This window comes from Vibrio sp. 970 (assembly GCF_033339075.1).
In genome coordinates this window covers 1-57,671 of sequence record NZ_JAWOTW010000015.1, presented here as the reverse complement: position 1 = coordinate 57,671, position 57,671 = coordinate 1, and the positions used below count along the sequence as shown (strand labels likewise).

49 protein-coding genes and 1 riboswitch (1 of these 50 running past the window's edge) are annotated in these 57,671 nt (G+C 43.3%); of the genes, 30 read left to right on the top strand and 19 right to left on the bottom strand.

What is annotated here, in order from left to right:
• The 6 genes from R7Q11_RS19445 to R7Q11_RS19420 form a co-directional block, all read left to right on the top strand.
• Window positions 1-496, top strand: the final stretch of a protein-coding gene (locus tag R7Q11_RS19445; RefSeq protein ID WP_054574096.1) for an NAD(P)/FAD-dependent oxidoreductase. Its footprint begins 782 nt before the window's first position; only the last 496 of its 1,278 coding nucleotides appear in the window; its start codon lies off the left edge, out of view; its stop codon occupies window positions 494-496.
• 17 nt (window positions 497-513) lie between these two features.
• Window positions 514-1,380 carry an N-carbamoylputrescine amidase gene (gene aguB, locus R7Q11_RS19440; protein ID WP_225466648.1) on the top strand — a complete coding sequence of 289 codons (867 nt, stop codon included), beginning with the start codon at window positions 514-516 and terminating at the stop codon, window positions 1,378-1,380.
• A gap of 12 nt (window positions 1,381-1,392) precedes the next feature.
• Complete coding sequence (gene aguA, locus R7Q11_RS19435; RefSeq protein ID WP_225466647.1) at window positions 1,393-2,475, top strand: agmatine deiminase; 1,083 nt, start codon at window positions 1,393-1,395, stop codon at window positions 2,473-2,475.
• 54 nt (window positions 2,476-2,529) lie between these two features.
• A complete protein-coding gene (locus tag R7Q11_RS19430; RefSeq protein WP_225466646.1) occupies window positions 2,530-3,957 on the top strand; it encodes an NAD-dependent succinate-semialdehyde dehydrogenase in 1,428 nt (475 codons plus the stop codon).
• A gap of 14 nt (window positions 3,958-3,971) precedes the next feature.
• On the top strand, window positions 3,972-5,243 hold the full coding sequence (gene gabT, locus R7Q11_RS19425) for a 4-aminobutyrate--2-oxoglutarate transaminase (RefSeq protein ID WP_225466645.1): 1,272 nt from the start codon (window positions 3,972-3,974) through the stop codon (window positions 5,241-5,243).
• A 519-nt stretch (window positions 5,244-5,762) separates the two neighbouring features.
• Window positions 5,763-7,085, top strand: coding sequence for an EAL domain-containing protein (locus tag R7Q11_RS19420; RefSeq protein WP_213903618.1), 1,323 nt, complete (start codon window positions 5,763-5,765; stop codon window positions 7,083-7,085).
• Between the two features lie 132 nt (window positions 7,086-7,217).
• On the opposite strand, the gene R7Q11_RS19415 is transcribed toward R7Q11_RS19420, so the two are convergent.
• Window positions 7,218-8,105: a DMT family transporter gene (locus R7Q11_RS19415; RefSeq protein ID WP_042522534.1), complete on the bottom strand. Its 888-nt coding sequence runs from the start codon at window positions 8,103-8,105 to the stop codon at window positions 7,218-7,220.
• Window positions 8,106-8,215: 110 nt separating this feature from the next.
• On the opposite strand from R7Q11_RS19415, the gene R7Q11_RS19410 reads away from it, so the two are divergent.
• The 4 genes from R7Q11_RS19410 to R7Q11_RS19395 all read left to right on the top strand — a co-directional run bounded on the left by R7Q11_RS19410 (window position 8,216) and on the right by R7Q11_RS19395 (window position 10,143).
• Window positions 8,216-8,698 (top strand): MarR family winged helix-turn-helix transcriptional regulator, encoded by a 483-nt coding sequence (locus R7Q11_RS19410; RefSeq protein ID WP_017633984.1) that lies wholly within the window; start codon window positions 8,216-8,218, stop codon window positions 8,696-8,698.
• Window positions 8,699-8,721: 23 nt separating this feature from the next.
• Window positions 8,722-9,075 (top strand): MmcQ/YjbR family DNA-binding protein, encoded by a 354-nt coding sequence (locus tag R7Q11_RS19405; RefSeq protein WP_017633985.1) that lies wholly within the window; start codon window positions 8,722-8,724, stop codon window positions 9,073-9,075.
• Between the two features lie 119 nt (window positions 9,076-9,194).
• A complete protein-coding gene (locus R7Q11_RS19400) occupies window positions 9,195-9,629 on the top strand; it encodes a DUF962 domain-containing protein (RefSeq protein WP_005377800.1) in 435 nt (144 codons plus the stop codon).
• Window positions 9,630-9,831: 202 nt separating this feature from the next.
• The gene (locus R7Q11_RS19395) at window positions 9,832-10,143 is read left to right on the top strand and encodes a hypothetical protein (RefSeq protein WP_225466644.1); all 312 of its coding nucleotides are present in this window, start codon (window positions 9,832-9,834) and stop codon (window positions 10,141-10,143) included.
• 146 nt (window positions 10,144-10,289) lie between these two features.
• Here R7Q11_RS19395 and R7Q11_RS19390 read toward each other — a convergent pair whose 3' ends face one another.
• The 7 genes from R7Q11_RS19390 to metA form a co-directional block, all read right to left on the bottom strand.
• Entirely contained in the window at window positions 10,290-11,381 is a 1,092-nt protein-coding gene (locus R7Q11_RS19390) for a hypothetical protein (protein WP_025766727.1), read from the bottom strand.
• Window position 11,382: 1 nt separating this feature from the next.
• On the bottom strand, window positions 11,383-11,859 hold the full coding sequence (locus R7Q11_RS19385) for a hypothetical protein (protein ID WP_017633987.1): 477 nt from the start codon (window positions 11,857-11,859) through the stop codon (window positions 11,383-11,385).
• A 9-nt stretch (window positions 11,860-11,868) separates the two neighbouring features.
• On the bottom strand, window positions 11,869-15,045 hold the full coding sequence (locus tag R7Q11_RS19380; protein ID WP_225466643.1) for a response regulator: 3,177 nt from the start codon (window positions 15,043-15,045) through the stop codon (window positions 11,869-11,871).
• Window positions 15,046-15,201: 156 nt separating this feature from the next.
• Complete coding sequence (locus R7Q11_RS19375; protein WP_225466642.1) at window positions 15,202-17,358, bottom strand: GGDEF domain-containing phosphodiesterase; 2,157 nt, start codon at window positions 17,356-17,358, stop codon at window positions 15,202-15,204.
• Complete coding sequence (locus R7Q11_RS19370; RefSeq protein WP_053303129.1) at window positions 17,358-18,287, bottom strand: phosphate/phosphite/phosphonate ABC transporter substrate-binding protein; 930 nt, start codon at window positions 18,285-18,287, stop codon at window positions 17,358-17,360. The genes R7Q11_RS19375 and R7Q11_RS19370 overlap by 1 nt, the downstream gene beginning before the upstream one ends.
• Before the next feature lie 267 nt (window positions 18,288-18,554).
• Window positions 18,555-19,280 (bottom strand): type IV pilus biogenesis/stability protein PilW, encoded by a 726-nt coding sequence (gene pilW, locus R7Q11_RS19365; protein WP_017820928.1) that lies wholly within the window; start codon window positions 19,278-19,280, stop codon window positions 18,555-18,557.
• 179 nt (window positions 19,281-19,459) lie between these two features.
• Window positions 19,460-20,401, bottom strand: a complete 942-nt coding sequence (gene metA, locus R7Q11_RS19360) for a homoserine O-acetyltransferase MetA (protein ID WP_005377792.1) — start codon at window positions 20,399-20,401, stop codon at window positions 19,460-19,462.
• 340 nt (window positions 20,402-20,741) lie between these two features.
• Here metA and R7Q11_RS19355 point away from each other — a divergent pair, with 340 nt between their 5' ends.
• The 3 genes from R7Q11_RS19355 (at window position 20,742) to R7Q11_RS19345 (ending at window position 22,958) form a co-directional block, all read left to right on the top strand.
• Window positions 20,742-21,128 carry a DUF6559 family protein gene (locus R7Q11_RS19355; protein WP_005377791.1) on the top strand — a complete coding sequence of 129 codons (387 nt, stop codon included), beginning with the start codon at window positions 20,742-20,744 and terminating at the stop codon, window positions 21,126-21,128.
• A 123-nt stretch (window positions 21,129-21,251) separates the two neighbouring features.
• Window positions 21,252-21,587, top strand: a complete 336-nt coding sequence (locus tag R7Q11_RS19350; RefSeq protein ID WP_069593657.1) for a DMT family transporter — start codon at window positions 21,252-21,254, stop codon at window positions 21,585-21,587.
• A gap of 420 nt (window positions 21,588-22,007) precedes the next feature.
• Window positions 22,008-22,958 (top strand): LpxL/LpxP family Kdo(2)-lipid IV(A) lauroyl/palmitoleoyl acyltransferase, encoded by a 951-nt coding sequence (locus tag R7Q11_RS19345; RefSeq protein WP_225466641.1) that lies wholly within the window; start codon window positions 22,008-22,010, stop codon window positions 22,956-22,958.
• Between the two features lie 67 nt (window positions 22,959-23,025).
• Here R7Q11_RS19345 and R7Q11_RS19340 read toward each other — a convergent pair whose 3' ends face one another.
• The gene (locus tag R7Q11_RS19340; protein ID WP_225466640.1) at window positions 23,026-24,498 is read right to left on the bottom strand and encodes a carboxypeptidase M32; all 1,473 of its coding nucleotides are present in this window, start codon (window positions 24,496-24,498) and stop codon (window positions 23,026-23,028) included.
• A gap of 223 nt (window positions 24,499-24,721) precedes the next feature.
• On the opposite strand from R7Q11_RS19340, the gene R7Q11_RS19335 reads away from it, so the two are divergent.
• Together R7Q11_RS19335 and R7Q11_RS19330 are read left to right on the top strand one after the other, a co-directional pair.
• Window positions 24,722-25,357, top strand: coding sequence for a LysE family translocator (locus tag R7Q11_RS19335; RefSeq protein ID WP_017820932.1), 636 nt, complete (start codon window positions 24,722-24,724; stop codon window positions 25,355-25,357).
• Window positions 25,357-25,923, top strand: coding sequence for a hypothetical protein (locus R7Q11_RS19330; RefSeq protein ID WP_005385713.1), 567 nt, complete (start codon window positions 25,357-25,359; stop codon window positions 25,921-25,923). The genes R7Q11_RS19335 and R7Q11_RS19330 overlap by 1 nt, the downstream gene beginning before the upstream one ends.
• Window positions 25,924-26,041: 118 nt before the next feature.
• Here R7Q11_RS19330 and R7Q11_RS19325 read toward each other — a convergent pair whose 3' ends face one another.
• Window positions 26,042-27,418 (bottom strand): alanine/glycine:cation symporter family protein, encoded by a 1,377-nt coding sequence (locus R7Q11_RS19325; protein WP_005377785.1) that lies wholly within the window; start codon window positions 27,416-27,418, stop codon window positions 26,042-26,044.
• Between the two features lie 122 nt (window positions 27,419-27,540).
• A riboswitch (glycine riboswitch) is annotated at window positions 27,541-27,640 on the bottom strand.
• Between the two features lie 527 nt (window positions 27,641-28,167).
• Between R7Q11_RS19325 and R7Q11_RS19320 the strand changes: the two genes are divergently transcribed.
• Entirely contained in the window at window positions 28,168-28,326 is a 159-nt protein-coding gene (locus R7Q11_RS19320) for a hypothetical protein (protein ID WP_005377784.1), read from the top strand.
• Between the two features lie 31 nt (window positions 28,327-28,357).
• Window positions 28,358-29,092 carry a chromosome segregation ATPase gene (locus R7Q11_RS19315; protein ID WP_017820934.1) on the top strand — a complete coding sequence of 245 codons (735 nt, stop codon included), beginning with the start codon at window positions 28,358-28,360 and terminating at the stop codon, window positions 29,090-29,092.
• 89 nt (window positions 29,093-29,181) lie between these two features.
• Here R7Q11_RS19315 and R7Q11_RS19310 read toward each other — a convergent pair whose 3' ends face one another.
• From R7Q11_RS19310 to proV, 6 genes are all read right to left on the bottom strand, one after another.
• Window positions 29,182-29,565 (bottom strand): hypothetical protein, encoded by a 384-nt coding sequence (locus R7Q11_RS19310; protein WP_054576467.1) that lies wholly within the window; start codon window positions 29,563-29,565, stop codon window positions 29,182-29,184.
• Window positions 29,566-29,664: 99 nt separating this feature from the next.
• Window positions 29,665-30,030 (bottom strand): VOC family protein, encoded by a 366-nt coding sequence (locus R7Q11_RS19305; protein ID WP_005377781.1) that lies wholly within the window; start codon window positions 30,028-30,030, stop codon window positions 29,665-29,667.
• 146 nt (window positions 30,031-30,176) lie between these two features.
• Complete coding sequence (locus tag R7Q11_RS19300; RefSeq protein WP_225466639.1) at window positions 30,177-32,126, bottom strand: LTA synthase family protein; 1,950 nt, start codon at window positions 32,124-32,126, stop codon at window positions 30,177-30,179.
• Window positions 32,127-32,320: 194 nt separating this feature from the next.
• Window positions 32,321-33,328 (bottom strand): glycine betaine/L-proline ABC transporter substrate-binding protein ProX, encoded by a 1,008-nt coding sequence (gene proX / locus R7Q11_RS19295; RefSeq protein WP_054865582.1) that lies wholly within the window; start codon window positions 33,326-33,328, stop codon window positions 32,321-32,323.
• Window positions 33,321-34,406, bottom strand: coding sequence for a glycine betaine/L-proline ABC transporter permease ProW (proW, locus tag R7Q11_RS19290; RefSeq protein WP_005377778.1), 1,086 nt, complete (start codon window positions 34,404-34,406; stop codon window positions 33,321-33,323). The genes proX and proW overlap by 8 nt, the downstream gene beginning before the upstream one ends.
• 4 nt (window positions 34,407-34,410) lie before the next feature.
• Window positions 34,411-35,598 carry a glycine betaine/L-proline ABC transporter ATP-binding protein ProV gene (gene proV / locus R7Q11_RS19285; protein WP_005377777.1) on the bottom strand — a complete coding sequence of 396 codons (1,188 nt, stop codon included), beginning with the start codon at window positions 35,596-35,598 and terminating at the stop codon, window positions 34,411-34,413.
• Window positions 35,599-36,036: 438 nt separating this feature from the next.
• On the opposite strand from proV, the gene R7Q11_RS19280 reads away from it, so the two are divergent.
• The 7 genes from R7Q11_RS19280 to R7Q11_RS19250 all read left to right on the top strand — a co-directional run bounded on the left by R7Q11_RS19280 (window position 36,037) and on the right by R7Q11_RS19250 (window position 44,573).
• Entirely contained in the window at window positions 36,037-37,917 is a 1,881-nt protein-coding gene (locus R7Q11_RS19280) for a DUF294 nucleotidyltransferase-like domain-containing protein (protein ID WP_005377775.1), read from the top strand.
• Window positions 37,914-38,663, top strand: a complete 750-nt coding sequence (locus tag R7Q11_RS19275) for a 3'-5' exonuclease (protein WP_025766719.1) — start codon at window positions 37,914-37,916, stop codon at window positions 38,661-38,663. Before R7Q11_RS19280 ends, R7Q11_RS19275 begins: the two co-directional genes overlap by 4 nt.
• 192 nt (window positions 38,664-38,855) lie before the next feature.
• The gene (locus R7Q11_RS19270) at window positions 38,856-40,514 is read left to right on the top strand and encodes a BCCT family transporter (RefSeq protein ID WP_005377772.1); all 1,659 of its coding nucleotides are present in this window, start codon (window positions 38,856-38,858) and stop codon (window positions 40,512-40,514) included.
• Between the two features lie 314 nt (window positions 40,515-40,828).
• A complete protein-coding gene (gene ectA / locus R7Q11_RS19265; RefSeq protein WP_005393379.1) occupies window positions 40,829-41,362 on the top strand; it encodes a diaminobutyrate acetyltransferase in 534 nt (177 codons plus the stop codon).
• Between the two features lie 34 nt (window positions 41,363-41,396).
• Window positions 41,397-42,662, top strand: a complete 1,266-nt coding sequence (ectB, locus tag R7Q11_RS19260; RefSeq protein ID WP_017820939.1) for a diaminobutyrate--2-oxoglutarate transaminase — start codon at window positions 41,397-41,399, stop codon at window positions 42,660-42,662.
• 14 nt (window positions 42,663-42,676) lie between these two features.
• The gene (locus R7Q11_RS19255; protein ID WP_005377769.1) at window positions 42,677-43,063 is read left to right on the top strand and encodes an ectoine synthase; all 387 of its coding nucleotides are present in this window, start codon (window positions 42,677-42,679) and stop codon (window positions 43,061-43,063) included.
• 88 nt (window positions 43,064-43,151) lie between these two features.
• Window positions 43,152-44,573, top strand: a complete 1,422-nt coding sequence (locus R7Q11_RS19250; RefSeq protein WP_031780981.1) for an aspartate kinase — start codon at window positions 43,152-43,154, stop codon at window positions 44,571-44,573.
• Window positions 44,574-44,762: 189 nt separating this feature from the next.
• On the opposite strand, the gene R7Q11_RS19245 is transcribed toward R7Q11_RS19250, so the two are convergent.
• The gene (locus tag R7Q11_RS19245) at window positions 44,763-46,328 is read right to left on the bottom strand and encodes an arylsulfatase (protein WP_225466638.1); all 1,566 of its coding nucleotides are present in this window, start codon (window positions 46,326-46,328) and stop codon (window positions 44,763-44,765) included.
• Between the two features lie 388 nt (window positions 46,329-46,716).
• Here R7Q11_RS19245 and R7Q11_RS19240 point away from each other — a divergent pair, with 388 nt between their 5' ends.
• Window positions 46,717-49,047 carry a tetratricopeptide repeat protein gene (locus tag R7Q11_RS19240; RefSeq protein WP_225466637.1) on the top strand — a complete coding sequence of 777 codons (2,331 nt, stop codon included), beginning with the start codon at window positions 46,717-46,719 and terminating at the stop codon, window positions 49,045-49,047.
• Window positions 49,048-49,093: 46 nt separating this feature from the next.
• Here the strand turns inward: R7Q11_RS19240 and R7Q11_RS19235 are convergent, their stop codons facing one another.
• The gene (locus R7Q11_RS19235; protein ID WP_373920819.1) at window positions 49,094-49,822 is read right to left on the bottom strand and encodes a formylglycine-generating enzyme family protein; all 729 of its coding nucleotides are present in this window, start codon (window positions 49,820-49,822) and stop codon (window positions 49,094-49,096) included.
• Between the two features lie 238 nt (window positions 49,823-50,060).
• On the opposite strand from R7Q11_RS19235, the gene R7Q11_RS19230 reads away from it, so the two are divergent.
• The 3 genes from R7Q11_RS19230 to R7Q11_RS19220 all read left to right on the top strand — a co-directional run bounded on the left by R7Q11_RS19230 (window position 50,061) and on the right by R7Q11_RS19220 (window position 53,698).
• On the top strand, window positions 50,061-51,386 hold the full coding sequence (locus R7Q11_RS19230) for an anaerobic sulfatase maturase (RefSeq protein ID WP_225466636.1): 1,326 nt from the start codon (window positions 50,061-50,063) through the stop codon (window positions 51,384-51,386).
• Window positions 51,387-51,439: 53 nt separating this feature from the next.
• Window positions 51,440-52,537 carry a hypothetical protein gene (locus R7Q11_RS19225; RefSeq protein WP_225466635.1) on the top strand — a complete coding sequence of 366 codons (1,098 nt, stop codon included), beginning with the start codon at window positions 51,440-51,442 and terminating at the stop codon, window positions 52,535-52,537.
• A gap of 162 nt (window positions 52,538-52,699) precedes the next feature.
• The gene (locus R7Q11_RS19220; protein ID WP_005385672.1) at window positions 52,700-53,698 is read left to right on the top strand and encodes an HAD family hydrolase; all 999 of its coding nucleotides are present in this window, start codon (window positions 52,700-52,702) and stop codon (window positions 53,696-53,698) included.
• A gap of 107 nt (window positions 53,699-53,805) precedes the next feature.
• Here R7Q11_RS19220 and R7Q11_RS19215 read toward each other — a convergent pair whose 3' ends face one another.
• Entirely contained in the window at window positions 53,806-55,323 is a 1,518-nt protein-coding gene (locus tag R7Q11_RS19215) for an arylsulfatase (RefSeq protein WP_005377761.1), read from the bottom strand.
• A 247-nt stretch (window positions 55,324-55,570) separates the two neighbouring features.
• Here R7Q11_RS19215 and R7Q11_RS19210 point away from each other — a divergent pair, with 247 nt between their 5' ends.
• Window positions 55,571-57,007 (top strand): arylsulfatase, encoded by a 1,437-nt coding sequence (locus R7Q11_RS19210; RefSeq protein WP_225466634.1) that lies wholly within the window; start codon window positions 55,571-55,573, stop codon window positions 57,005-57,007.
• A gap of 152 nt (window positions 57,008-57,159) precedes the next feature.
• Window positions 57,160-57,671: hypothetical protein (locus tag R7Q11_RS19205; RefSeq protein ID WP_225466633.1), on the top strand; the 512-nt coding region annotated here is incomplete at its 3' end.

Sequence of the window (57,671 nt, the reverse complement as noted above, 5' to 3'; positions counted from 1 at the left end):
TTTGAGTGATGAGCAGCTAAAACAAGTGCTGACCAGTGACTACTGCGTTGAAGATTGTAACTACTTGCTTGACTACTTCCGCTTAACCGCCGACAAGCGTTTGTTGTTCGGAGGTGGTGTGGTTTACGGAGCACGTGACCCAGAAAACATCGAAGCACTGATCCGTCCGAAGATGGAAAAAGTCTTCCCACAATTGAAAGGCATCAAGATTGATTACACCTGGACAGGTAACTTCTTGCTGACTTACTCACGCATGCCGCAATTTGGCTCGTTTGCAGACAACATTTACTACCTACAAGGCTACAGCGGTCACGGTGTAACGTGTACTCACCTAGCAGGTAAGTTGCTGGCAGAAGCATTGACCGGACACGCTGAACGTTTCGATGCGTTTGCTGCACTGAAACATTACTCCTTCCCAGGTGGCCGCCACTTCCAAATTCCGTTTACGGCAATGGGCGCGGCTTACTACAACCTACGTGACAAACTGGCGATTTAAGAGATAAGGAATATCCAATGAGCAAAGTGGTGAAATTTGCAGCCCTTCAACTGACGAAAAGCTGGGATCTGGAAGATAACTTAGCCAAAGCAAAAAAGGCGATTCGTGAAGCAGCACAAAACGGTGCGAACGTGATTCTTCCGCAAGAGCTGTTCGCTGCGCCTTACTTCTGCAAAAAACAAGAAGCAAAGTATTTCGAGCTTGCAGAAGAAACGGAGAATTGTCGTCTTATTAAAGAGATGAGTGCACTGGCTAAAGAGCTCGGCGTGGTTATTCCAGTCAGCTACTTTGAAAAAGCGGGCAACACGTTTTTTAACTCGCTAGTGATGATAGATGCCGATGGCACGGTATTAGATAACTACCGCAAGTCACACATTCCTGACGGCCCGGGCTACAGCGAGAAATACTACTTTAGCCCTGGCGATACCGGTTTCAAAGTGTGGCAAACCAAGTTCGGTAAGTTCGGTGCTGGCATTTGCTGGGACCAATGGTTTCCAGAGCTTGCACGCAGCTTGGCTCTGCACGGCGCGGAAGCGATTTTTTACCCAACTGCAATCGGTTCTGAGCCTCAAGATCCGACACTGGATTCACGTGACCACTGGCAACGTACAATGCAAGGTCACTCGGCAGCAAACCTCGTTCCAGTGATTGCGTCAAACCGAGTGGGCACTGAAGTCGATGATGGTATCGAGACGACGTTCTACGGCTCTTCTTTTATCACTGACCACACTGGTGCAAAAATTGCCGAAGCACCACGTGAAGGTGAAGCCATCATTTACGCAGAAATCGACCTTGCTGCGACAGCGAAAGCGCGTCACGCATGGGGCTTGTTCCGCGACCGTCGTCCAGACCTTTACACCAGCGTTGGCAAACTAGCCGTTTAAAGAGGCATTAAAATGAAGTTATCGACAACACCAGCGCAAGATGGCTTCTATTTTCCGGCTGAGTTTCAGCCGGTTAGTGAAGTTTGGCTAGCGTGGCCAGAAAGGAAAGACAACTGGCGTGATGACGCATTACCCGCGCAAGAAACCTTTGCCAGAATCGCGAACTTAATCGCGGATGTGACCAATGTGTGCGTGGCGGTATGCTCGCACAACTTTGACCGAGCGCGTCAAATGCTCCACTCAGACGTACGTTTGGTGGAAATCCCATTTAACGATGCGTGGATGCGAGACATCGGGCCGACCGTGCTTGTTAACCAAGCGGGCGAGCGCCGTGGGATTAGTTGGCAATTCAACGCGTGGGGCGGCGAATACAACGGCCTTTACGACAACTGGCAGCAGGACGACCTTGTCGCTGGCTCGGTGTGCGACATCATCGGTATTGATCATTACCGTGCTCCGTTTGTACTTGAAGGAGGGGCGATTCACACCGATGGTGAAGGCACCCTTTACACCACAGAGGAGTGCTTACTCAGCCCAGGACGTAATCCGCAGTTGAGCAAAGCGCAAATCGAAGAGCAGTTAAAGGCGTACCTCGGTATCGAAAAAGTCATTTGGTTGCCAAATGGTTTATTCAATGACGAAACAGACGGCCATATCGACAACCTGATGCACGTTATCGCACCGGGTAAAGTGGTACTAAGTTGGACCGATGACCCAAGCGATCCGCAATACGCGTTATCTCGTCAAGCGGAACAAGTACTGAAATCTCAGCACGATGCGAGAGGGCGCGAGATTGAAATTGTCCGTTTGCCATTACCGGGTCCGTTGCATTACAGCGAGCGCGAAGCCAATGGCATTGACGCCAGTTCAGGAATGAGTCGACAAGCTGGCGAACGCCTAAGTGCCTCTTATGCCAACTTTCTTATCGTCAACGAGCATGTGTTCTTGCCGATGCTGGACGAAGAGACCGACGCTATGGCGATCGATATTTTGCAAAACGCGATGCCGGAATACCAAATCATCGCGATACCGTCGAGAGAGGTTCTACTCGGCGGAGGGAACATCCACTGCATTACGCAGCAGATCCCTGCTTAAACATAAACTCGCCGCTGGCTTAGCGGCGATGATGAGTTGTCAAAAGGAATGACCATGCAACAGATACAAAACCAAAGCCTTGTTTCGTTTATGGTAGCGAATCCACAACAGGGCATTGCAGTGACTAATCCGGCGACCGGAGAACTCCTCGGGTACGCACCAGTCTCAACCGAAAACGACATTTTAAATGGCATTGAACGTGCCAGTGTGGCGCAGAAAGAGTGGGCGGCACTGCCAGCAAAAACGCGCGCTGGCATGCTTAATCGTTGGTTCCAACTCCTGCTAGAAAACAAAGCCGACCTTGGCCGTTTGATGACGTTAGAGCAAGGTAAGCCGCTAGCGGAAGCTCAAGGTGAAGTGCTTTACGGCGCGAGCTTTATCGAATGGTTTGCTGAAGAAGCGAAACGCACTTACGGCGAGACGATTCCTGCCCCAAGTGCAGACAAGCGTTTGGTGACCATCAAACAGCCAATTGGTGTTGCCTGTGCGATTACGCCTTGGAACTTCCCAATCGCGATGATCACGCGCAAAGCAGCGCCAGCTTTAGCGGCAGGCTGTAGCTTTGTCGTAAAACCATCTGAATCCACGCCGCTGTCAGCGTTTGCGGTTGCAGAGCTTGCCTATCAAGCGGGTATCCCACGCGATGTGCTGCAAGTGGTATTGGGGGAAAACTCCCGTCAGGTCGGTGCTATCTTCACTTCGCATCCGTTGATTCGCAAGTTGTCTTTCACTGGCTCTACCCAAGTTGGTAGTGTGCTGATGCAGCAAAGCGCGGCGGACATTAAACGTACCTCAATGGAGCTCGGTGGCAACGCGCCGTTTATCGTATTCGATGATGCCGACATTGATGCAGCCGTGGCGGGTGCGATGGCGTCGAAGTTCCGTAACGCAGGCCAAACGTGTGTTTGTGCGAACCGTTTCTATGTACACAGCAAAGTGTATGACGAATTCGTTGCTAAGTTTGACGCTGCGGTTCAGCAGCTCAAAGTTGGTAACGGATTGGAAGAGGGGGTCAACATTGGTCCAGTGATCAGCGAGTCAGCGAAGCAAGGCATTCAAGCGTTGATCGATGGTGCTATCGAGCAAGGCGCGAAGCCGGTTTCAGAACTTAAAAAGCTCGATGGTCTATTTATGCAGCCAGTGGTTCTCAAAGACGTTACTCACGACATGAAGATTGTTTCCGAGGAAATCTTTGGCCCTGTCGCGCCAGTGATTCGTTTTGACAGCGACGAACAGCTGATCGAAATGGCGAACGACACCATCTACGGTCTCGCGTCGTACTTCTACAGCCAAAACATTCACCGTGTTTGGAAAATCGCAGAAGCGCTCGAATACGGCATGGTCGGCATTAACGAAGGTATGATCTCTACTGAAGTGGCTCCTTTCGGTGGTGTTAAGCAGTCCGGTATCGGACGTGAAGGAGCAAAACAAGGTATCGATGAATACATGGACGTGAAATATCTCTGCTTTGGCGGCAACTAATTAAGGACAAAACAATGACAAACCAACAACTACACGAAAGAAGAAGCCAAGTTATCGCTCAAGGCATGGGCGCACTGTACCCACTTTACGTCGAGAAAGCAGAAAACGCTTACGTATGGGATATCGAAGGCAACAAATACATCGACTTTGCAGCGGGTATCGCGGTGACTAACACCGGGCATTCTCACAAGCGCATTAGCGAAGCGGTAAAAGCTCAGTTGGATAACTTTTCGCACACCTGCGCGATGGTTACGCCGTACGCGTCATTCGTTGAGCTGGCTGAAAAGCTGACAGAACTTGCACCAGGTGAGACTAAGAAGAAAGCGATCTTTCTTACTACTGGCGCCGAGGCGGTCGAAAATGCCGTAAAAGTGGCACGCGCTCATACAGGCCGTAGCGGCGTGATAGCGTTTAAAGGCGGCTTTCATGGTCGCACAAACATGACTATGGGGTTAACTGGTAAAGTTGCGCCGTACAAAGCGGGCTTTGGTCCTTTCCCGAACGAAATCTACCACGCGCTGTACCCAAATGCGTTTCACGGCATCAGCGTTGAGCAAAGTTTACAAGCGATCGACGATCTATTTGCTTGTGATATTGAACCATCACGTGTTGCGGCGATCATCTTCGAGCCAGTACAAGGTGAGGGCGGCTTCTACAAAGCACCTGAAGCGTTTGCACAAGGCTTGCGTCAACTGTGTGACAAGCACGGTATCATGCTGATTGCGGATGAGATCCAAACGGGTTTTGCCCGTACCGGTAAAATGTTTGCGACGGAGTACCTAGGCATTGAACCCGATCTAATGACAATGGCGAAAGGCATTGCTGGTGGTTTCCCAATCTCAGCTGTTGTTGGTAAAGCGGATGTAATGGACTCCGCACTGCCTGGTGGTTTAGGTGGTACTTATGCAGGCTCGCCACTCGGTTGTGTTGCTGGTCTTGAAGTGCTGAAAATCATCGAAGAAGAAGATTTGTGTGCTAAAGCGATGGGCATCGGTGAAGTGGTCAATGCACGTATGACCAAACTGCAACAATCTGTGCCTGCTATTGGTGAAATCCGTACTACGGGTGCGATGATGGCGATTGAATTTACTGACCCAGAATCAGGTAAGCCGCTACAAGAGATGACCAAATCGGTGATTTCTAAAGCGCAAGAAAATGGTCTTATCCTGCTTTCTTGTGGGGTAAAAGCGAACGTGATTCGTCTGTTACCTCCACTGACCATCGAATCTGACGTGCTAAATGAAGGCCTAGATAAATTGGAAAAAGTGATTATTGAAGTGGCGTAATTCACGCACTTTTAAATAGCAATAACAAATAAAGGAAGCGGTTGGCATCAATCGTTTCCTTTTTGTTTTTTAGCGTATCTGCTGCCTATCTAAAAAGTATTGCTCAAGATCCAAGTTGTCACTTTTATTACGGATGACTTAACAGTTGGGCTCGTTCTTACTTTTCACTTAGTCGCTACTTTGTTCTCCTCGAATGTGGTTTGGTGCTCACATTCTAAATCCCGACATCTGAAAGCCACTTGAGTCTATAATTTTATTGAGCGTCATTCCTCACTTTTTGGACTATAAAAATGAGATAGTATTCATATCCCACTTAGGTTGCTTGACAGATTAGCAGGACGAACTTTGATAACAAAGAATACAAGGTATGCCATTTTACTCGGCTTAGTTCCCATCGCCATATTTGTAGTGGCCTTTCATTCGATAACCAACTTTTACGTCAACTCGGTAAAAGCGTCGAAAATAGATACTTACGTAGATTATTTAAATCAAAGGTCTGCCTATTTGGACGGAGCAATAGTGAAGCAGATTGCTCAGTTAGATTTTACTTGTAGTGATAGTGATGTAAGAACTTTACGCGACCCACGTTTTTATAACCGTTACATTCGTTTTATTGCGATGACCACAGAAGGCGGAAAAACGTGTTCCACGGTTGGTAGTGAAGTGTCTCGCCCATCTAGTAGTGAACGATTTCAGATGGATGAAAACTTTTTCGCATCACTTATTTTGCCGCAACAGAATGACCAAATAGAGTGGATGGTCATTTATGATAATGAACACGTTGAAGTCTTCTGGGTACTTGATAACAGTTGGGTTAACGAGGTAATAAAAACGCCTTGCAAAGACTGCCTATTTGTAGAGTTTAAGTATGATGAACCAATATTTGGTGATTTAACGATAAGCCGTGGCAAAGCGAATATTGCAGGAGAAGAAAACGCACTCTCAAAAGAGTTTTTCTTTTCAGGAGAGTCTCAAGCCAACATGCTCATCAAGATATACAGCGGCGAAAAACTTAAAAATTATGCTCAGGAAAGAGTACTTTTGTGGGGCGGTCTTGTAAGTGTGCTTGCTGGTCTTGCGACTGCCTTTGCATACATATCTGGTAAAAGCTTGAGAAAATCCATTACTGGTCTAATTGAAAATGGGATTAGTAATGCAGAATTTATTCCTTACTACCAGGCGATTGTCGATAGTCGCGATGGTAAGACAGTAGGATACGAAGCTCTGATTCGATGGTCGCGACGTGATGGAATGGTGCCACCAAATATGTTTATTGGTGCTGCAGAAGAAAGTGGCCTGATTATCCCGATGACGAATCAGCTTATTCGTAAAATCATACAAGACTTAAGTGACTTACCCGAGCATACGTGGGTCAGTATCAATATTGTTTCCTCCCATTTAGAGTCAGGTGTATTAACGAAGTTGCTGTCGGAGTTAAATTGGCCAATCTCGAATAGAATTCATTTTGAATTGACCGAGAGAATACCAGTAAAAGACACTGAGGCCGCGAAAAAAGAGATTTTGTATTTAACGAATAAAGGCTACAAGTTCAAAATTGACGATTTTGGTACCGGATATGGTGGCTTTTCTTACCTACAAGATTTGGGCATCCGGTGTGTAAAAGTGGATAAGATGTTCATTGATCCAATAGGATCTGACGACCAAAAGTTGAAAGTGCTGGACTCAATTGTGTCTGCAGCGAACAAAGCGGAATGTGAGATGATTGCAGAAGGTGTAGAGAGCCAGGCTCAAGTCGAATACCTGGCTCAGCATGCGATTTACCTTATTCAAGGTTATGTTTACGCTAAACCAGAGCCCCTGACTAACCTTGCAAGCGCTTAACAGCCATAACGTCAAAACGTACCGTTTTAAAGGTGTCAGTTGCCTAGGTTAGCGCTGATTTCTGCTGATGGGGTCACACTTGAGGATTCCTAACACTCTCATTACTTCTAGAGTGTTAGGAATTAACGTTACTTAGGAGGAGAGTGCGGCTCTTTTCGCTTTGATCGACGTAATGAGCTGAGGTAGTAATGACATTACGATCATTCCTAGCATTAAGCTGTATTGCAGAGGAGTGAACGTTTCCCCCAATAGCAGTAGACCCGAAACAATGCCTGCGACTGGGTTTGCAATACCACCAAAGGTAAAATCTACGACCGACATCCGCTGCAATAACCATACATACATGCCATACCCTAATGCGGTGTTCAGAATAATTACCCACAGTAACCCTAGAATATTCGTCATGGATACGTCCTGAACGACCGTAACATATGGCTCTGGATTGTTTATCGCCAGCACACTTGTTGCGATAGACATAATCACGCCACCCAAAATGAGCTGCCATGTTAGTACTGTCCACCAGTGCATTTTTGTACCTAGTGACTTTGTTACGCTACTTCCTATCACGATGCACATAATGGCGGAGATCATCGCAAGTAAACCCACGGGTTCGAGAGAAATAGAGCTAGGATCAAATAAGAACCAAGCTAAAGCAATCAAAGTTGCGCCGCTTATTGCTTGAATGCCACTAGGCTGACGTTTGTAGACCGCCCAACCAAACAGCATCGCAAAAACGGGGACCGAAACCATACCAACACCAGAGATGGCAGAAGGAAGCGTCAACGCCATGACAAAAATAAGACCAAAGAAGCAAGCGATGTTGATGGTTCCTAAAACAAGCAGCACCTTCCACTCACTTCTTTTTGGAAACGAGGGCTTTATTGCCAGCAACAAAAGACCCGCAGGCAGTGCCCTTAGAGCGCCAAGTAAAACGGGAGGCCAGTCCGGTAGAGTAAACTGAGTAACAGCGTAAGTCGTCCCCCAAAAAAAGGCAGGAATCATCGCAAGTAAAATGTTCATGTTAAATATCTTTATGTAGAGATAATTAAATGTAACGATATCGGCAAGGTGGCTTTTTGTAAAGTATCTTTATGTTAAAATAAAAAATATATGATGTTTGGAGAGAAATAATGGATGCAATTGATAGAGTGGTAGAGCAGTGGGCTAGGGAGAAGCCAGACCTCGACACTGAACCGATGGCAATAATGGGTCGACTAATGCGAATTGCAAAACACATGGAATCTAGGGTCGCCGAGCTACATAAGAAGTACGACCTGAAAATGGGTGAATTTGATGTGTTAGCGACACTGCGTCGAGCTGGTTCACCATATTGTCTTACTCCCTCAGCGTTAATAGAGTCGATGATGCTCACTTCGGGTGCGATGACTAATCGCTTAGATAAACTTGAGAAGAAAGGGTTTATTACCAGAACCCATAGTAAAGAAGACCGACGTAGCGTCACCGTTGAACTAACAGAGCAAGGCTTAACCTTAATTGACAAGCTAATTTTGGAGCATGTAGACGTTCAGCAATCGTTATTGCATGGTTTAGAAGGCAATGAAAAAGAGCAGGTTAACCAGGCGTTAAAATTGCTATTGCCACAATTTGAGTGAGAACGCAGAAGGAGGTAGGGGATATGAAAAGCAAAGAACTAGAACAATACTTAAGTACCTTCATGTGTGCAGAAAGCGATTTCCCATTTGGGCCTGAAGCGCTTGTTTACAAAATCAAAGGCAAGATGTTTGCCATCATTGCAGAGAGAAACGGTCGGGAGTATGTCAGCGTAAAAGTAAAACCAGAAGATGGAGAAGTCTTAACGTCGCAGTTTACGGACATTATCCCGGGTTATCACTTAAATAAGCGTCATTGGATAACGGTTTATTTTAACGGTGATGTCGAGGATGGGTTGATTCAAGACTTGTGTGAACGCTCTTATGCTCTTGTCGTTGCCAAGCTGCCGAAAGCACAACGAGCGTTGCTTGGTGAGTAATCGGCAACGCACTGGCCTCTGTTGTTTTGTCGCTCGTTGCTCGTAGCCTTTACGGAAAAATTCGCACCTTTTTCATCCTCGGGCTATATAAGAATAAGAAGGTGGAAAAGGGGAATGATATGCGAGCATTATCTGAATGGCTAAAAGAATACGGGGAGAGTCACCAAAACCCTATCAACCAAAAGATTCACACAATCGCAGTTCCAGGTATCTACCTTTCTGTGGTTGGACTTATTTGGTCGATTCCCCAGATTTCATTATTAGGCTTCGAACTTAATTGGGTTTGGGTAGCGGTGATCCCCACTTGGGTTTTCTATTTTCGTTTGTCTCTGAGCGTATTCATGATGATGATCGGCTACACATTAGCGTGCATTGGCCTTATTTGGTCTCTAGAGGTATTGATGTTGCCCGTTCTGCATATTTCTATGCTTTTGTTTGGCGTATTGTGGATATTGCAATTTATCGGTCACAAGATTGAAGGTAAAAAACCGTCGTTTTTTGAGGATTTACAGTTTCTACTCATCGGCCCGATTTGGGTGTTCAGAAAACACTAGCGATAAGCAAAATCAGGCATCATCCGAATGACACAAGACATATAACGTTCAGAGATTATGTAGCTCTTACTACAGAATACCTCTCCTTCTTATTGCCACGACAAGCATTCACTTTAGATACGCACTATGATTAAAGAGGTGCCAACGCACTTTACGCTATCGAGATACTTAAACTTACGGCAAGTTTACTTTAGGGGGATGAATGTACGACCGACAATATAAATATGCCTATTGGAGAGAAGAGCGTAAAAAAGGCAAATGGCACTATATATTAAAGTCCTTCTTTATGATTTGTTGTGCATTACTGCTTGGTAAAGTCATCGGTTTGTTCATTTTGGGAGAGCTGCATTCTTTAAGCGACATTTGGGAACAACTCCCTGCGGATGTTTTTATTATGATGCTCGTGGGCTTTCCAATTAGTGTCCTTGGTTGGTACCACGAAGAGTCAAAGTTTTTCCGGGCACTGCGACGCAAAGAAAAGCGGTTAAAAGGCAATCAAAACAAACCGAAATAGAGTAACCTTTGTCTCTGTTTGGATTGCCACTTACCTATCTGAACGATTCTATCCCTTCCAGTCGTTTAGCGTTTAGTTATGTGTTGCAAAAAGCCTTCTTAATACAGCAGCCCCCAGTGTTGTGGAAATTGGTACTGTAAGAAACATTAAAAAACGAAGTTGAGCATTAGCGTATAAAGGCTCGCACTGTCATCCTTTGGGGCTGATGAAAACGCGCCAGAGCTATTATTGTAGGCGTTGAACCTTTGCCATTCTGCGTTCAGGGAAACGTTGTAATCTAGGTCATATCTCAACCCGAGTAAGAAACTGTCTCCACTTTTTTTATCCCGACTATTAAACTGCTGACCGTAAACAATATAAGGAGTCAGCTTGTTTACATTATAACTTGTTGTCGCGTACCAAGATGAGGAAAGATTGCTGGTCTGTCCTTCTGCCATAATCACAATGTTATCGAGCTCGTATCTTAACCCTAGAGAGAACAGATCGATCGTGTTGTTTTTTTCTGTTTCAACTAGACGGTCAATGATTGTGGTTCCGCCACCGGGAGTGGACTGCTCAATGTTAGAGAGCGTCGTTGTTTGATCATAATCGCCGTGGAGGTAGGAAAAATTCCAACGATAGCTCTCTCCGCTTAGCGTTAAGTTCATCCCTGCAGTATTGTTTGACTCAATTTCCAATTCAGTACGTTCATTGATGGTTACGTCACTATTGTCTTTAAACCCGACAAACGGCATGGCGGTAAGTACGACTTGCTCATTGAGGTCATGAATCCAGCGTGCAGATAGGCCGTTATAAGCCGTGATACCTAGAATGCTGTCATATACCTCATTCGGTGGGCGGGCTTGGGTAAAAGCGTGGCCGACATAGTTGTACTCAGACATCAAAAACAGTGGCAGTCTTAAGCGTCCTCCTCGTATTTCTATGTTTTGATAGGTATAAGCCAAATACGCCCACTCGAGCTGAGGCGAGCTCCAATGGTCTTGCGGGCGCTTTACGACTTGTGCGGATGCCCGAAATGCCTTGTGAAAATAATCGAGCTGCATGCCGAAAGTGGTATCGCAATCGAAACAAGATTCATCGCCAATAAAGCGGTTAACTAGTAACGTAGTTGGGTTATCGGATTTTGCCCACGAAGTAGAGCCAAAACCACTTAAAGAAAGTTGTTCTGTTAGTTCAATCGTGGCTGAGCTCGGAAAGGTCGCGATACTCAGCGATAACATGGTTAAATATTTTTTCATATCAATTCTCCGAGCTAACCACACATAAAACATGAGCATTACTAGGGACGCTCGATGTTGGGGCATAACCAATTCTATTCGGCTTCTCTTGCATCCATGCTATGAGGTCATCAATGCTGGAGCGTGCAATCACTTTTGGCGGTCTAGCTTTACCTGAAAAAGACAAGCTTGCCCAATGCGCGTTCATTTGCGCTAAATTTTTGTTGAGAAGATAACGATAGAACTCAGCTCTTTCTGTTGATGTCGCAGGCCAGTCAGAGAGTTCAATTCGCTGGCCTTGTAAAAGTTGCGTCTTCCCTCTGTACAACTTTCGCGCTTTATTGACAGTGAGCGGAGAGAATTCGTCATTAAATGAGAAAACGGCGTAGCTCTCTGCAGCGAGAGCTTGGCAATTTAATGAAAGAAGGGCAATCAGAATAAACAGATAGCGTTTTATGTAACGCAAAGGAAAAGCAACGCGAGAATGATTTCTACTCATAGAATCCACCTACATTGCTTGTTCAATTTGATACAACAGTTTTTCTTTGCGCACAGGCTTTGGTACGTAGGCATCCATTCCTGAATCAAAGCAGCGTTGAATATCATCATCAACGACGCTTGCTGTTAATGCGATAATGGGCGTCTTAGCTAATCCTTTACTCGCTTCATAAGCTCTAATTTGCCTAGAAGCTTCAAACCCATCCATTATGGGCATCATGCAATCCATCAAAATAACATCAAACTTTCCATCTTTTTGGAACATTTCGACTGCAATTTGTCCGTTTTCTGCGACTTCGAATTGATAGCCTGCTTTAGATAGCAATAGAGAAGCCACTTTCTGGTTCACTCTATTATCTTCGACAAGCAAGATGCGTTCGGAGCGAATAGGCGTTACCGTTGCTTCTGGTTGCTCAGAACTTGCAGGTAGTTCATGAGTTTTATCGGGAGTAGTGTTCTCTTGGTGTGGTTCAGCAGGCGTCGTGTTGGAAACGCGTAACCCTATTGCCTTATCTAACTTCTCTTTGAGCAACCCTGCTTTAAACGGTTTGGGCACATAGTCATCCATTCCAACGTCAAAGCATTTTTGTATATCGTCATCGACCACACTTGCCGTTAGAGCAATAATCGGAATTCTGAAAGCGCGTTTTTCTTTTACTTCTATTTGACGAATTATTTGGGTGGCTTCAAATCCATCCATTACGGGCATCATGCAGTCCATTAAAATTAGGCTGTATTGATTCTGTTGAAATTTCTCAACCGCTTCTTGTCCGTTTACAGCGACATCAAAGTCGAAGCCAGCTTTTGTGACGTGTAGCCCCGCGATTTTTTGATTGACCGTATTGTCATCAACGACCAAAATTTTCGGCAGAGATTTAACATGTTGCGCTGAAGTGCTCTCTTGTTGTGCGTGCGAGAAATTTGCCGCACAACTTTCAAGTGCTTTAATTAAGCGCTGCCCTAGTAGTGGCTGAGTGACCAAGGCGCTGATACTGTTTCTAAAGTCGAATTGTGGGCTATGGAGGTGCTTGATGAGGCAGACACGAATGTTTCGTTTACAAAGGCTTTCTATCTCATCGATATGCATCGCCGCTGCATTTGGTGATGCTTCTACATGAATAACGATAACGCGCTCGTTATCAATCCACGTTGGCAACGCACTTAAGGTATCTACTGACTGCGTTATATTGATGTTGAAAAAACTTAACTCGTTACGCAGTTTTTGTTCTAGTTGAGTACTGCTGCATACAATCCATATATCGTTGTGATTCAGAGCGTGATAAGCGTTAAACTCTTGCGTCACAACAGGAGCAGTTAGTTCAAAGAAGAAGCGACTGCCTTTACCTTTCTCGGATTCAAGTTGAATTTCTCCACCCATTAGCTCAACTAATTGCGTGCTAATGGCAAGCCCAAGTCCAGTTCCCCCAAATTGTCGGGTAGTAGAGTTATCCTCTTGGGCAAATGGAGCAAATATTTTCTTTTGCTGCTGGGCATCAATACCAATCCCAGAATCTTTAACGGAAAACTCGATGACCGCTTCACCATTTTTAATTTCGCGGGTGATGACCGATAGCTCTACACTGCCTTGTTCGGTAAATTTTACCGCGTTAGACATGAAGTTCATGACAACTTGGCGTATACGATGGTCATCCAACATTACGTGGTAAGGCGTGTTACGGCTAATGTTGACTTGCACATCGATGCCTTTTTCCTTTGCTTTCGGTGAAATGATAGAAGCAATGTCATAGATAGACTCTCGAACACAAGTTGAATGTGGGCTAATGAGCAACATCCCAGATTCAATTTTTGAGAAGTCTAGAACGTCATTAATTAAACTCAAAAGCAGTTGGGAGGAGGTTTCAATCGTGTCGACGTAATCGCGTTGTGTGGCAGTCAGGGAAGTATCGGATAACACTTCAGAGATGCCAATAACGCCATTTAGCGGCGTGCGGATCTCGTGGGACATGTTGGCCAAAAAGCTACTTTTGGCTTTACTCGCCTTAATTGCATCATCTTTTGCTTGTTCTGCATCTTCTTTAGCTTGTGTGAGCTTTAGTCTGGACAACATCCGCTCATCACTAAGCTTTTTTACCTCTCGAGCAAACTTACTCAGCTCGTCTTTACCCTTTATTAGTTGAGCAAGAGGTGAATTTTCAGTGTTACTTTGTTCATTGCTTTCGTTACTGAGAAATTTGAGGACTAGATTCAAGTTTCCAGTAACTTTTCGCACCAATCTTAGCGTTAAACTTACGACCAACAGCGTTAAAAGGCTCATCATTGCGATAAAGGTAAAGCGGTGCTGTGTCGTCGTGTTGATTGTCTTTGATATATCATCACTCAGCTGTTGTTCCATTTTGTCGTCAACACTTTGTAATAACGATAAGCGTTTGTTGAGTGCAGATAACCCCGCATCAATCTCATCCGGGGTTAATGATTTGAGTTGAGCTGGTTGCAATAAATAAGCACGAAACTCTTGGCTTTTGATAAAGACTTCACCCGTAAACGTCTCAATGAGCAGATCTACTTGTTGTTGATTGGCATTTAGCGTCACAAAACGCTCTAGAAATAGTTGTTGGTTCTGGATTAAAGATTGGATAAAAGCCTGTGTTGTGAGGTCATACTCGTTATTTTCCTCTGAAGATCGAATCAAATATTCGCTTAATCTATGCTCTTCAGTGGACCAAAACATCAACCATTCAAGTTGCATCAAAGAAGAAAGGTGAGTGTTTGTTTCATAACTCACATTTCTAAAATAGACTTTGTCTAAGCTCATGAGGATTTCTTTGAACGTATCAGCGCGCCACTCTGCCGCATCTAACTTTTCTTCTTGATTTTGCGAAGAGAGCATCGAGAGGGTTGCTTCCTCAAAGCTTGTCAACTGGTTTAGTATCTCAGCGTTTTCACCGAATACTGGTGCAGCGGTGTCGCGTAACAATTGAGATATCTGCTGAGTTTTTAGTTGCTTATCTATTACATCAGGGTTATTCGGTAGGTGATAAAGCGAAGATACGCGGTCGATGTAGACAGAGAATAACTGTGCTTTTTGTAGTTCCTGAGCCTGGATAGAAAGGCTTTGTACATGTTTACCCGCGAGGACAAGCAACAATAAAATTGGCAGCAAAACCAACCCAAATAGCTTTTGTTTTACCGACAGGTTGTTCCAAGAAAAGATTCCTACCACGCGCATTTCCATATCCAAGAAGTTGATATGAAAAGTGTAGTTTATTTATCTCAGATGTTAGATTTTAAGAGAAAATTCATATTAATGAGGTGGGGGAAGTGTGACCGATATTGCATTACGAGTACTAATGCGCTAAGCGGCAATAGTTAACAAAACGGCGTTCTAAGCAAAGTGATTGACGCTTTGAGCGCCACTCCCTCGTTGGTATTCAAATGCAATCAATTCCTCGGCAGGTACAGGTCTACCTAAGAAAAAACCTTGTACGACGTCACAGTGGAGAGACTCCATTCGTGTGAGTTGAGTTTGAGTTTCTACGCCTTCGGCTACTACTTTCATTCTTAGGTTGTGAGCCATGGATACAATCGCGCGAACTAATGAATCGTCTTGATCGCTTTTTCGGATTTGAGCGATAAATGAACGATCAATCTTGAGACCGTCAAAAGCCATATGTTGTAGGTAGGCAAGGGCTGAATACCCCGTACCAAAGTCATCTAGCCAAACTTCCACTCCGATACTTTGTAGTTTTTTAAGCACATATTGAGCTTTCTCTGTATCATCAATAAAAAGTGACTCTGTCACTTCAACATGAATGGTTTGAGGGGCGACATCATGTCGTCGTAAATACTTAGAAAATAATTGACTTAAATCTTGGCGATAGATTTGTCTTGGGGACAAGTTTAGTGCAATGTGAAAATCAGTACCGAAATGTTCTGCCCACATTGCCCGCTGAGCAACTGCCGTCTTAATGATATGTTCTCCAAGCTCCAATATTAAATCACTTTGCTCTGCGATCGGGATAAACGATTCTGGACTGATATAACCTTTCTCGGGATGATTCCACCTAACCAATGCTTCGACCCCAATTAGGCGATAGGTTTTTAGATCAAATTGTGGTTGATACCACAGCTCGAATTGAGACAAGTTACGTACTGAACGACGCAGTTCTCGTTCTATGTATAAACGTTGTTTAATCGTTTCATCAAACGTGGAATCGTATATCGTCATAATGTCTTTACCGCGTCTTTTGGATTCCTGCGCCGCAAGAGAAGAAAGCTGTAAAAGAGACTCAGCGTTTGAACCAAATTCTGGATACACAGCAACTCCGAGGCTTGCCGTAATTTGAATATCGTTCTCTTCCAAACTAAAGGGAGAGAGTAGTTGGCGATGAATAGCGTGCGCTTTTTCTCTAGCTTCATGATTGTCCGAGCACGGAAAGGCCAGTACAAATTCGTCCGCACCTACTCGACTTACGATGGTAGAAAGGCGGTAAAGCGGCTTAAAATAACTCGGCAAACGGCCTTGAAGCTCTGAAGCAAGATGGCCTAGCAATTTATCCCCAATGTTATGTCCGTAGTTATCGTTAATGTGCTTAAAGTCATCCAAGTCAATAAACACAACCGCAAGTGAGGGAGATTTGTGGTCAGTTATTTGCGTTTGAATATCAATGAGTAACTTTTCTCGGTTTGGCAGGGAAGTCAGAATATCGTGGTACGCCATGAACTCAACTCGGCTGGTGTATCGGTTCACTTTGTTTGACATTTTGTTGTACGCCGAAATAAGTTCTCCCACTTCATCTTTGCTTTGTATGTCGGTGACTGGCAGCGCTTGGGTATTTGACTCTGAAAATTGATCTTTTAGTTGCTTGAGTGGCTTAGTTAACGACCGCCCCAAAGCATAAGCGATGATGCTACCGAATAGAACGGATATCCCACTGATCGTTAGCAGCAAGTTAAACATCTTCTGTTTATCGTGTGAGGTAATCGCTTGGACTTGTTCAATGTTCTGTTCTTGCTCTTCCAGTAGATGTATCAAGTTAAGCTCAAGATATACCGCCCCAAGAGTAATATTTGATTGCTGAATCGGCGCTGCGATCTCCAACTGATGCTTGGAAAAGGAAACGAGAGTTCTGGATTCTTCTATTGCTTTCAAAATAAAAGGAGAGCGGTGATGAGGTTGGGCAAACATCCTTAGCTGAGTAGTGCCGTCGTGAAAGATTAGCCCTTCATTGTCAACAACATGTATTTTCGAGACATCTGGCTGGCTCAATGTTGCCTTAATTTGCTCATACGCTTGACTGATATTGTCTGTATAGAGTGGATCAAAAAGCTGTTTTGATAATAGCTCTGCATAAACCAACCCTTTTTGCTTAACGTAAGATTCTGTTTTTTCTTGAGAGTTGTTCGTGATTTGTTGAGTTAAGCTATTTGAATATGCATCGTAACCGTGCATGTATAACGCAAGATTTATCACCACAACAAACAAGACAACGAACATTGTCGAGCAAATGTATTTGGTTTCGAGTGAGAGCTTTTGAAACATCAATCCACCTTCGGTAACAAGTGAACTGACTTGCGCACTGTACTTAAGGAGGCTCGCATTTCTGGAGTAAGCGCGCTGAATTTTTTGGTGTTCTGAAACTTTTTAAGTGCGAGAGAGCCTTCGTGAGTTGTATCCATATCAAGCAGTATGGACGTGATTTTACGCTGTTGCTCTAGGCTCATGCTTGGAGAAGCGAGAATCAAATCCCTGGGTATTTCAACAGAACGAGAAAAAATCGCTAGTTTGTCTTTCATGTTCTCTGGCAAATCTTTGGGATTGTTCCAGTTGAAGTTACTGAATGCTCCTGCTGCAACTCTCTGTTTATATACCCATACAGATAGGTTGATTTCATTTGACTGAGCGAGTTGCTCATCAAGGAATAAATAACCAATGCTGTCTTTGGCCGGTTTGTCATCAGGAGAGGGAAGGTATTGCAGTTTTTCTCCGTGGTTCAGCAATGTAATCGCAGGTAGGTAATAGCTGCTGGTAGACGTGCGCTTTTCGAAAACAAGCGTTTTTCCGCGCAGGTCAGAAAGTGACTCAATGCCACTCTCTTTATTAGTAAAGAACACCGTATGATATTTTTGCAGGCCTTTTTTCCATCGTATAGCAAGAACTTGGCTATTAGACTCCTTTTCTAAGGTCATCGCATTAAAGGGGGTCGCCGTTGCAATTTGAACGGTGCCATTTTCAAGCGCAACCGCGAGCTGACGATAATTTTTAAATACCTTTACCGCCCCTTTTGCGTAACCATATTCAGTCATATTTTCAGTTACATACTGAGTAAGGGGCGTCGCTTTTTTGATTTTGCTTTGGGCTTTATTGGACACAATGCCAAATGTGAATGTTTTCTCAATATTTTCTTGTGCACTGACAACAAAAGGTGAACTCAGCAAAGTGAGTAATAACAGAGTGCAGGCAGGTTTCATCCGGCTTCAACTTCCTTCTGGTGCATGTCAGTAATATTTAGTATTTATCAATGTGCCGAAATCAATCTTAAAAACAGTATGATGTACAAATTTCGTTGTGTGCGCACTTTTTATAATGTGACTTGGTCACTTATTCCGTTCAAATAGTACCGAATTTGACGTTTATGTACAGGATGAATGTATCACCGTGAGTCTGAATTCACTGGATTCTTGGTCAAGCGCTGTATTGGCTGTGAGCTAATGCGCCTTATGTATCGCTATTTTGTACTAAGAAAATTTTTCCAATTGTTTTTGATACTTTTTCTCGAGAGCTTCATTGCCTGCTGCACGTTCAAGTTGAATCATGAGTTGCAAAGAGGGCTTCTTCACGCCATACATTTGATTGAATCTCATTAATCGAATTCTAGCTTCAGTATAATCACCGCTATCAATTTCTATTTTAGCGAGTTGCAAAATCGATTTTGGTCTATGAGGGTCATGATCGATAGCTCTAGTAAAGTAGTATCTCGCTTTGTCTTTATCTTGTGATTTTAGCGCACAAAAAGCTGCATTCTCATAGCTTGCTGGAATAAGGTAGTAATAAGGCTGCTCAATGGCTCGATTAAACATCTGATCGGCTTTTTCGAAGTCACCTCGCTTGCAAAGAAAAGTACCGTAGTTATTGAGCACATTTCCGTTTTTAGTGTGTTGGCGTAGAGAGCGTTTATACATCTGTTCGGCTTTAATATCTTCACCAACCGTTTCGTAGTAGTGAGCCATAGATAATTGCGCGCGATAGTATTGAGGTGCGTGGTTTAAGGCTTGTTGTAAGTTATCATGCGCGCGAATCATGTTACCGCCGTCTAAATAACCTAAGCCAAGTGCGATACGTGATTCTGCCATTGCCACAGGATCGGCTTTAACGACAGGGCTTCCATCTTCTTTCACCGTCACGCAACCCACGAGTGCAAACTGAGACAATAATATTAGTGCACCGAGCTTTGCTGTTTTCATTCTTTATCCCTACATCCCTGAATCTTTCTGCATGATATGAATTACTTAGCAAAAACCTATTGAGGAAAAAACACTATGCGATCAGGTTTGCAAACTGTTATGAAAAAGCCGCCATATGGCGGCTTGGTTCACATATTACATTTCGGTAATGATGAGTGCTTTGTTTGCTTATTTTGAAGCTAATCGTCTTTAGTGAAAGCATCTTCACTGAAGTGATCGAGATCGTACGGTGTTTGCTGATAAACACAGTAGTTCAGCCAGTTTAAAAAGAGGAGGTGTCCATGGCTTCTCCAGCTTGCAATTGGTGGGTTATCTGGGTTGTTGTTTGGGTAATAGTTGACAGGAATAGCGGGCTCCATACCTTCGCTTAAATCTCGGATATATTCATTATGTAAGGTGTGAGAATCATACTCAGGGTGTCCTGTGACAAAGACATTGCGTTTGTCTTTTGTGGTGGCCAAGTACACACCTGCGACATCCGATGTCGCTAAAATGTCTAAGTCAGTATGCTCTTCTAGAAAGTGAGGCGAAAAATCTGCGTAACGCGAGTGAGGAGCCAAAAACGTGTCATCAAATCCACGTAAGATAGGGTGAAATTGATGATGGATTTGGTGATGATACACGCCTGAAAGTTTTTCTTTACGCGTTTTTTTAGGTAGATCGTAGAGTAGCTTTAGTCCTGCTTGCGCAGCCCAGCAAACATAAAGAGTGGATGTCACATGATCTTTTGCCCACTCCATGATGGTTTTGAGATGATCCCAATAAATGACATCTTCAAATTGCACCAAACCTAATGGAGCCCCAGTAATGATCATGCCATCGAAGTTTTTATCTCGCACCATTTCAAATTGGCGATAAAACGTGTCTAAATGTTCAGTTGGCGTATTTTTACTCGGGCGGTTATCAATGCGCAGTAATTCGACGTTAACCTGTAGTGGGCTGTTTGAGAGTAGACGCAGAAACTGAGTTTCAGTCTCTATTTTTTTTGGCATCAGATTAAGGATCAGCACTCTTAAAGGACGTATTTCCTGACTCGCTGCACGCGTTTCACTCATCACGAAGATGTTTTCTGTCCTTAATACATCGGTAGCTGGTAATTGATCTGGAATTCTAATTGGCACGACTTTCTCTCCCTAAGTATAGTCAATCTAGACGTCTATACTTCTAAAGCTAACTTAATTAAGTTTAGATGTCGATACGAAATCCGACTTTTCAATCTACTCTTTACATTATGGTAAACCGTACTCGGGGTTGTCACACAATTGTGACTAAAGCAGAGTTTCTGATGAGATAGGTTTGAAACGCAGTGTGTACTATTTGCTGGTAATTATGCGATCACGTTAATATGTGAAGGTGACTTCGTAGTAAGGAAGTCTCAAATTAATGAGCCATACTAAAAACAATCAGCTCACCATTTTGCATTAATGTGCATATTTGGAAACATCGTCAGTGGAGGACATTATGTTCGGTATTTTCAAGAGAAAGACAAAGATTCAGAGCATCGCTCAAGAAGTTCCTTGCGTGCTACTGCATTCGTTTGGTGATAAAGACATTTATACGCCGGAAGAGATTGATCAAGCTCTTCAAAAGCTGGGTTATGATAAGAGCAAGGATATCAGTCATTATCAGTATGCGTATGGAATGTTTGCCGATGAAGCCTCTTACGAGCTCCTAGAACTAACGGATGAGCTAGGTAATTATGGTCATTTCCAACGTGAAGTAGGTAAGATGCTACTCAATACACCTGAGCCGATTGATATGCATATCTACTTTGAAATTTCTCGTCAGCACCAAAACGTCAGCCTTTCACCTGGTCATCAAAAAGTAAGCGAAAGTGATGGTGTGTAAACATCGTTAGTGGTATTCCATCGTGAGATGAGTTGGGTATAATGCGCGGCCTAATTATCCGGACATGTTGTCGGTTACATTTCTGTTGAGCGTTAATGCCTTATGTTCAAAATGCTTGTCTCTATGCCACCAATGTTGGCGCTGTCGATAGCGATTGTATGTGAAGTGATTGCCACTTCTTATATTCCCAAAACAGAGCAATTTACGAAAGTAATGCCGAGCACAGTCGTTTTGATTGGTTACGGCATCGCTTTCTTCTTGCTTTCCGTCACAGTGCAAACAATGCCTGTCGGGGTTGTTTATGCCATATGGAGTGGTGCTGGGATCGTTTTGGTTGCGACGGTTGGTTACTTTGTTTACGGACAGCGTCTAGACTTACCAGCCCTAGTTGGTATTGGGTTTATCATCGCTGGTGTGTTGATCGTAAATTTATTATCCAAAACAGTAGGGCACGAATAACGCCACTCTACTTGTTAAGTGAATAAGAAGCCGCAGCGAGAAATTGCTGCGGCTTTTTAGTGCAAATTCAATCGCTAATGGCGAGTATTGATATGACGTCTTATTATTGCATTCATCACGGTCGCATTATGTGATTGAACAATAGGCATTATTTAGCGAATTGAAAATACAAAGTTATGTTTCTTCAAACTTTAGGAAAGGGCAGTAGATAAATCACTCCGATAGATGTTAACGTGGCGACTCATCTTTACTGCTTTTTCATTCCCTACATATTTCTGCAAAGTTCTTATTGTGTAGTGTGTCGAAGAACCATAGAATCCGCGCGCTTTAATTTATGTTATTAGCGTTATCAATGATAAAAGTGCAGTCCATTATCATTGTTTTTATCACTTATAGATGGGCACATCTGACAATACTTACATGAACAAATACAAAAAGCCTGCATTCAAGGCCGAATTTCTTTTGCCTCGTTACTGGGGAACGTTAATTATCATTAGCGTGATGTACTTACTTAGCCTCCTTCCTTTTAAAGTTCAACTAGCTTTGGGACGCAAAATTGGTCGTTTAGCTATGCGACTCATGAGAAAACGTCAAGTTACGATCAGACGCAATCTTGAGCTTTGCTTCCCTCATATGGAAAAATGCCAACGCGAAGCAATTCTAAAAGACAACATCGACAATACTGGCATCGCACTTTTTGAGACCGCAATGGCATGGTTTTGGTCAGATAAACGGGTAAACAAACACGTCACGATAAAAGGCATGGAGCATCTAGAGGCTTTAGAGAAGTCAGGCAAAGGTGCATTAATGTTGGCCGTACATTCAATGAATCTAGAGTTAGGTGCTCGAGCTTTTGGCATTAAAAAGTCTGGAACCGGTGTTTATCGCCCAAACAATAATCCGTGCTTTGATTATTTTCAGTATAAGGGACGCTCTCGCTCTAATCGTACACTGATTGATCGTAAAAACGTCAAAGCCATGCTTGAATCACTTAAAACGGGTGAGCGGGTTTGGTATGCACCGGACCACGATTATGGTAACCGACGCTCGACATTTGCACCGTTATTTGCCGTTAAAAATGCTTGTACTACGACAGGTACAAGTTTGTTGGTTGATTCTACAGATTGCGCCATTGTGCCTTTTACGATGGTAAGAGGAAAAGACGGACACTATACCCTAACCATTAGTGCGCCCGTCGAAGGTTTCCCGAAAGAGGATCATCAACGCGCCGCCGCATTCGTGAATCAAATAGTTGAAACATCAATCATGGCAAGTCCGAGCCAGTATATGTGGCTTCATCGTCGGTTTAAAACTAGACCAGAGGGTGAGGACTGTTTGTACAAGCCTAGGCTCATCCCTAGCTTGGCATAGCATGTAGAGACTAAAAAAGCCCAAGGAACATACGAACCTTGGGCTTTTACTTTCTATTCGTTTCGCTTTATAAGTAGCGATCTTTTAGGTGAGCTTGAAAGTGTTTAGCATTCAGTGTTTCACCCGTGGCTTGTTTTACCAACTCATCAGTGGTGAATAAGCTACCTTTACTCCAGATGTTTTTCGAGAGCCAATTGAATATCGGAGCTAAGTCGCCAGAACGAATAACCGCATCTACATCGACGGTTTGTTTCATTGCTGCCATAAATTGTGCAGCGTACATCGCACCGAGCGTGTAGGACGGGAAATAGCCAAAACTTCCATCTGTCCAATGGATATCTTGCATACAGCCATTTTTGAAGTTTCCTTCGGTTGATAGCCCCAAGTACGCTTTCATCTTTTCGTTCCAGAGTTCTGGTACATCTGTATGTTTGATGACGCCGTTCATGAGATCTCGCTCAATTTCATATCGAAGAATAACGTGAGCAGGATATGTTAGTTCGTCAGCATCTACGCGAATAAAGCCTTTTTCTACGCGAGTGTAAATTTTGGCTAAATTGGCTTTTTCGAATTCACTACCAGAAAAATGGTTAGAAGCCAGTCGAGCGAGGTGATCGATAAACGCGCTGCTTCGTCCTATTTGCATTTCAAAGAAGAGTGATTGTGATTCATGAATACCCATAGAGCGAGCTTCTCCCGCGGGTGTTCCTGATAAATCTTTTGGTAGCCCTTGCTCGTATCGAGCATGGCCAGTTTCGTGGACAATCCCCATCAATGATTGGACAAACTCGTTTTCATTATAACGTGTCGTAATACGCACATCTGTCGGTACACCGCCACAAAATGGGTGGGTACTCTCATCAAGTCGACCGTGTTCAAAATCGAATTGAAGTAGCTTCATGACTTCCAAACCGAGCGCTTTTTGCTTTTCCGCAGGGTAGTGCGCAGTTGGCAATAAGATGTTGTCTGATTGTTGTTTTTCAAGCGCTTCATCGATCAAAGTAGGAAGCCAGGTTTTCACGTCAGCAAAAAGAATGTCTAACGACGCAGATGTTGTGCCAGGTTCATAAACATCGAGCATGGCATCATAAGGAGTCGTGCCATTTGCTTCGGCTCTAATTTGCGCTTCTTCCTGCGATAGCTTTACGACTTCAGCCCAGTTCTTTTCAAAACCAGCCCAGTCATTTTCTCCACGTTGTGTACGCCATGCATGTTCACATTTGGAGCCAGCAAGAGATTGAGCTTGAACTAATGATTCTGGTAGTAAGTTAGCTTGCTGCCACCCACGCTTCATTTCTCTTAGGATAGATTTTTCTTTTGTAGACAGCGTCTCTTCTTCTGCCTGAGCGAAAAGCTCTCCCAAGTGCGGTTGAGTCATTAAAGAATGGATATGTACATCGAGCTCTGCCGTGGCATTCGAGCGTGCTTCAGCGCCACCAGGTGGCATGACCGCTGCTTGATCCCAATCTATGATGGCAGATAGATGCTCAAAATTTGCCACTTTTTTGGAATGTTCAACGAGTTTTGTAAATGCGTTCATGTGACTACTCTTATTCTTTTGTTCTTTCCCTAAACACCCGATAACGGGTCCTTCATATGGTGTTGCACTAAGCAACCTGCGTTAATTTACTAATAATTAACAATTAACTCCAACCCATTGTCCATAAACTCACCCAGTTGTATAGCTCTCTTAAAAAAGAAGCTTGCGAATCTTGTGGATTGGCGGTATTGATGAAGGATTAACAATTAATTATCACGATAATATGGATATTTTGAATTTCGAGGCATTTATTATTGCCATTACGATTTTAACGTTAACGCCAGGTTTAGATACTGCACTTGTTATCCGTAACACTAGCCGATCGGGCCTAAAAGATGGATGTACAACCAGTCTAGGGATTTGCTTTGGCTTATTCGTACATGCTTTTTTTTCTGCGGTTGGTATCTCGGCGATTCTTGCGCAATCAGCAGAGTTGTTCCAAATCGTAAAAATGATTGGTGCGGCTTATCTTATCTGGCTTGGTTTGAGCAGTTTAAAAGCGCTAATGTCGTCGAAAGATGGATTGACCGTGACCGAGCAGATTCACGAAGTGTTTAATGGTAAGCGATCTTTTAGAGAGGGCTTTCTTTCTAACGTCTTGAACCCAAAAACGGCGGTCTTCTATTTGGCTTTCTTGCCACAGTTTGTGAATCCAGAAGGTTCACCCTTGCTTCAATCAATGATGATGGCATCTGTACACTTTGCTATTGCGATGGTTTGGCAGTGTGGTTTAGCTGGCGCGCTTAACTCGGCTAAAAATCTACTAAAGAATGCAAGCTTTATGAAGTGGATGGAAGGCGCGACGGGCGCAGTATTAGTCGCACTTGGTGTGAAGTTATTGATTGAAAAACCCGTTTAATGCGTAATATTTATCGATTGTTGATACTACTCGCTGTATTTATTGTGGGGATAGGTGCCGCTGTTGCTTGGCATACGTGGCCACAAGTACAGTTTGCGCAACGCGGCATGATCTGGTCTTGGCACTGGGGCTACTTCGAGCCTTTTGCTAATGGAATACAACAAACGCGAACTCAAGACACTAAACAGTTATTGCTCAGGCGTGTGTATTTGCATGACGCTATTGTCGTTTTTGTTTCGACAACTATGGACAATAAATTTGAGGTTGACGTTGTAAAAGAGCAAACCTGTGAACCTAAAACGACAACTTGGGCTTCGGTCTCTGTCAATCATCAACGTGTTAGGCATGTACCTATGGTGTGCGATGCGTTTGGGCAAGGCTACTTTTATCGCTACATCGGGAAACATCTGGAATCGATTGAGGTTGGTGTCGGCGACTCGTTTGTAACAGAAGCATTTTTAGACTGGCCGCTATCAGAGTTGAAAGCGGATCAATTCAAGCAAAAAAATGCGAAGTTTTTTGAAGAACGTGGAGAAAACGTTGAGCATCAATGGTTGAGAGATTAACCATTTAACCGAAGATAAATAAAGCCCGCTAAATAATAGCGGGCTATGTGTTTTTACCATTTCTAATGTGTTTTGCTCTCTGTGACTGGTAGTTTGTGACCGCAAACCTGCCGTTTCACTAAGCTTTCACTGCTTCAACTTCACCTGATTGCGATGTTGAGCTAAAGAACAGTTTGGTTTCTGCCAGTACGACGTGACGCAGTGCGATCAAACCAATTAGGTTAGGAATTGCCATCAGACCGTTTACGATATCAGCCAGTAGCCAAATCATATCGAGGTGAAGGAATGCACCAGATGCCACCAAGCCGACGAAAATCAGTTTGTATGGAAGCACAGCTTTAGTTCCGAACAGGAACACAACGCAACGCTCACCGTAGTAGTTCCAACCAAGAATGGTGGTAAAAGCGAAGAACATCAAACCGATTGAGACGAGCATAGGGCCAAATGTATCTGCATTTAAACCCACCGCAAAAGCATGAGTCGTCATCGCGGCACCTGCAAGGTCACTTTGCCATGCACCGGTCAGGATTAGAGCAAGGCCTGTCATGGTACAAATAATGATGGTATCGAAAAAGGTACCCGTCATTGAAATTAGGCCTTGTTTAACACAAGAGTCTGTCTTCGCTGCTGCTGCTGCCATAGGCGCGCTACCCAAACCAGATTCATTTGAGAACACACCGCGAGCGATACCTGATTGGATTGCCAACATGATGCTTGCACCTAGAAAACCACCAGTCGCTGCTGTTGATGTAAAGGCTGAAACCAGCACTAATTCAACGGCATTGAACAATTGGTCTGCATTCATGATGATCACGCTTAAACACGCCAACACATAAAATACAGCCATGGTAGGAACCACTTTTCCTGCAACGTTAGCAATGGATTTGATGCCACCCAAAGTTACGAAAGCAACCAAAAGAGTTAGTACAAAGGCAGATAGCTCACGGTTAACACCAAGAGATATCTCACTTGCATCCAGAATCGCGTTTACTTGTGGAAACGTACCGATACCAAAACAAGCAACACCCAAAGCAAACACTGCAAACATGATCGCGAGAGCTTTTGAGCCAACACCGTATTGCAAGTAATACATTGGGCCACCAATCATTTGGCCTTTATCATCGACTCTTCGGTACTTAACCGCCAACAAACATTCGGCGTATTTAGTCGCCATTCCGAAAAGGGCAGCGAGCCACATCCAGAATAGAGCGCCTGGTCCACCGAGTTTGATTGCTGTGGCAACACCAACAATGTTACCAGTACCAATTGTTGCTGAGAGCGCAGTACAAAGAGCTGCAAAGCTAGAAACGTCACCTTGAGTATTAGATGACTTATCTTTACTGAATACCATCGCTAGCGCTGTTGGGAGGTGTTTAAACTGGATCAAGCCAAGGCTAAAAGTGAAGTAAACCCCTGTACCTACTAGCAAAATAAGCAGCGGTGGACCCCAGACAAAATTATCGATGGTTTGTAGTAAAGATTGTAGGTTGTTCATGATTTCCCCTTAATAAAACAACTAATAAGGAGAAGAGGGAAAGGACGAGATCAACGATCTCTAAAAGAACTAAGCTATTGGTTGTAGGCGGGAAGGCCAAGCAAAATAGTTAGGTTGTAACTTTCCACTCCTCTGTCCTTTTGCCTGAGAGTTTCACCTTGCGTGAGTGCAAGACTTGCTCCTTCGGCGACCGATTTAACGGTTCTCTCCAGAGGTTCCTCCAACTACAGTCCCCGCTACCTAGGTAGCACCTGAAATAGTTAATTCTTCGGCGAGTTATGCTAATCAAATGTTAAAATTTGATTAATAACCACTCTCCTGCAGTCTTCATCGGAACAATTACTCAATTAAATGAGTAAAGGTTAGTTAATGATGCTGGTCATCATTAACGTGTGAACTCTATCATGTTTTTGGTCCATTTCAACACCCTATGTCAATTTATTTTCAATGAAATAACCTCATCAATTTTCATGAAGGTATGTTTGCCAATCTTTTTGTGCGAGTCACGGCATAAATAAAATTTATTGGGTTAGGGAATGGAACCCAAAAACACTTCAGAACGATAAATGTGTTTCGACCGTTACGACATAAGTTATTCAATTAAGGACACAAAATTGATTAAAATCGGAGCACTTATTTTAAAATCTACGCTAAGTTGACCTTATGGTACGTATAAATGGGTTACAATGAATCTTTGTGAAACAGTCTACGGACCTAGGCAGTTTTTCATGAGTGGACAAGGAGGCGGTATGACCAGATTATTAGCCATTGCGGTGTTGATTGCAGTAGCATTTGTGCTGTTTCGTTATCGAACCAATGAAAAAGTCCAAAAAGCGACCGTTATAACATTAATTGGCGCATTTCTGATTTATACAGCATCAATTATGTTTGCGGAATTGATCCGCTAGCAAAGTAAAAGAGTCCTTGGAGTAGTATACGGTGAGTTCTCAGAACAAAATGGAAGAGCAAGACGACGTAGTTGTCATTGAAGAGCGTGACAAACGTACGCATATCTATATCGCAATCGCTGCGGTGTTAGGCTTGGCATTTGGTGGCCTTGTTGGATCGGTTGTCACTGCGAACAAGTGGGAATCGACTTACCACGTATTAGAAGAAAAGTATCAAGCACTAACGCAAGATAAAACCCAGTTGGCATCTCAAGTAAAAGTGCGTGAAGAGGCGCTTGACCAAGAGATACAAAACCAAGTTAGTGAGTTACTCGCCGCGAAAGATGAAGCTCATCAGAAAGCACTTAAGAAGTTGCAAAAGCAATTGACTGAGGTCGAGAAGGTTAACTTGTCACTAGAGTCTCAATTGAAGCAGCAGGCAGATAAGATCAACACGACGAAGTCAGAAAATGAGAAGTTGAGTCGTCAAGCGGATATGCAAGCGACTATGTTTGAGCGGTCCCGCGAAGTATTCCAGAAAGAGCTAAAAATTTCGCAAGAATTAGAGTCTCTCGAGAAAGAACGGTCGAAATTATTACCTAAGATTGAGAAACTCAAGAAAGAGTGTGACGTATTTTTAGAAGGCAAATCTTGGGACGTGAAGTCGGACGCGTGTGATAAACATGACGAAGCTAATTCACGACTAAGTCAGGTCGATCAAATGATTGAAGTCTATAAAATGGACCTCAAACAAATCAAAGCAATAACGGAAGATATCGGCCTTTAAGTCTTTTGTATCCGATTTTTGAAAAGCAAAAGGAGCTCTTTAAGAGCTCCTTTTTCGTTGTTAGCTATGACTTTAAGGCTGCTCGTATATTAGATTCGTGAGGCGTCATAGCCTGAGGCGAGCAGGAGCTCTCGTTCGTGTTTAATCAGCTGAGCTCGATCTTCAATTAGTTCATTGAGTGCTTGAGATGGCTTACCTGCTAATGCTTTGAACGAATCAAAAGATTCCGCGGTGTCGATTTTATCAATCATCTGACTGATGACATTACGAGCCTCACACGGGTTACTCGTCGTTGTAAAGTATTCTACTTGCTTTGCTGCCGATTTCATCTCAGTTAATAGCTCAAGCGGGCTACTTTCTTTGGCTACTGCCATGTAGTTATCCAGCACGCGCTTTGCATAAAGCAGTTCTTTGAGGGGGATATCTCTTCCGCTCTCGATTAGGGATTCGCTAAGGATCATACTTGAGCTCATGGGCATTCCTTCTTATTACTACGCCGCTTTTGATGTTTCCTTGAGTCTAATTTATTGAAGTCACATTGGGAATGGGTAAAAAGCATTTTTAACGCATTTTTATTCATTTATGAAAACACGAATGCGATGCTTATCTGGATCGATAGCCATAAAATTTAACCCATACACTGATGTCGCTGGTGGTTGAACAAACTCAACACCTAGGTCTTTCCAGCGCTTGTAAATGCGCTCTAGCATATGACTATTGGGCACCGATAAAGACAACTCGGTGCCACCACCTCTAATTCCGCTGTAGGGTGAAAGATTATCTCTTTGCTTGAGTGTCAACGTTAAGCCTTCGGTCAGTGGAATAGCGGCGAAGGTTGGAGACAACTGCGTGACTTTGCGTTCGAACAGTTTCGAATAAAAAACTTGGCTTATGTGGATGTCCTCAACGTAGAGAACGAATGAATTGATAGTCAGCATGGTTTGTTCCTTAATCAATTAGAAATAGTAGGGGCAATCTAACGGAAAGGAACGACAGGAGTTGTCAGTAGAACATTCTCGAAGGTAAGTGACAGAATAAGAAAAAGGAGCCGTTTAGCTCCTTTTTATCAGCGGAATCATTGGTATTAATGAGTGTGTTTGGAAGAATACCAGTTGTTTTGATACGCTTTAGATGCAAATAATGCGTTTGCTTTTGCACGCTCGATAATAGATTCGTCCACCTCTAGCGGCTTCATGGTTTGGTCTTTAAAGTCGTACGCCAGGGTCGATATCTTTTCACCAGGGGAAAGCACAACGAGATTGTCGCGCGTTAAATAACCAAAGTTTTTGTCGTATTGCATCATTGCGCGTTCATCTTCGCGAGCCAGTGGCTTCGTTAAATCACGACCAATCATCGGTGTTTTAGCATCTACCCCAATCAGAGATAACAGTGTAGGCGGCATGTCTATGTTGTTTGCTATGCGGTCATCTTTACGTGGTTGAATGCCTTTACCAAGGATCAATGCTGGAATGTGAAAGTGCTTAACTGGAACAAGGTTAGCGCCAGAAACACGTGCATCATGATCTGCAATTACAATGAAAATGGTATCATCCCAATAAGATGACTTTTTCGCCTTTTCAAAGAAAGTGCCCAAAGCGTAATCGGAATATTTAACGGCGTTGTTACGCGTCATATATTTTGAATCGTATGGCTCAATTTTGCCTTTTGGATACTCATAAGGGCTATGATTACTTGACGTAAAAACTAAGCTAAAAAAAGGTTTGTCGCTTTTTGAAAGGCGTTCAAACTCTTCGTTTGCTTTGTTATATAGATCTTCATCACTAACACCCCAAGAGCCAACAAAGCTTGGGTTGTTATAATCGTCTTCTTCTACTATTTGATCAAAACCGTTACCAAAGAAGAAAGTTTTCATGTTGTCAAAGTTGGCTTCACCGCCGTAAATAAATTGCGTGTGATAGCCTTGAGCTTTCAGTAAGTCCGCGATGGTAAAGAAACCCGTTTGGCTTTTACTCAGCTTCACTACAGCGCGAGAGGGAGATGGAGGAAAGCCCGTGGTTACGGCTTCAATTCCACGAACAGAACGAGTACCAGTGGCGTACATTTGTGTGAACTGCCAACCTTCCTTCATGAGTTCATCAAGGTTTGGTGTTAGAGGCAAACCGCCCAAAGCACCGACAAATTGGGCGCCTAAGCTTTCTTGTAGCAAAATCACTAAGTTTTTATGTTTACCCTGGTAAGTCGCGGGGTTACTGTTCATGGTTGGGAGTAATGAAGGGGTGAAGTCGGACTTTGTTGATGAAGTGCGAACTAATTCCAACATCTTTTGAGTGTCCATTTTTCCGTAGAACTGCTCAGCACTCTTTTCTGACTTCATGCTATTAACCGCAAACAACAATGAGTAAGATGAGTTCAGTGCTAAGTCGTTAAGCAGTGGATCGTTAGAAAAGGCGACCATAGCAGGATTTAGCGGGCGGTGACCTAAAGATGAGCGAGCACCTGCAACCCCAAAAAGAACAACGAAAAGTGCCAATAGTGGTCGCCATTTCCAGTTGACCTGCTGCGCCTTATCGGTCAGTTTCTTACTCCACTTCCAACCTAAAGTGATGGTTAAAACTGTACCTAACGCACCAATAAACAGTTCTAATTTGTAGCCAGTCCAGAGCATACTCAAGACTTCTTTTGGGTAGATTAAGTATTCCACAAACAGGCGGTTTGGACGTAGGTCGTATTCCTGAATGAATGGCGCTGTTGCGAGCTCCATGTATACAAGCACCCAAAGCCCTAAAACCATCCATATGCGTAATATTCGCTTCCAACACTCTCCCATCTTACCGGTTAATGGCATGAAGGTTGAAAACAGTGCTGGAAGAATAAATAACCAGCAAAGCGTTGCAATATCTACGCGCAAACCTTGACCTAGGATGTAAATTAAGTCGTTTAGAGAGTCAATACGGTCAATCTGCCAAAAAGCTAGCAAAACTCTTGAGATAGACAGAAATAGAAGCGAAAACAAAGAAAAGGCAGCAATTGGCTGCAAAGGCCCCCACACAGAGCTCTTTGATAAGTTTTTCATATTTATTCGAATAGTTTAATTGTTATGTTGTGTTGTTTTTAGCAAAGCAAGCGTGAAATAAACGTGAATTATAATGTGGGTTTATGGTCGAGTAGTGTAAGTGTTGGTATGTCTATGTAAGGGGGAGGGGCGTTTGTGTAAAAAAAGAGCCAGTTGATAACACCAACTGGCTCTAGAGGTTGATAAAGGCATGATTACATTGCGGCTTTCTTCGCTTCTTCGACCCATGCGTCGAACTTTTTCTGGTTCGCTTTGATCCAACCATTTACATGAGACTCGATGTCCGCTGAGCTGTTCTTACCTTGGCTCATCATCATATTCTGAGCACTAACATCATTGATATTTAGTTTGATGATTTCAAATAGCTTCGCAGCAGCAGGGTTTTTTTCCGTAAACTCTTTATTGGCAACGATGCGCATAGAGTTCATCTCGAAGCCGTAGTTCTTACCGTTCTCTAGTGTCGTATCAATGTCCTTACGCTCACCAGGAAGTGAAGAGAATGGCACTTCTAACCACACAACATCTTTCCCTGGAACTAAAACGCCACTTACCCAGTACGGTGTCCAAGTGTAGTAAAGAATCGGATCGCCTTTTTTGTAACGTGAGATCGTATCAGCGATAATCGCCGCGTAGTTACCTTGGTTGTGTGTTACTGTGTCACGAAGTTTGAAAGCATCCAACTGATGCTCAACAACCATTTCACACCCCCAACCTGGGTTACAACCAGTTAAGTCCGCTTTGCCATCGCCGTTTGCATCGAATAGCTTCGCCAATTTTGGATCTTTTAACTGACCAATGTTAGTGATGTTATATTTTTCCGCGGTTTTCTTATCGATCAAATAACCTTGCGCAGCACCACTTACATATTGGCCTTTACGGAAGAACTTATCATCACCGCCCGACATCGTGTACTTATCGGCGTGAAGAGGGAACCAACCAACCGCTAAGAAAGTAGCATCACCTTTAGCAATAGAGGTGTAGCCTACGTTGTAGTCCACTTCTTTGGTCGGTTTAACATCGTAACCAAGCTCTTCAAGTGCGCGGTTTACGATCAACGTTTGAAATGTTTCTTCTGCAACGGTTGATTGAACAGGCTGAACAGTGACACCTTCACCCGGTAGTTCACTTGCCACACCATAAGTTGAAAATGCGATAGTACTTAGAGCTCCAACAGAGAGCGCTTTCTTCCATGAATTATTCATTGATGTTTCTCCTAAGTTTTAGATCGTCTTGGTTCGTCTTTGTTTTCAGTTTTAATAGGTATGAAACAGGACCTGTGTGATACCAGCGAAGTTTAGTGTTGCCCGCATTAACCCCTAACACCTGGGTGATACGGTCTAACAAAATCGCAAGAATAACGATGCCTAAGCCACCAACGGCAGCAAGACCCATATCAAGTCGGCCAATACCACGAAGTACCATTTGGCCTAAGCCGCCAACAGCAATCATTGAAGCAATCACTACCATAGAAAGTGACAGCATTAAGGTTTGGTTTACACCTGCCATGATAGTTGGTAACGCCAACGGTAACTGGATGCGATAAAGCATCTGTTTTTTGTTTGCCCCGAAAGAGTGGCCAGCTTCGATAAGCTCTTCAGGTACTTGCTGAATACCCAAAATAGTCAGGCGCACAACGGGAGGCAGGGCGAAAATGATCGTTACTACTACGCCAGGAACGTTACCAATACCAAACAACATAACAATTGGCACAAGGTAAACGAACGCGGGAGTCGTTTGCATTGCATCTAATATTGGCCTAACAAATTTGGCAGCGGTTTGGCTCCTTGCCAACCATATCCCCATTGGTAGCCCTATAAGCAAACAGAAGAAAACGGCGGTTAACACCAGTGCTAGCGTTGTCATCGCTTGTGACCACGCACCAATTAGGCCAATGAAAACAAGGGATACAAGAGTAGAAAAACCAAGTTTTACATTGGAAAACTGCCACGCTAGCAAAAACAAAATGAGTACCATTATAGGCGCAGGTGTAGACACCAAAGCAGTTTCAAACGACGTTAGAATAAAGTCGATTGGAACTCGTATTGCTTGGAAAACAGGTCGACCATGTTCCACCAGCCAGTTCAAACCGGACTCTACCCAGCTATCGAGGGGTAAAACCGCATCTTGGAATGGGTTCATAATATCGAATGGCGCTTGCTCTACAGTTTCTGAGTTGAGCCAATCATTACTTGGTGCGGCCTCTGTACCTTGCGACCAAGGATCATCTTGCGCAGGAGCAGTATTTGACCAGGGATCATTGTTAGTTTGCTCTGAAGACATCGTGTTAATCCTTATCTAGTGTTTGTAGAAGACGTGATTTAGTCACGACACCAAAGTAAGTTCCTTTCTCATCTACGACAGGCACGGCATAAGGAACACCAGCAACCAGACCCAAAATGTCATTAATTGACTGATCAGGCTGAAGAGTAACTTCATCCGGTAATTGAGCACTGGCTAACGAACGGTTTTCTTTATGAGCCAAACGTAGTGAATCAAGAGATACGATGCCAGAATATCGGCTAGATTTATCGACGACAATGCCGTAATCACGGTCGTGATCCATCAGAATCTGCATCGCAGAGCCTGGACCGTCATTTTCCGATTTCTTAAAAACAGCCGCTGGCTTCTTGCGCGCGATATCTTTTGCTGTCAAGACACTTGCGATGTTTACGCCGCGGAAAAACGCTTCGACATAATCATTTGCTGGACTGTGTAATATTTCATCAGGTGTACCAACCTGAACAACCTCACCGTTTTGCATGATGGCGATACGGTCGCCAATGCGCATTGCTTCATCCAAATCATGAGAAATGAAGACAATTGTGCGTTTGTCATCGTTCTGTAGACGAATAAGCTCATCTTGCATCTCAGAACGGATCAATGGGTCTAAAGCGGAAAATGCCTCGTCCATTAATAGGATGTCAGGATCACAGGCTAACGCTCTCGCTAAACCAACGCGCTGTTTCATACCACCGGATAATTCGTCAGGGAAAGATTCTGCATAAGGGTCTAAACCCACTCTTTCTAAGGCGGAAAGGGCACTTTTCTGACGCTCATTAACGTCGATGCCGGCAAGTTCTAAACCAAAGGCGGCATTTTCAATCACCGTCATGTGTGGCATGAGTGCGAAACTTTGAAACACCATTGAGATATTGTTACGACGAACTTCTCGAAGTTCATTTTCGGAGATGTGGGCGATATCTCTTCCTTTGAGATAAACACTACCTTTAGTCGGCTCAATGAGCCGGTTAAGAAGTCGAACAAGGGTGGATTTCCCGGAGCCAGAAAGGCCCATGATTACGAAAATTTCCCCTTCATTTATGGTGAGAGATACATCGTTTACGCCGACTGTTAAACCTGTCTGTTCAAAAATACCGTCTTTATCGACGCCTTTGTCGATAAGCGAGAAGGCTCTCTCTGGGTCTTCTCCAAACACTTTATACAGTCCCTTAACTTCCAGTATGGGATCCATGTTATCTGTCCTTTTTCGTGTGTTTATAACTGTTTAACGATTTGTACTCTAATTAATTTTAGTTCAACTTTCAACGAAAGGGGGTTGGTTAACTAGTTCTGCCGTGCATAGAGAGTTCGTTGAGCAAGGTATGTTCAATTCTTGTTTTTTATATTTAAAACAATTGCTTGTGATGTGTTTTTATCCGCCATAACGTTGCCCTGACGTAGGGTTGAATTTATTTTGAATTTTTTTGTACATTTCAACTCAACTCGCTTGCATAGATATAAGCTGTGATAGCTTAGAACTCTACATATGAAAAGGTTAGAGCTCTAATTTTTGATTAAGACTTGGTCCTGTGAAATCGGTTAGGTACTGTTATCCTTAGATTTATTTATTGCTTGATTTCACTCAGGGTGATATTTATCGCTGTAGTTTAGGCAACGTATGGAATAAAAAATGGAAGCCGAACAGTTAGAAGTGCTCAATTTCATTAGCCAGTACCCACCTTTTGATGACCTACCTGAAGAGCAGCTTAGAAAAATTGCTCTCAATGCCGAGGTTGCATACTTTCGGCAAGGAACAAAAATCCTTAACTTCGGAGATACGATCCGCGACTTGTATATGGTGAGAAGTGGGGCGGTAGAGATTTATCGGCGTAAAGGTGAACTTTACAACAGGATTGATGCTGGTGGACTGTTTGGTCAGATGGGGTTGTTGATGAACAACCGCGTACGGATGCCAGCCAAAGCGATAGAAGACACTCTCGTTTACTGTATTCCGGAAAACATCTTCAATGAACTTTGTGATGAGTTTGAAAACTTTGCGGACTACATGGAACTGGAAGATAGCGCGCGTTTGCGAAGCGCAATATCTAGCCGCTCCGAAAGCAATGACTTTACCACCGCTAAGGCACGTAAAATCTTAGCAAGAGATCCAGTAACCCTGGAGGCAACGGCTTCAATTCAGGAAGCTGCGATACTAATGGCAGAGGAAAATGTCACCTCTCTGCTCATTATTCGCCCGACAGAGGAGCTCACAGAAGAAGATGACGAACAGCTGCTTGGAATATTGACTGATCGCGATCTTTGCATTCGCGTACTAGCTCAGGGTATTGATACCAATATTCCAGTGAGTGAGGTCATGAGTTATGACGTGGTTTCATTGGATTATAACGCCTATGTGTTTGAGGCCATGTTAACCATGTTGCGTTACAACGTGCATCATTTACCAATTTTAAAAGATAAAAAGCCGATAGGAATTATTGGCATGACGGACATCGTTCGTTACGAATCTCAGAACAGCCTATTGCTAGTGAGCTCTATTTTTCAGCAAACCAGTGTCGAGGATCTCAAGCAGGTTTCTGAACAAGTAAAAGACTGTTTCGTAAGAATGGTCAATGAAGATGCCAACGCGCACATGATTGGTCGAGCCATGTCGGTTATAGGCAGTAGTTTCAAACAACGCCTCGCTGAATTAGCTGAGCAAGAGTTCGGCCCAGCGCCCATTCCTTATTGTTTAGTCGCAATGGGTTCAATGGCGAGGGATGAGCAGCTAATTGTAACGGATCAAGATAACGCGCTTATTCTCGATAACAGTTATGACGTTGAGATTCACGGAGAGTACTTTGAAAAGTTTGCTAAATTTGTTTGTGATGGTTTAGCGGCATGCGGCTATGCTTATTGTACTGGAGACATTATGGCTACCAACCCAGAATGGCGAAAAACTCGTGCAGAATGGGAAGAATGCTTTGGAAACTGGATAGACAATCCAACCCCTGAGAGATTGTTAAATAGTAATATCTTTTTTGATCTCCTCGGTGTGCATGGGCGAGTGAAGTGGGCGGAGCAATTAAGCAGCTTTATTGTGAGACGAGCGAAAAGAAATAACCGCTTTCTTGCTTGTATGGCGTATAACGCAATACGTAGGACGCCTCCACTGGGCTTTTTCAAAGACTTTGTGATGGAGAAAGATGGTCGTCATCGCAACTCGATTAACTTGAAGCGAAGGGGGACGGCTCCGTTGGCCGATTTAATACGGGTGCATTCTCTGGCAATCGGTTCGCGATCGCAAAACTCTTTCGACCGTTTAGATGACATTAATGATGCTGGCATTTTACCGAAAGGTCGAGGTTTGGATTTAAGGGATGCGATGGAGCTAATCTACATGGTTCGAATTCGTCACCAAGCCCTTGATATAGAAAATGGAGAAGAGCCAGACAACAATATTGAGCCGGAGAACATGTCTGAATTTGAACGTCGAAACTTAAAAGCAGCATTTCAAATTCTAAGTAACGCACAGAACTTCATTAAGTTTCGATACCAGAGAAGTAGCAAATGATGTGGTTCTCAAAAAAGGCAGAAAAAGAACATCCGTTGTTGGATACATCCCAGACGCCAGAGTGGTCAATGTTGTTCAAGCAACTCGCTAAAGAAGCGAAAGACGAGAGGCTCAAACGCTATTATTCGACACCGATGGTTAATGGGGAAACACCAATTGAACAAGTGCCATTTGTCTCGGTAGACTTTGAGACAACAGGATTGAACTCGGAAGAGGATGTCATTCTCACGATCGGACTTGTCCCGTTTACTATTGATCGTGTTCAATGTAATGGCTCTGCTCATTGGGTCGTTAACCCAAACAGAGAGTTAAACCACGAGTCTGTCATTATTCACGGTATCACTGACTCTGAGGTTAAAAACGCGCCGCAGCTGTCTCAGATCTTGGGTGAAATATTGGATGCGTTGTCAGGCAAAGTGGTACTTGTTCACTACAAGAACATTGAAAGGCAGTTCTTTAATAACGCCTTGCTAAATAGCATAGGAGAGGGGATACAGTTTCCTGTTGTTGATACGTTAGATATTGAGTATGCGATACAACGCCGTGAATGCAGAGGTTTTATCAATAAGTTGAAAGGCAAGAAACCCGGTTCTGTACGATTAGGGCACGCTCGTGAAAGATATGGCCTCCCTGCTTATCAACCTCACCATGCCCTGACGGATGCGTTAGCAACTGCGGAGCTGTTTCAAGCACAACTGCAGTATCACTTTAATCGAAACATGCCAATATCTTCGGTTTGGCAATAGGCGTTATTTATGGTGAAAACAATAAAATGCAATGAGAGATAGGGGGCTTTAAGATTATGATGGCGGATTGAGTAACCGCTTATAAGAACAATGTTTTATGAACATGTGCTTGGTAGTGATGAAGACGTTTCATTACTCGAACTCCGACGAAAGTAATTTAAACTTGGTCACGTATTTTTAAGGAGATTATCCGTGAGCACCGATAATAACGGTGGCATTCAACGCCCCGATGGAAAAGTAAACGCAATAGATACTGACTATCAAATTGGTCAGGATAACGTTGCGCTAAAGGTAGGCCCATTTGGCCTTGATATTCACAACCGTGTTTTTGCAATTTCTGGCTTAGCAATCGTCATGTTTGTTGTGATAACACTATTATTCCGAGAACAGGTAGAGCCGTTTTTTGCAGACCTACGAGCGGGTTTGTTACACAATTTAGACTGGTTTTTTCTCGCTTCAGGTAATATTTTTGTCATTGTCTGTGTCGGATTGATCTTCACACCATTGGGCCGTGTGCGAATCGGTGGTACTGAAGCAACACCGGATTACTCCTATGCCGGATGGTTGGCAATGCTATTTGCTGCAGGTATGGGCATTGGTCTCGTGTTCTTCGGTGTATCAGAACCGATGTCCCATTTTAGTTCTGCGATTGGTGGCGTGAGCGTTGAGAATGGTGTACGTACTGACTGGGCACCGCTAGGTGGTGCAGAGGGCGATGCAACTGCAGCTTCGGCATTAGGGATGGCTGCGACGATTTACCACTGGGCACTTCATCCGTGGTCAATATACGCGCTCTTGGCTCTTGGGCTGGCTATCTTTTCATTTAACAAAGGTTTGCCACTCACCATGCGCTCAATTTTTTACCCTTTGTTTGGTGAGCGTGTATGGGGTTGGACTGGTCATATTATCGATATTCTTGCAGTGGTAGCGACGGTTTTTGGTTTAGCAACATCGCTAGGCTACGGTGCATCTCAAGCCGCAACGGGTTTGAACTTCCTGTTTGATGTCCCAATGACCAATACGACGCAGGTTATATTGATTATTGGTATTACTGCGCTCGCTTTAATCTCTGTTGTGGCTGGACTCGATAAGGGCGTGAAAATCTTATCTGAAATCAATATGGGTCTTGCAGCACTGCTATTGCTATTTGTTATTGTTGTTGGCCCGACGATTGCGATTTTAACTGGTTTCTTCGAGAACATCGTTTCCTATGTGGCTAATATCCCTGCCTTATCTATGCCATTTGGACGAGAGGATGTGAATTACTCTCAAGGCTGGACGGCGTTTTACTGGGCGTGGTGGATTTCTTGGTCACCATTTGTGGGTATGTTCATCGCACGTGTGTCTCGCGGTCGTTCAGTTCGTGAGTTTATTATTTGCGTTATTCTTATCCCATCTTCAGTTTGTGTGTTATGGATGACGGCTTTTGGCGGTAACGCAATTAGCCAATACGTTAATGATGGCTACGAGGCGGTGTTTAACGCAGAACTGCCTTTAAAACTTTTTGCCATGTTAGATGTTATGCCATTGGCTGAGATAACATCTTTTGTCGGCATTATCTTAGTCGTGGTGTTCTTCATTACCTCTTCTGACTCAGGATCACTGGTTATTGATACTATTGCTGCGGGCGGTAAGGTCGATGCACCAACGCCACAACGCGTGTTCTGGTGTACGTTTGAAGGTTTGGTTGCGATTGCATTGATGTTGGGTGGTGGTCTAGCTGCTGCTCAAGCAATGGCGGTGACGACTGGTTTACCATTTACTATTGTTTTGCTTGTTGCAACGGTATCTTTGATAAAAGGTTTGATGGATGAACCTCGTCCAAAGGCGGTTTCTAAGAAATCAAAATAACTAGTATCAGCAGTTAAATTATTGATAAAAGCGGTATGCGAAAGCATGCCGCTTTTTTTTGGATTTCTATTTTTCTCTGAGAAATGAACAGCATGGAAAATGGTCTTATTCTGGTTGTTTTTTGTACTGCGCATTTAGGTGACTATTTAATAAATTAGACCTCGAACTATTTTAACTTTTGGTTAATAGGCTTGTTTTTGTGATATATGTCACAAAAATACCGATAAAAAGGCGGATTATTTGATTTTTAGTCGCGAGGGATGCCCATAATAAAAAGGAAATTTAATTAGACCTCAAAGGATATGTATTTTCACATGATCACATCAGCACCTTGGGTCCTTTATCCAGAGATTGGAGAAGACTCAAGTAAAAAATGGATTTTTCGTGAGCCTAAAATCTCTGATGGTGACGACATTTACAGCTTGATTGCAGACTGTCCTCCATTGGACATGAACTCATCTTATTGCAATTTCCTACAGTCTACGCATTTCAGCAAAACCAGTATTTTGGTTGAGCAAAAAGGCGAAATCGCAGGTTTCATTTCCGGTTATCAGAAACCAGACGAGCAAGACGTTTTATTTGTCTGGCAAGTTGCAGTCTCACCTCGCTTTAGAGGTCATGGTTTAGCATTCCGCATGTTGAAAGAACTTCTCACCCGAGAGGAATTAGGCGGTGTTAAATCGGTAGAAACTACCATCACGGAAGATAATAAAGCCTCTTGGGCACTGTTCAAAAAGTTAGATGCGATGAACGGCAATTCTGGCCAAGTAAGCACATTTTTGGATGAAGAAGCCCACTTTAAAGGCAAACACGATACAGAATATTTGTATCGCATTCCTCTCAAATAATCCTCAAACAATAGGAATTAAAAACGGTCTCATCATGGATATTTTCAAAAAGCAGGAATCCAACGTACGCTCATATTCAAACAATTTCCCGGTCGTTTTTCGTAAAGCGAAAGGCTGCTGGCTAGAAACAGAACAAGGTGAACGATACTTAGACTTCCTTGCTGGAGCGGGATCTCTAAATTATGGCCATAACAATCCAGTACTAAAACAAGCGTTGCTTGAGTACATTGAAATGGACGGTATTACTCACGGTTTGGATATGCACTCAGAAGCGAAAGCATCGTTTCTGGAAGCGTTGGATACTTACATCCTTAAACCAAGAAACTTGGATTACAAGGTTCAGTTTACGGGCCCAACAGGCACTAATGCTGTTGAGGCGGCATTGAAGCTGGCTAAAAAAGTAAAAGGCCGCGACAGCGTCGTTGCGTTTACTAACGGTTTCCATGGTTGTACTGCTGGCGCACTGGCTGCAACGGGTAACCAGCATCACAGACAAGGTAACGGTTCTAGCCTAAGTAACGTCACTCGTATTCCATTTGAAGGTTACGCTGGCGTAGATGGTCTCGCGCTGTTCGAAACCATGCTAAATGATAACTCTGCAGGTATGGATAAACCAGCCGCTGTACTTCTTGAAACTGTGCAGGGTGAAGGTGGTTTAAATGCTGCTTCAAACGAGTGGTTACAACGTTTGAGCAAAATCTGTAAAGCCAATGACATTCTTGTGATTGTCGATGACATTCAAGCAGGTTGTGGACGTACCGGTACTTTCTTTAGTTTCGAGCCGTCTGGTATCCAACCGGATATCGTGACGCTATCGAAGTCGATCGGTGGTTACGGTTTGCCGATGGCTGTCGTATTACTTAAGCCTGAGCTTGACCAGTGGAAGCCAGGCGAGCATAACGGTACGTTCCGTGGCAATAATCACGCCTTTATTACTGCTGCAAAAGCACTAGAAATTTACTGGGCAAACGATGATTTTGAAACACACATCAAGCAGTGTTCAGACAAGGTAAGTGCTGTTATTGACCGTTGTGTTCGTCGCTTTCCACAAATGTTTGTGCAGAAAAAAGGCCGCGGCATGATGGTTGGTATTGAATGTATCAATGGTGACATGGCATCTGAAATTGCGAAAAACTGTTTCGAGAATGGAATGGTGATAGAGACAGCGGGTCCAGACGATGAAGTTGTGAAGTTCTTCTGTCCACTAACTATCAGCGAATCAGAGCTAGATCAAGGACTAAGCATCTTTGAAAATGCAGTAGAGACTATCGCTGCGAAACATTTCAAACAAGCATCTTAATAAGGATTTTAATTATGATCGTCAGAACTCTAGATGAATGCCGCAACAGCGAACGACGTGTTGTTTCAGATAACTGGGAAAGTGTCCGCATGTTGTTGAAAGACGACAACATGGGTTTCTCTTTCCACATCACAACGATTTATGAAGATACAGAAACTCATATTCACTATCAAAACCACCTTGAATCGGTGTTTTGTATGAGTGGTGAAGGTGAGATTGAAGTTGTAGGTGGAGAAACGTACCCAATTAAACCAGGTACATTATACATCCTTGATAAACACGATGAGCACTACTTGAGAGCTTATAAGAATAAAGAAATGGTAATGGCGTGTGTGTTTAACCCACCGATTACTGGCGCTGAAGTGCACGATGAAAACGGTGTTTATCCTCTCGTTGACTAAAAGATGATGGTGGGGTGCTTTGCCACCCCACACTTAACTATCTCTTCTTTTTTCTTTTTAAAGTTACCAATCAAAAAAAAGGCTTATCATGACATTTACCGTAGAAAAAATCGGCGGTACATCAATGACAGCATTTGATGCTGTTCTCGACAATATTATTCTTCGTCCCAAAACACCATACAATCGTATTTTTGTCGTATCTGCATACGGTGGTATGACCGATGCGCTGCTTGAGTGTAAAAAAACCAGTAAACCAGGCGTTTATCAGCTTATCGCGAAACGCGACGACAAATGGGAAGAAGCGTTAGCGTACGTTGAAAGCCGTATGTTGCTGACCAATGAAAATATTTTTGCGGACCCAATGAATCGTATCCGTGCGGATAAATTCATTCGCTCCCGCATTGCTGAAGCGAAAAACTGTATCGCGAATATTTTAGAAACCTGTCAGTACGGTCAATTTTCGTTGCGCCAGTACTTGCCTCAAATTCGAGAGTTTCTCTCGTCTATCGGTGAGGCACATAGTGCTTACAACACAGCACTAAAACTAAAAAATATGGGTATTAACGCTAAGTTCGTTGACCTGTCTGGTTGGGATAATCAAGCGCCAAGAAGCCTTGATGAGTCGATCAGTGACGCGTTTGCTGATATCGATGTATCAAAAGAACTGCCAATCGTGACAGGTTATGCTTACTGTAAAGAGGGCCTAATGCACACTTATGACCGAGGTTATAGTGAGATGACATTTAGCCGAATTGCAGCAATAACAAAAGCGGATTTAGCAGTAATTCACAAAGAGTACCACTTGAGCTCAGCAGACCCACGCGTTGTTGGTCCTGAAAAAGTATTACCAATTGGTAGTACAAACTATGACGTAGCAGACCAACTTGCGAACCTTGGCATGGAAGCGATTCACCCAAATGCCGCTGCGGGTTTGCGTGAAAGTGGTATTGAGCTACAGATTAAAAATACATTCGAACCTGAACACGAAGGTACTTTGATCTCTTCAAGCTACCGCCCAGAAGAAGACAAAGTCGAGATTATCGCAGGTAAAGAAAAAGTATTTGCACTGCATTTGTTTGACCAAGCAATGGTGGGAAAAGCCGATAACGTTAGTTATGAATTGATGGAAATCATCTCCGATGCTCGTGTAAGTTTGGTTGGTAAAGAGATGAACGCGAACTCTATTACTTATTATCTAGGTGGCAGTACTGATAGCTTAAACAAAGTATTGTATAAAGCCGAGAAACGTTATCCGAATGCCTCGATTAAAGGCCGTATGGTCGCGCTTATCTCAGCCATCGGTTCACAAATTGATACCAACAAGACGTTGGCAAAAGGTGTACTTGCATTGATGAATAATGGTGTTACGCCAGTTGCACTGCACTCATCATTGAGAAATGTAAATGTGCAATTTGTTGTCAGTGATAAGGAATACCAGCACGCGATTTGCGCATTGCATGATGAGTTTTTCCAAAGTAGCAGTTTAGCTAAATCGGTTAATGTGGCTTAGTTTATCCACGGTTAAAATACAAAGGAGAGCAGGTTAGCTCTCCTTTTTTTGTTTTTCAGTTTGTACTCACAATGCCCACTTTGTATAGGCTAAACAGGCGATTTAAGTAAGTTCCTATGTGGCGATACACATAAGCCAGCAGAATGGTCTGCTGGCTTAATGTTACTGATTAACTAACGTTAACTTAGTTTACTTAAACTTGCTGATTTCTTGTTCAACTTTGTCTAGTTGTTGCAGCTTCTCTTGCATTTTTAGAGAGTCGTAGTTTAGTGAAGCAGGGTTCATCGCTGTGCCACGTTGCATTGGGTATTCTGGAAGTGTTTTAAAGAACTCTCCCACAACGTCTTGTACAGGTACAAATAGCCACATGTTGTCAGCCATCCAACGCAAGTACATTTGTGATTCGCTTGGGCCTTTTTCGAATGGGTCAGCACGTAGATGGATGATTTTAGGCCAGTTCGGAGCAAAACGAACTGCGTTACTTAGGTTCCCTTCAAGCGTTGCAAAGTGAAGTTTCCAGTCATTCCAGCGGACAGCGTTTAATTCACCATTAGACGTAAAGTAAAGCAGCGACTCACGAGGGCCTTTTTCTTCCTTACCTTCAAAGTATGGCATGAAGTTATAACCATCTAAATGTACACGCCACTCTTTGCCATTTGCTTTGTAGCCTTCTGCCAGTTTTTCTTTTACATCAGGTACGCCAGCAGCTGCCAATAATGTAGGCAACCAGTCTTGGTGTGCCATCATTTCATTGATCTTGGTTCCTGGCTTAATGACGCCTGGCCAACGAACCAGTTGAGGAACACGCATACCGCCTTCCCAAGTTGTACCTTTTTCACCATGGAATGGTGTTGCGCCACCATCTGGCCAAGTCATGGTTTCTGCGCCGTTGTCCGTTGAGTAGATAACGATAGTGTTGTCTGCAACACCTAGCTCATCCAGCTTGTCGAGTAAAACACCTACATGGTCATCGTGTTCCAGCATACCATCGGCATAAATGCTTACACCTGATTTGCCTTGGTATTTTTCCTGCAAGCGAGTCCAAACGTGCATACGAGTGGCGTTATGCCAAATAAAGAAGGGTTTATCCGCTTTAACTGATTTTTCCATAAATGCCAAAGAGCTTTCTAGGAACTCTTCATCTGCGTGCTCCATACGTTTTCGTGTCATCGGGCCAGTGTCTTCAATCTTACCGTCGGCATAAGACTTAATGACACCACGAGGGCCATAGTTTTTACGAAACTCTGGGTCTTTAGGGTAGTAATAAGTTTCAGGCTCTTCTTCTGCGTTTAGGTGGTATAAGTTACCGAAGAATTCGTCAAAGCCGTGTTTTGTCGGTAAGTGCTTATCTTGGTCACCTAAATGGTTTTTACCAAATTGACCCGTCATGTAACCTTGTTCTTTTAACAGGTCTGCAATGGTTGGCGCCCAATCAGGTATGCCGTGGTCAGATCCTGGCATACCAATTGTTAACAAACCCGTACGAAATGGCTCTTCACCCGTAATAAAGGCAGCGCGACCAGCAGTACAAGACTGTTGTCCGTAGTGATCTGTGAACAACGCACCTTCATTCGCGATACGGTCGATGTTTGGCGTTTTGTAACTCATCATACCTTGGTTGTATGCGCTGATATTCCAGTAGCCGATATCGTCACCAAAAATTGCCAGAATATTCGGTTTGTCGGCTGCCATAGCAGCACTGGACGCCGCTAACAGTCCTGCGCCTACAGCGATTTTGCTCAATTGATTTGCCATAAAAACTCCAGATTGTTGAGAGTAAAGATAAGCACAAGTGAGCCTTATGCTTAGTTGCTGCATAAGTTAATGATGTATATAGAAAAATCCTCTTATACTCGATATAACCATAAGTTATTGCTAGGTTGTAACCATTTGTTAATTAAAAAGAAATAGGATTGTTCTGTTAGTTTGTAGAGATTCGTAAAGTAGATTTAGATCACTTAAGAGCCTTATTTTTATTGCGTAGTAGAAGAGGGGATGGAAATGAAAAACAATAGGATGCTCGCTTATTTTACGGTCCTAAAGCAATACTAAAGTCGTTATGTATTGCTTGTAATTATTTGTATAACCAGTGATTTAGTGTCTATATTGATTTAGGTTGTACATTATAAATATAAGGATATCTATGAGTCAGTGGGTAGGCCGGTTTCGCATTTTATTGCTGGTCAACGTTGTTGTCAGTTTTATGGCTTTTTCTCAAGAGTTATTCACAGAGAAACCAAATATTCCTTCAGGCTTAAATCCAGAATATGCTGGCACACAAGCTTGTATAGATTGCCACCAAAACGAGGTGGAGGCCTGGAAAGGGTCACATCACGATATGGCCATGAAGCATGCAAGTACAACCTCTGTGCGTGGTGATTTTGATAACCATGTTGTAACGCACAAAGGAATGCCTAATCGTTTTTTTAAAAAAGGCGACGAATTTTGGGTCAATATTCAAGGTGCTGACGGGCAATGGCGTGACTATAAGATCAGCTATACATTTGGCTGGGAGCCATTACAGCAGTACATGGTCGAGTTTGAAGATGGCCGCGTGCAGCTTATTCCTTTTGCTTGGGACACAAGAGCTAAAGTTGAAGGGGGACAGCGTTGGTTTCATCTTTATCCAGAAACGACAACAACGGATGAATTCTATTGGACCAATACCGGGCAAAATTGGAACTTCATGTGTGCTGATTGCCATTCAACGAACCTAAAGAAGAATTACGACGCTGACAAAAACACTTACAACAGCTCATGGTCAGAGATTAATGTGGGATGCGAAGCATGCCATGGTCCCGCTAGTCAGCACATAGAACTGGCCAAGAAATACAAAAATGCTGGCACTTCTTTTGAGCATGACAGCCATTATGGCTTTGATCGAAATTTGTCTAAAGCAGTGTCGGATTGGGTGTTTGAGGAAGGCCATAGTACGTTACAGCCGAAATCAATTGAAGCAACCAATCAAGTGCAAACATGCGCTCAATGCCATAGTCGCCGAACCCAGTTAAATGAAACAGGTGATCATGTTAAAGGTTCTTTTTTTGATAAATATCGCTTAAGTCTTATAACACCTGAACTCTACTATCATGATGGACAGATTTACGACGAAGATTATGTTTATGGTTCGTTTCTTCAATCTGAAATGGCGGAGAAGGGGGTCACGTGCACTAATTGCCATGATCCACACACGGCAGAGTTAACGATCCCAGAAGAGGCAGTATGTTCGCAATGCCATATTGCATCGGAATATACACCTGAAAAGCATACCTTTCATAAGGCTGGATCTGAAGCATCGCAATGTACGACTTGTCACATGCCAGAAACGACTTACATGCAAGTCGATCCTCGTAGAGACCACAGTTGGCATATTCCACGACCGGATTTGAGCAAACATATTGGAACGCCCAATGTTTGCATGTCATGCCATGAAGATAAAAGCAATCAATGGGCCGATGAACAGATAGCAGAATGGTACCCGAATTCGAAGTATCGTAATCAGCAACATTTTGCTGTCGCATTTTATGCGGATTCAATTGGTCATCAAGGAGCAGCAAATGCGTTGGCATACTCTGCTCAGGATTCGTCGTTAAAAGACATTATTCGTGCTTCAGCCCTGGAGAGAATGGGGGGCAATACTGACCAAAATACAACAGTATCTTTGGCTAGGGCCGTTAAGAATGAGAATGAAATGGTTCGATTAGGGGCAATTTCAGGCTCGTCTGGTTATGAATTTCATGATCGGTGGCGGATTCTAGAGCCATTGCTTGGTGACCCGGTGCTTTCAGTGAGAGCGGAAGCTGCCTCGGTGCTGGTAGCGAACTACGCACAAATGACCCCTTTACAAAAAGATATCATTAAATCGCCTTTAGAAGAGTACATGGAAATTCAAGGGTTTAATGCCGATCGTGGTTTCGGAAGAACCAATTTGGCGAATGTGTACCGCAGCTTAGGTGAAATCGACAAAGCGGCCGAGCTGTATAAACAAGCGATCAGCATCGAACCCTATTTCGAAAATAGCTACGTTAACCTAGCAGATTTGTATCGTCACCTAGGTAAAGAAGAAGCTGCGCTCACGGTGCTACAACAAGGGATGAAAGCTCAACCTAAATCCAGCACATTACCATACAGCGCAGGTCTTTCTTTGTTACGTCAAGGCAAAGCCGATGATGCGAAAAAGCTACTTAGACGCGCCGCAGAAGTTGGTGAAACTAATGCGCATTATTGGTACGTGTACGGTCTAGCTTTAGAAAAAAGCGATGTTCTAGAAGCCAGTAAAGCGTTGCATACAGCATTTGAAGTCGGTGGCAATCCACAACACTTGTTTGCTCAATGCGAGGTTCTAGCGAGAAATCATAAAAAAGGTGCTGTCGCTTTTGCTTTCGATAGGTGCATACAAGAGCTTAGTCACTATGCACCTAAGCAAGCTATTGATCAGCTTAAAGCCTCTATTGTTGGGGTCAATAGGAGCTAATTACCAAAAGTGGAGCTTTTATCGCTCCACTTTTTTCTTACTTAGTTTAATCAGCGTCTTTCGCTAATCTCAGCCCCATGTCGGACATGATGACTGACTGGCTAGCAAAATCGCGACGATAGTTTTCGGATTCGTCAGCATCATAGGCAAAGCTACCACCTCGTACAGACTTGTGTGCCAGGCTTTCTTTTTCATCTTTTGCGTTTACCGGATTATCACTTGGTGCTGATTTGTAATAGCCTTCATCAAACGCATCAATAACAAACTCACCAACATTACCCGTCATATCGTATAAGCCAAGCTCATTCGGTTTTTTCTGACCTACCTTGTGTGCCTTATTGTTTGAGTTACTGGCATACCAGGCAACGTCGTTAATATCATCAGACCCCGCGTAAGTGAATCCTTGACTTAGATTCCCCCCTTTCGCTGCAAACTCCCATTCTGCTTCGGTGGGTAAACGATAGTGCTCTCCCGTTTTTTCATTCAATTTCTTTATAAAATAATTGGCTTGTTGCCAGCTAATGTTATTTACGGGCGTATTTGGGTTTCTAAAATAGCTCAGAGAAGATCCTGTAACCGATTCGAATAACTCTTGGGTTACCTCAAATTTTGCCAAATAGAAATCATCCACGCGAACGGTACGAGCCGGGCGCTCGGATTTATTTGCTGATGGATTATCCGAGCCCATCATAAATTGTCCACCTTCAATAAGAACCATATCTTGATCGATTTTTTGAGCAAGAGGGCTAGGTTGTGTTGTTGCACATCCAGTCATAATTAGCGAAATCGAAATAGTGGCACCAAGGTAAAGAGTATTACTTTTGGAATGCTTCATAGGGGAGCTCCATCAACATTTATGATCAAAAAATTTTATCAGGCAAGTCTATGAAAAACAGTTATACACACTATAACAAGCGCCACGAATAATTGAACATTATCATCACACTAGGCGATTAACTTAATGATTAGTCTTAACGCCGTTGGGCGCAGGCTAGCAACTAAGAAGGTGATGAATGCACATAACTCAAGGTCCGCAGTTCAATGGGAAAGCATCCAAGCGATTACATGTCATGGCGAAACCTATCGGTGCAGTGTGCAATATCGATTGCACCTATTGTTATTACCTAAGCAAACAAGATTTACTTGAGTACAAGCCAGGCTGCTCACCAGTCATGGATGAGGAAACGCTAGAGACCTATATCCGCCAATATATAGCGGGACAGAATACACCTGAAATCATTTTCTCTTGGCAGGGTGGTGAGCCGACAATGCTAGGTTTGGATTATTTCAAGACAATTGTTGAGCTACAGAATAAATACCGTCCCGATGGCATTACGATCTCCAATGATCTCCAGACTAATGGCACACTGCTTAACGATGAATGGTGTGAGTTTTTAAAGGCGAACAACTTTCTCGTCGGTTTAAGCATTGATGGTCCAGAAATGATGCACAACGCTTATCGAACAAACCGAGCTGGTAGAGGCACATTCCGGCAAGTTATGAATGCGGTTGAACTATTACATAAGCACGAAGTAAAGTTTGCTACGCTCACTTGTGTTAACAACTTGACCAGCCGTAACCCACTTGAAGTGTACCGATTCTTGCGAGATGAAGTACGCTCCCCTCAAATGCAGTTTATTCCAATAGTTGATCAGAAAACATTCAGAACAACCGCCCCTCAAACTTGGGAGCCAAACGAGCAACTAAAGCAAGGAGATAAACGGTTGATCCCAGATCATAAAGATGCCGTTGTTGAGCCTTTTTGCGTTGCGGATGAAGCATGGGGAAATTTTCTGATCGCGATTTTCAATGAATGGGTTTTACACGATATCGGCAACGTGTTTGTTCAGTACTTTGAAGCCAGTATCGAAACCTGGATGGGCAGAAAAAACCCACTGTGTACGTTAGGTGAAATCTGCGGGAAAGGCTTAGCAATGGAGCCTAATGGTGATGTGTTTGCGTGTGATCATTACGTGTACCCAGAATATAAGGTTGGAAACATTCATCACGAAAAGCTCGATACGCTCGCTTATAGCTCTGAGCAGCAGAAATTTGGGTTTGCTAAAAGTCGTACGCTGCCCCAACAGTGCCTTCAATGTGATTATCAATTTGCATGTTTTGGAGAATGTCCCAAAAACCGTTTTATCCGTACTAGGCAAGGTGAGCCTGGTCTTAATTATCTCTGCGCGGGTTGGAAGAAGTTTTTTACCCATGTTGATCAGTCGATGGCGTACATCTTACGAGCGACAGGTAACCCAGTGGTTCACGGTAAATACAGTGACCAGATTCTACGCCAGCAAGCTACTCAAACACAGACTGTGTTTGAAATGAAGTTTTAAGATAGTCACTACGCCTGCTACAGGCCCGGAAATGAAAGAATATAGGTTATTGAATGCAAAAAATTAAGCTGCTCTCTAAATCATTACTCGTGATCTCGATCGGCATTGCTACGAGTCAAGCCGTGGTGGCACAAGAAACAACATTGCTAGACCCAGATCAAGTATCGCCGACAACGGTTGTCACTCCACAAGAAGCTCAAATGACACCGGCGCAACGAGTCGAAAAGCTGTCTTATGATGCGCAAAATAAAAAGTTGTCTTCAGAAAAACGTATTGATGCTTTACGTGAGTTAGCCAACTATCCAAGCCAAAATGCATTGGTTGCAGTTGCGCGTGGGTTGCAGGATGAAGATGCAGGTATTCGCGAAGCTGCGATCGTGGGAGCACAACCATATATGATTGAGCACCGTTGGCGTTTGATTTCACCATTATTGAGTGATGACGCCGCCATGGTGCGAATTACAGCAGCGATTAACCTCGTTCGAGATTACGCCAATTTGAGTTCAGAGCAACAGCAGTCACTTGAAGGGCCTGTTTCAGAGCTGACAGTACACTTGTCCAGTAAGAACGATAATGTTTCCAAGTTATTACTTGCAGACGTTTACCGTTGGCATCGTGATTGGGATAAAGCGGCGCTGATATACCCAGAGTTAACTAAGCTTGAGCCAAACAACTCTCAAGTTTGGTTAAGCTATGCAGACAACTTCCGAGCGCAACAGCTAGACCAAAAAGCTATCAACGTGCTTGACGAGGGTATCAAGCTAAATTCAGAAGATGCCTCGCTGCATTATTCTAAATCTCTCGCTTTGGTTAGATTAGACAAAAAGAAAGAAGCGGCGTTTGAAATAGACAAAGCTGCGACGATGGCAAAGACGAACAGTTACTTTTGGTATTTAAATGGTGTTCTGCAAGAAGAGTTAGACTTGAAGAAGTCTGTCAACGCTTTTGAGCAAGCGTATTTGATATCCGGTGCTCCAGAACAATTGTATGCCGTGTGTGACATCTATGTCAGATACGGCAACCCTAAAACGGATGACTGTTTAACAGAGCTAACGAAGGTCGCTCCCGACTATGTTATTGAAGAGCTCAACCAGAAAAAGGGACGTAAAAGTGCCTCTACATCAGTTGAAGCCAATGAACTTAAACTCTAATCGGTAAATTCCATGTTCCTATTTCAATAAAATAGTGAACCAATTTAGTGACGGTGTCACTCTTTGGTGGCCGTTGGATATGTCAGTTCAATATGCGCCTGTTTCAATTGAACTATACTTTTGATTGGATTCGCACCTAGCACCTCAATATAAGGAATTAAGATGGCTATAAAGTTAAAGACGATTGTCTTAGCAACAGGTTTTGCTCTGTCTAGTTACGCTGTTGCTGCTGATATGCAAGATCCACTTCCGTCATGGAACAACACTGACGCTAAGCAAGCTATTATGGCGTTTGTTACGAAAACAACGACCCAAGGTTCGGATTCCTATGTTCCTGAAAGCCAACGAATCGCGACGTTTGATAATGATGGAACACTTTGGGCAGAAAAGCCTGTTTATCTACAGTTGTTTTTTGCGATCGATAGAGTAAAAGAAATGGCCTCTGAGCATCCTGATTGGAAGACAACCGAACCCTTTGCTTCCGCATTAAAAGGTGACATGGAGGGGATTGGTAAACAAGGACTCGAAGGTGTAATGAAGCTTGTTATGGCAACCCATTCTGGAATGTCTACTGAACAGTTTCATCAAGAAGTTAAGGAATGGTTGAAAACGGCTGTCCATCCAACAACGGGTAGACCATACACTGAAATGGTCTATCAACCTATGCTCGAACTGCTCGACTATTTAAGAGCTAACGACTATCAGACCTACATCGTTTCTGGAGGCGGAATTGAATTTATGCGCGTTTGGGCGCCGGAAGTATACGGCATTCCAACGCAAAACATCGTGGGAACGACGTTAAAGGCGGAATATCAAAGTGTTGATGGAAAACCTACCATCCAACGCATGCCGGAAATAGACTTTGTCAATGACAAAGCAGTAAAGCCTGTGACGATCCAAAACTTCATTGGCAAACGTCCGGTAATGGCGTTTGGTAATTCTGATGGTGATTTACAGATGTTAGAGTGGACGAAAGCAGGTTCAGGTCCAAGATTTTCTGCGATTATCCATCACACGGATGACAAGCGCGAATGGGCGTATGATAAAGATTCTCATGTTGGTAAGTTAGATAAATCGTTTAAAGTAGGTGAAGAGCAAGGTTGGCTATTTGTCGATATGAAACAAGATTGGAATCAAGTGTTTAAAGAGAGCACTAAATGATAATCTTTGTTTGACCATAAATTGCTGCAACCAAACAATTGCAACGAAATAAAAGGCCTCACAATTGAGGCCTTAGTTAATTCCACAGTAGCTTCGATACCTAGGGTCTAGTTTCTAGGTTGCTGTGTCATTGTTTCTACCACTTTTTCAATACTTAACGAGCTACCTTTCGTTGCAGGGAACTCCTTAAATGTCTCTAGGAACTTACGCACGATAGCTTGAGCAGGAACGAACATCCACATTTGATCAGCGTAAAAATGTCTGACGTAAAGTGCTGCATCTGGACCGACCTCAAATGGATCCATACGAAGGTTTACAATCAAAGGCCAACTAGGTGTTTTGCGGTATGCCTCATTAATGGCACCCTCCATAATACTGAAGTGGATCTTCCAGTCTTTATAACGAACGGCGTTTAAATTACCACCAGCATCGAAGTAAAAGATTTCTTTGCGTGCGCCTTCATCAGCTTTACCAGTCAGCAGATCAAGTTGGTTGTAGCCATCTAAATGTGCTTTAAAGGTTTTGCCCGCTGCTTTATGACCCTTCAATAGTTTTTCTTTCACATCAGGTTCGCCCACAGCTGCTAGTAGAGTTGGCATCCAGTCTTCTTGTGAAAAGATATCGTTGATAACCGTTCCTGGTTTAATGTTTCCAGGCCAGCGTACCATCATCGGAACGCGGAATCCGCCTTCCCAAGTCGTACCTTTTTCGCCCTTGAACGGTGTAGTACCACCATCTGGCCAGGTAAATTTCTCAGCGCCATTATCAGTACTAAAAACAACAATGGTGTTATCTGCTACGCCTAGCTCTTCAAGTTTATCAAGCATGACACCTACTTGATCATCTAGGTCCATCATGCCATCGGCGTATAAGCCGTAACCTGACTTCCCTTGATATTCTTCACTCAAATGTGTCCAGACGTGCATACGGGTTGAGTTATGCCAAATAAAGAATGGTTTGTCTTCTTTTACTGCTTTTTCCATAAATGCCAAGCTAGCATCCATGAACTCTCGGTCTACGTTTTCCATACGCTTACGAGTAAGGGGACCTGTGTCCTCGATTTTGCCATCCGCAGTCGCCTTCAACACGCCTCGAGGTCCGAATTTTTTACGAAACTCTGGATCTTTTGGATAAAACTCAGACTCAGGCTCTTCTTCCGCGTTTAAATGGTATAGGTTACCAAAGAACTCATCAAACCCATGGTTAGTTGGTAGGTGCTCATCTTGATCACCAAGGTGGTTTTTACCAAACTGACCAGACACATAGCCGTGATTTTTAAGTAACTCTGCGATAGTAGGATCTTTCGATTGAATACCCTCTTTTGCGCCGGGCATACCAATAGTCAATAGACCGGTACGAAACGGATGTTGACCCAGAATAAATGAGGCTCGTCCGGCAGTACAACTCTGTTGTGCGTAAGCGTCTGTGAAAATGGCACCTTCATTGGCGATTTTATCAATGTTAGGAGTCTTCCCTCCCATCATACCATTGTGATACGCACTAATGTTGTATACACCTACATCGTCACCCCAGAACACAAGGATGTTGGGCTTATCGGCAGCAAAGGCTGTGGACGCAGCTAATGTACCGACCAATGCCATTACCTTTTTAATCGAGTTTCGCATGAAAATCCTCCGCGATAAATGAATCCATTATCGTTATATAACGTTACTAATTGTGTTCATCATGGCGAAGTCGAGTGAGATGACACCAAATGAGACAATGTAGTCAGTTGAATATAGTAGAGGTTTTTTGTTGCTTCCAAGTAATCCCTGTTTTTCAAAAATGTTAACTAACATGGACTAGACTTTAGTGTGTTTTAAGTGTGATAAGACGCACTTACAGGATTAAATTTCAATGAAAGGCGACACTATGAAAAATAAACTAGCAACTATCCTGTTTCTATGTATCCCGTTAGAAGTGGTTGCGGAAGAGACACCAAATGTCGTGGTAATGTTGGTTGATAACCTTGGGTGGGGGGAACTAAGTTCCTATGGGAGTACCAGAGGTGTTGAAACTAAAAACTTAGATCAACTTGCTAGAGAAGGTGTACGCCTTACTAATTTTAATGTGGAACCGCAATGCACGCCAACTCGCTCCTCATTCATGACGGGGAGGCGAGCGCTTAGATCTGGGACAGATAAGGTTGTTTGGGGAGTGCCTTACGGTATGGTGAACTGGGAGATAACCATTGCAGAGAAGTTTAAGGAACAAGGATATAACACGAGCCTTTACGGGAAATGGCATTTGGGAGACCAAAAAGGGCGCTTTCCAACGGATCAAGGCTTTGATGAATGGTATGGCATTGCAAATACGACGGATGAGTCAGAATATAGCTCTCAACCCGGTTATAAAGCTATATTACCTAAACCTCAAATCCTTTCAGCTAGAGCAGGGCAGGATCCTAAAGGGGTCAAAGAATATAATTTGGACTCACGTAGAACGATTGACAGTGAGCTAGTTGAACATGCCACAGATTTTATAAATCGAAATGTGAAAGAGAATAAGCCATTTTTCTCTGTAATTACTTTTACTCAACCACATTTACCGACGCTACCTCATCCTGATTTTATTGGTAAAACAGGCAAAGGAAATTACTCAGATGTGTTAGCTGAGATAGATTTTCGAGCTGGGCAAGTTATTGGTGCAATAGAAAAAGCAGGAATTAAAGACAATACACTAGTGATTTGGTTTTCTGACAACGGTCCAGAGTGGCATATGCCATACCAAGGCTCTAGCGGACCATGGCGTGGTGCGTACTTTACGGCTCTTGAAGGCTCTCTCCGAACACCATTTATTGCCTCTTGGCCTCACCACATCAAACCGGGCAGAGTGAGTGATGAAATTATCCATGTTGTGGATCTATTTGCCTCACTTTCTCATGTCGGTGGATACAAATTACCAAGCGATAGAACAATAGATAGTATTGATCAGTGGGCCTTTTTAAAGGGAGATAGTGAAAAGTCTAATCGAGATGGTTTTATCGTTAACAATGGCTCTGAAACCTACGCTTATAAGTGGGAAAATTACAAGATGCACTTTATTGATCAAGATATCATGCCGGAGAAAGGGCGCTCATTACAGATCCCTGAAATATACAATTTGATTGATGACCCTAAAGAGGAGTTTGATTTAAGAAATAATGCCACATGGTTATTTCCTATCATGATAGGAAAGAGAGTAAAGTTTGAATCTTCCGTTGCAACAAGCTGCGATACGATTCCTTTCCCTGCTCCATTTGGATATAAGCCCGATTGTAGCAAGGGGAATTTCAATCAATTTCCAGTGGATGGGTTACGCCAGAAGTAGTTTACCCCAATGGCTCTTTCTCGCATACATGAGGTATGTTTTTGGTTCAATATCTCATTAGAGCCATTTAGGGCCATGTTTTTTCTAGTTTCATTTGAACAGTCACATTCGTCGACCATACTTAAAGTTCGTTGTTTCATATGGGGCGAATTATGCAGCCAATACTCTACATTCAAGTCGGTAATGTTCTTTGGGCGGTTTTAAGTGACGGTTCTTGGATCCAAATGTTGCCTAACGAACAATTAGTTCCAGAAGTAGAGGTGGTTGTTCTTAATACTGACATTCTCGATATTGCATTTAATGAAGATACAACAAGTGAGGATGAATCGAGTTCGAATGATCTTTTAATTGCATCTCAAAACGGTATTGAATCCACTTTTAATCAGAGCGTTCGAGATTTTAGTGAGTCTTCTGGCGGGTTAAGTTTTGTTGCCTATATTCGCGCTGTTTTACCTGAGCAACTCGTTTCTAATGGCTATGTTACTAGGCCAGCAGTGCAAGAAAGAGAGAACCCAACTTCTGAGACTCAGGCTCCTGAGCGGTTGAATCCCGATGCTATATTAACGGTGGATATTCTTGATGGCGGCGATGGATACGAAAACCAGTTTGAAGTTCCTAGTGTCACGATTCAAGGTGACGCACTCAAGATAAGCGATGAGTGGCT

Coding starts and splice junctions, on each gene's coding strand:
- aguB (WP_225466648.1), top strand. CDS start 514: ATGAGCAAAGTGGTGAAATTTGCAGCCCTTCAACTGACGAAAAGCTGG.
- aguA (WP_225466647.1), top strand. CDS start 1,393: ATGAAGTTATCGACAACACCAGCGCAAGATGGCTTCTATTTTCCGGCT.
- R7Q11_RS19430 (WP_225466646.1), top strand. CDS start 2,530: ATGCAACAGATACAAAACCAAAGCCTTGTTTCGTTTATGGTAGCGAAT.
- gabT (WP_225466645.1), top strand. CDS start 3,972: ATGACAAACCAACAACTACACGAAAGAAGAAGCCAAGTTATCGCTCAA.
- R7Q11_RS19415 (WP_042522534.1), bottom strand. CDS start 8,105: ATGAACATTTTACTTGCGATGATTCCTGCCTTTTTTTGGGGGACGACT.
- R7Q11_RS19410 (WP_017633984.1), top strand. CDS start 8,216: ATGGATGCAATTGATAGAGTGGTAGAGCAGTGGGCTAGGGAGAAGCCA.
- R7Q11_RS19405 (WP_017633985.1), top strand. CDS start 8,722: ATGAAAAGCAAAGAACTAGAACAATACTTAAGTACCTTCATGTGTGCA.
- R7Q11_RS19400 (WP_005377800.1), top strand. CDS start 9,195: ATGCGAGCATTATCTGAATGGCTAAAAGAATACGGGGAGAGTCACCAA.
- R7Q11_RS19395 (WP_225466644.1), top strand. CDS start 9,832: ATGTACGACCGACAATATAAATATGCCTATTGGAGAGAAGAGCGTAAA.
- R7Q11_RS19390 (WP_025766727.1), bottom strand. CDS start 11,381: ATGAAAAAATATTTAACCATGTTATCGCTGAGTATCGCGACCTTTCCG.
- R7Q11_RS19385 (WP_017633987.1), bottom strand. CDS start 11,859: ATGAGTAGAAATCATTCTCGCGTTGCTTTTCCTTTGCGTTACATAAAA.
- R7Q11_RS19380 (WP_225466643.1), bottom strand. CDS start 15,045: ATGCGCGTGGTAGGAATCTTTTCTTGGAACAACCTGTCGGTAAAACAA.
- R7Q11_RS19375 (WP_225466642.1), bottom strand. CDS start 17,358: ATGTTTCAAAAGCTCTCACTCGAAACCAAATACATTTGCTCGACAATG.
- R7Q11_RS19370 (WP_053303129.1), bottom strand. CDS start 18,287: ATGAAACCTGCCTGCACTCTGTTATTACTCACTTTGCTGAGTTCACCT.
- pilW (WP_017820928.1), bottom strand. CDS start 19,280: ATGAAAACAGCAAAGCTCGGTGCACTAATATTATTGTCTCAGTTTGCA.
- R7Q11_RS19355 (WP_005377791.1), top strand. CDS start 20,742: ATGTTCGGTATTTTCAAGAGAAAGACAAAGATTCAGAGCATCGCTCAA.
- R7Q11_RS19350 (WP_069593657.1), top strand. CDS start 21,252: ATGCCACCAATGTTGGCGCTGTCGATAGCGATTGTATGTGAAGTGATT.
- R7Q11_RS19345 (WP_225466641.1), top strand. CDS start 22,008: ATGAACAAATACAAAAAGCCTGCATTCAAGGCCGAATTTCTTTTGCCT.
- R7Q11_RS19340 (WP_225466640.1), bottom strand. CDS start 24,498: ATGAACGCATTTACAAAACTCGTTGAACATTCCAAAAAAGTGGCAAAT.
- R7Q11_RS19335 (WP_017820932.1), top strand. CDS start 24,722: ATGGATATTTTGAATTTCGAGGCATTTATTATTGCCATTACGATTTTA.
- R7Q11_RS19330 (WP_005385713.1), top strand. CDS start 25,357: ATGCGTAATATTTATCGATTGTTGATACTACTCGCTGTATTTATTGTG.
- R7Q11_RS19325 (WP_005377785.1), bottom strand. CDS start 27,418: ATGAACAACCTACAATCTTTACTACAAACCATCGATAATTTTGTCTGG.
- R7Q11_RS19320 (WP_005377784.1), top strand. CDS start 28,168: ATGACCAGATTATTAGCCATTGCGGTGTTGATTGCAGTAGCATTTGTG.
- R7Q11_RS19310 (WP_054576467.1), bottom strand. CDS start 29,565: ATGAGCTCAAGTATGATCCTTAGCGAATCCCTAATCGAGAGCGGAAGA.
- R7Q11_RS19305 (WP_005377781.1), bottom strand. CDS start 30,030: ATGCTGACTATCAATTCATTCGTTCTCTACGTTGAGGACATCCACATA.
- R7Q11_RS19300 (WP_225466639.1), bottom strand. CDS start 32,126: ATGAAAAACTTATCAAAGAGCTCTGTGTGGGGGCCTTTGCAGCCAATT.
- proX (WP_054865582.1), bottom strand. CDS start 33,328: ATGAATAATTCATGGAAGAAAGCGCTCTCTGTTGGAGCTCTAAGTACT.
- proW (WP_005377778.1), bottom strand. CDS start 34,406: ATGTCTTCAGAGCAAACTAACAATGATCCCTGGTCAAATACTGCTCCT.
- proV (WP_005377777.1), bottom strand. CDS start 35,598: ATGGATCCCATACTGGAAGTTAAGGGACTGTATAAAGTGTTTGGAGAA.
- R7Q11_RS19280 (WP_005377775.1), top strand. CDS start 36,037: ATGGAAGCCGAACAGTTAGAAGTGCTCAATTTCATTAGCCAGTACCCA.
- R7Q11_RS19275 (WP_025766719.1), top strand. CDS start 37,914: ATGATGTGGTTCTCAAAAAAGGCAGAAAAAGAACATCCGTTGTTGGAT.
- ectA (WP_005393379.1), top strand. CDS start 40,829: ATGATCACATCAGCACCTTGGGTCCTTTATCCAGAGATTGGAGAAGAC.
- ectB (WP_017820939.1), top strand. CDS start 41,397: ATGGATATTTTCAAAAAGCAGGAATCCAACGTACGCTCATATTCAAAC.
- R7Q11_RS19255 (WP_005377769.1), top strand. CDS start 42,677: ATGATCGTCAGAACTCTAGATGAATGCCGCAACAGCGAACGACGTGTT.
- R7Q11_RS19250 (WP_031780981.1), top strand. CDS start 43,152: ATGACATTTACCGTAGAAAAAATCGGCGGTACATCAATGACAGCATTT.
- R7Q11_RS19245 (WP_225466638.1), bottom strand. CDS start 46,328: ATGGCAAATCAATTGAGCAAAATCGCTGTAGGCGCAGGACTGTTAGCG.
- R7Q11_RS19240 (WP_225466637.1), top strand. CDS start 46,717: ATGAGTCAGTGGGTAGGCCGGTTTCGCATTTTATTGCTGGTCAACGTT.
- R7Q11_RS19235 (WP_373920819.1), bottom strand. CDS start 49,822: ATGACTGGATGTGCAACAACACAACCTAGCCCTCTTGCTCAAAAAATC.
- R7Q11_RS19230 (WP_225466636.1), top strand. CDS start 50,061: ATGCACATAACTCAAGGTCCGCAGTTCAATGGGAAAGCATCCAAGCGA.
- R7Q11_RS19225 (WP_225466635.1), top strand. CDS start 51,440: ATGCAAAAAATTAAGCTGCTCTCTAAATCATTACTCGTGATCTCGATC.
- R7Q11_RS19220 (WP_005385672.1), top strand. CDS start 52,700: ATGGCTATAAAGTTAAAGACGATTGTCTTAGCAACAGGTTTTGCTCTG.
- R7Q11_RS19215 (WP_005377761.1), bottom strand. CDS start 55,323: ATGCGAAACTCGATTAAAAAGGTAATGGCATTGGTCGGTACATTAGCT.
- R7Q11_RS19210 (WP_225466634.1), top strand. CDS start 55,571: ATGAAAAATAAACTAGCAACTATCCTGTTTCTATGTATCCCGTTAGAA.